General features: G+C 39.0%; 61 protein-coding genes (1 of these 61 only partly in view). 38 read left to right on the top strand and 23 right to left on the bottom strand.

Translation table 11 applies throughout. The features are described 5' to 3' along the window. A protein-coding gene (locus CQA58_RS05310; protein ID WP_115569685.1) for a hypothetical protein crosses the window boundary here: on the bottom strand, positions 1-181 show its start. The gene continues 236 nt to the left of window position 1, outside the view; 181 of the gene's 417 nt are visible here — the first part of the coding sequence; its start codon is at positions 179-181; its stop codon lies beyond the left edge, outside the window. Between the two features lie 277 nt (positions 182-458). Between CQA58_RS05310 and CQA58_RS08455 the strand changes: the two genes are divergently transcribed. From CQA58_RS08455 to CQA58_RS05295, 3 genes are all read left to right on the top strand, one after another. Beyond that, positions 459-593 carry a type II toxin-antitoxin system RelE/ParE family toxin gene (locus CQA58_RS08455; protein WP_115569684.1) on the top strand — a complete coding sequence of 45 codons (135 nt, stop codon included), beginning with the start codon at positions 459-461 and terminating at the stop codon, positions 591-593. Continuing rightward, entirely contained in the window at positions 590-880 is a 291-nt protein-coding gene (locus CQA58_RS05300; RefSeq protein ID WP_115569683.1) for a helix-turn-helix domain-containing protein, read from the top strand. The genes CQA58_RS08455 and CQA58_RS05300 overlap by 4 nt, the downstream gene beginning before the upstream one ends. A gap of 139 nt (positions 881-1,019) precedes the next feature. After that, a complete protein-coding gene (locus tag CQA58_RS05295) occupies positions 1,020-1,727 on the top strand; it encodes a hypothetical protein (RefSeq protein ID WP_115569682.1) in 708 nt (235 codons plus the stop codon). 24 nt (positions 1,728-1,751) lie between these two features. Here CQA58_RS05295 and mnmA read toward each other — a convergent pair whose 3' ends face one another. Continuing rightward, entirely contained in the window at positions 1,752-2,780 is a 1,029-nt protein-coding gene (gene mnmA / locus CQA58_RS05290) for a tRNA 2-thiouridine(34) synthase MnmA (protein ID WP_115569681.1), read from the bottom strand. Between the two features lie 112 nt (positions 2,781-2,892). Between mnmA and CQA58_RS05285 the strand changes: the two genes are divergently transcribed. Genes CQA58_RS05285 through glyQ form a run of 12 tightly spaced genes read left to right on the top strand, consistent with a single transcriptional unit; the run spans position 2,893 to position 12,217 of the window. After that, a complete protein-coding gene (locus tag CQA58_RS05285; RefSeq protein WP_115569680.1) occupies positions 2,893-4,143 on the top strand; it encodes an adenylosuccinate synthase in 1,251 nt (416 codons plus the stop codon). Then, positions 4,140-4,562, top strand: coding sequence for a flagellar export protein FliJ (locus tag CQA58_RS05280; protein WP_115569679.1), 423 nt, complete (start codon positions 4,140-4,142; stop codon positions 4,560-4,562). The genes CQA58_RS05285 and CQA58_RS05280 overlap by 4 nt, the downstream gene beginning before the upstream one ends. 4 nt (positions 4,563-4,566) lie before the next feature. Continuing rightward, on the top strand, positions 4,567-5,157 hold the full coding sequence (locus CQA58_RS05275; protein ID WP_115569678.1) for a MotE family protein: 591 nt from the start codon (positions 4,567-4,569) through the stop codon (positions 5,155-5,157). A 51-nt stretch (positions 5,158-5,208) separates the two neighbouring features. Continuing rightward, a complete protein-coding gene (gene aroQ / locus CQA58_RS05270; RefSeq protein ID WP_115569677.1) occupies positions 5,209-5,685 on the top strand; it encodes a type II 3-dehydroquinate dehydratase in 477 nt (158 codons plus the stop codon). A 22-nt stretch (positions 5,686-5,707) separates the two neighbouring features. Beyond that, a complete protein-coding gene (gene folK, locus CQA58_RS05265) occupies positions 5,708-6,178 on the top strand; it encodes a 2-amino-4-hydroxy-6-hydroxymethyldihydropteridine diphosphokinase (protein ID WP_245942777.1) in 471 nt (156 codons plus the stop codon). A 9-nt stretch (positions 6,179-6,187) separates the two neighbouring features. Beyond that, positions 6,188-7,498 (top strand): flagellar biosynthesis GTPase FlhF, encoded by a 1,311-nt coding sequence (gene flhF, locus CQA58_RS05260; RefSeq protein WP_115569676.1) that lies wholly within the window; start codon positions 6,188-6,190, stop codon positions 7,496-7,498. Then, positions 7,498-8,361: a MinD/ParA family protein gene (locus CQA58_RS05255; protein ID WP_115569675.1), complete on the top strand. Its 864-nt coding sequence runs from the start codon at positions 7,498-7,500 to the stop codon at positions 8,359-8,361. The genes flhF and CQA58_RS05255 overlap by 1 nt, the downstream gene beginning before the upstream one ends. Before the next feature lie 8 nt (positions 8,362-8,369). Continuing rightward, positions 8,370-8,693, top strand: coding sequence for a hypothetical protein (locus CQA58_RS05250; protein ID WP_115569674.1), 324 nt, complete (start codon positions 8,370-8,372; stop codon positions 8,691-8,693). 6 nt (positions 8,694-8,699) lie between these two features. Beyond that, positions 8,700-9,401, top strand: a complete 702-nt coding sequence (locus tag CQA58_RS05245; protein ID WP_115569673.1) for an RNA polymerase sigma factor FliA — start codon at positions 8,700-8,702, stop codon at positions 9,399-9,401. Continuing rightward, complete coding sequence (gene fliM, locus CQA58_RS05240; protein WP_115569672.1) at positions 9,394-10,455, top strand: flagellar motor switch protein FliM; 1,062 nt, start codon at positions 9,394-9,396, stop codon at positions 10,453-10,455. The genes CQA58_RS05245 and fliM overlap by 8 nt, the downstream gene beginning before the upstream one ends. 12 nt (positions 10,456-10,467) lie before the next feature. Continuing rightward, entirely contained in the window at positions 10,468-11,319 is an 852-nt protein-coding gene (gene fliY / locus CQA58_RS05235) for a flagellar motor switch protein FliY (protein ID WP_115569671.1), read from the top strand. A 10-nt stretch (positions 11,320-11,329) separates the two neighbouring features. Next, positions 11,330-12,217, top strand: a complete 888-nt coding sequence (glyQ, locus tag CQA58_RS05230) for a glycine--tRNA ligase subunit alpha (RefSeq protein WP_115569670.1) — start codon at positions 11,330-11,332, stop codon at positions 12,215-12,217. On the opposite strand, the gene trmA is transcribed toward glyQ, so the two are convergent. The 3 genes from trmA to fliP all read right to left on the bottom strand — a co-directional run bounded on the left by trmA (position 12,214) and on the right by fliP (position 15,642). Beyond that, positions 12,214-13,266 (bottom strand): tRNA (uridine(54)-C5)-methyltransferase TrmA, encoded by a 1,053-nt coding sequence (gene trmA, locus CQA58_RS05225; protein WP_170126751.1) that lies wholly within the window; start codon positions 13,264-13,266, stop codon positions 12,214-12,216. The two genes, glyQ and trmA, sit on opposite strands and share 4 nt — an antisense overlap. A gap of 41 nt (positions 13,267-13,307) precedes the next feature. Next, positions 13,308-14,834, bottom strand: coding sequence for an AbgT family transporter (locus CQA58_RS05220; RefSeq protein WP_115569668.1), 1,527 nt, complete (start codon positions 14,832-14,834; stop codon positions 13,308-13,310). Between the two features lie 73 nt (positions 14,835-14,907). After that, a complete protein-coding gene (gene fliP / locus CQA58_RS05215) occupies positions 14,908-15,642 on the bottom strand; it encodes a flagellar type III secretion system pore protein FliP (RefSeq protein ID WP_115569667.1) in 735 nt (244 codons plus the stop codon). A 146-nt stretch (positions 15,643-15,788) separates the two neighbouring features. Between fliP and glmU the strand changes: the two genes are divergently transcribed. The 7 genes from glmU (at position 15,789) to CQA58_RS05180 (ending at position 22,418) form a co-directional block, all read left to right on the top strand. After that, entirely contained in the window at positions 15,789-17,099 is a 1,311-nt protein-coding gene (glmU, locus tag CQA58_RS05210; protein ID WP_115569666.1) for a bifunctional UDP-N-acetylglucosamine diphosphorylase/glucosamine-1-phosphate N-acetyltransferase GlmU, read from the top strand. After that, entirely contained in the window at positions 17,096-18,103 is a 1,008-nt protein-coding gene (argC, locus tag CQA58_RS05205; RefSeq protein WP_115569665.1) for an N-acetyl-gamma-glutamyl-phosphate reductase, read from the top strand. Before glmU ends, argC begins: the two co-directional genes overlap by 4 nt. Continuing rightward, the gene (locus CQA58_RS05200) at positions 18,093-18,806 is read left to right on the top strand and encodes a metallophosphoesterase (protein WP_115569664.1); all 714 of its coding nucleotides are present in this window, start codon (positions 18,093-18,095) and stop codon (positions 18,804-18,806) included. The genes argC and CQA58_RS05200 overlap by 11 nt, the downstream gene beginning before the upstream one ends. Before the next feature lie 37 nt (positions 18,807-18,843). After that, complete coding sequence (locus tag CQA58_RS05195) at positions 18,844-21,177, top strand: hybrid sensor histidine kinase/response regulator (protein WP_115569663.1); 2,334 nt, start codon at positions 18,844-18,846, stop codon at positions 21,175-21,177. Next, on the top strand, positions 21,170-21,664 hold the full coding sequence (locus CQA58_RS05190; protein ID WP_115569662.1) for a chemotaxis protein CheW: 495 nt from the start codon (positions 21,170-21,172) through the stop codon (positions 21,662-21,664). The genes CQA58_RS05195 and CQA58_RS05190 overlap by 8 nt, the downstream gene beginning before the upstream one ends. Positions 21,665-21,794: 130 nt before the next feature. Then, the gene (locus CQA58_RS05185; RefSeq protein ID WP_115569661.1) at positions 21,795-22,196 is read left to right on the top strand and encodes a type II toxin-antitoxin system PemK/MazF family toxin; all 402 of its coding nucleotides are present in this window, start codon (positions 21,795-21,797) and stop codon (positions 22,194-22,196) included. Between the two features lie 30 nt (positions 22,197-22,226). After that, positions 22,227-22,418, top strand: coding sequence for a hypothetical protein (locus CQA58_RS05180; protein WP_115569660.1), 192 nt, complete (start codon positions 22,227-22,229; stop codon positions 22,416-22,418). Here CQA58_RS05180 and CQA58_RS05175 read toward each other — a convergent pair. The 8 genes from CQA58_RS05175 to CQA58_RS05140 form a co-directional block, all read right to left on the bottom strand. Next, entirely contained in the window at positions 22,415-22,921 is a 507-nt protein-coding gene (locus CQA58_RS05175; protein WP_147288609.1) for a hypothetical protein, read from the bottom strand. The genes CQA58_RS05180 and CQA58_RS05175 overlap by 4 nt on opposite strands. Positions 22,922-23,142: 221 nt before the next feature. After that, the gene (locus CQA58_RS05170) at positions 23,143-24,249 is read right to left on the bottom strand and encodes a cytochrome b/b6 domain-containing protein (RefSeq protein ID WP_170126750.1); all 1,107 of its coding nucleotides are present in this window, start codon (positions 24,247-24,249) and stop codon (positions 23,143-23,145) included. Continuing rightward, positions 24,242-24,751 carry a diheme cytochrome c gene (locus tag CQA58_RS05165; RefSeq protein ID WP_115569657.1) on the bottom strand — a complete coding sequence of 170 codons (510 nt, stop codon included), beginning with the start codon at positions 24,749-24,751 and terminating at the stop codon, positions 24,242-24,244. Before CQA58_RS05165 ends, CQA58_RS05170 begins: the two co-directional genes overlap by 8 nt. 9 nt (positions 24,752-24,760) lie before the next feature. After that, positions 24,761-25,177, bottom strand: coding sequence for a DUF1924 domain-containing protein (locus CQA58_RS05160; protein ID WP_245942776.1), 417 nt, complete (start codon positions 25,175-25,177; stop codon positions 24,761-24,763). Positions 25,178-25,310: 133 nt separating this feature from the next. Then, complete coding sequence (locus CQA58_RS05155; RefSeq protein WP_115569656.1) at positions 25,311-25,631, bottom strand: thioredoxin family protein; 321 nt, start codon at positions 25,629-25,631, stop codon at positions 25,311-25,313. Continuing rightward, positions 25,625-26,779: a YeiH family protein gene (locus CQA58_RS05150; RefSeq protein WP_115569655.1), complete on the bottom strand. Its 1,155-nt coding sequence runs from the start codon at positions 26,777-26,779 to the stop codon at positions 25,625-25,627. The genes CQA58_RS05155 and CQA58_RS05150 overlap by 7 nt, the downstream gene beginning before the upstream one ends. Before the next feature lie 93 nt (positions 26,780-26,872). Beyond that, the gene (locus CQA58_RS05145; RefSeq protein ID WP_115569654.1) at positions 26,873-29,221 is read right to left on the bottom strand and encodes a tetratricopeptide repeat protein; all 2,349 of its coding nucleotides are present in this window, start codon (positions 29,219-29,221) and stop codon (positions 26,873-26,875) included. Positions 29,222-29,272: 51 nt separating this feature from the next. Then, positions 29,273-29,962, bottom strand: coding sequence for a hypothetical protein (locus CQA58_RS05140; protein WP_115569653.1), 690 nt, complete (start codon positions 29,960-29,962; stop codon positions 29,273-29,275). A gap of 100 nt (positions 29,963-30,062) precedes the next feature. Here CQA58_RS05140 and CQA58_RS05135 point away from each other — a divergent pair, with 100 nt between their 5' ends. From CQA58_RS05135 to ciaB, 9 genes are all read left to right on the top strand, one after another. Further along, positions 30,063-30,584, top strand: coding sequence for an META domain-containing protein (locus CQA58_RS05135; RefSeq protein ID WP_170126749.1), 522 nt, complete (start codon positions 30,063-30,065; stop codon positions 30,582-30,584). Then, positions 30,562-31,146, top strand: a complete 585-nt coding sequence (locus tag CQA58_RS05130) for an IMPACT family protein (RefSeq protein WP_115569651.1) — start codon at positions 30,562-30,564, stop codon at positions 31,144-31,146. The genes CQA58_RS05135 and CQA58_RS05130 overlap by 23 nt, the downstream gene beginning before the upstream one ends. Before the next feature lie 24 nt (positions 31,147-31,170). Next, the gene (gene hemJ, locus CQA58_RS05125) at positions 31,171-31,623 is read left to right on the top strand and encodes a protoporphyrinogen oxidase HemJ (RefSeq protein WP_115569650.1); all 453 of its coding nucleotides are present in this window, start codon (positions 31,171-31,173) and stop codon (positions 31,621-31,623) included. Continuing rightward, positions 31,624-33,015, top strand: coding sequence for an argininosuccinate lyase (gene argH, locus CQA58_RS05120; RefSeq protein ID WP_115569649.1), 1,392 nt, complete (start codon positions 31,624-31,626; stop codon positions 33,013-33,015). Next, the gene (gene ubiE / locus CQA58_RS05115) at positions 33,008-33,706 is read left to right on the top strand and encodes a bifunctional demethylmenaquinone methyltransferase/2-methoxy-6-polyprenyl-1,4-benzoquinol methylase UbiE (protein ID WP_115569648.1); all 699 of its coding nucleotides are present in this window, start codon (positions 33,008-33,010) and stop codon (positions 33,704-33,706) included. Before argH ends, ubiE begins: the two co-directional genes overlap by 8 nt. Positions 33,707-33,708: 2 nt before the next feature. Beyond that, positions 33,709-34,326 (top strand): hypothetical protein, encoded by a 618-nt coding sequence (locus CQA58_RS05110; RefSeq protein ID WP_115569647.1) that lies wholly within the window; start codon positions 33,709-33,711, stop codon positions 34,324-34,326. Further along, entirely contained in the window at positions 34,320-35,933 is a 1,614-nt protein-coding gene (locus CQA58_RS05105) for an AAA domain-containing protein (RefSeq protein WP_245942775.1), read from the top strand. Before CQA58_RS05110 ends, CQA58_RS05105 begins: the two co-directional genes overlap by 7 nt. 128 nt (positions 35,934-36,061) lie before the next feature. Further along, positions 36,062-36,352, top strand: a complete 291-nt coding sequence (locus CQA58_RS05100; protein WP_245942774.1) for a type II toxin-antitoxin system PemK/MazF family toxin — start codon at positions 36,062-36,064, stop codon at positions 36,350-36,352. 124 nt (positions 36,353-36,476) lie between these two features. Next, positions 36,477-38,207, top strand: coding sequence for an invasion protein CiaB (gene ciaB / locus CQA58_RS05095; protein ID WP_115569645.1), 1,731 nt, complete (start codon positions 36,477-36,479; stop codon positions 38,205-38,207). Here ciaB and CQA58_RS05090 read toward each other — a convergent pair. From CQA58_RS05090 to CQA58_RS05065, 6 genes are all read right to left on the bottom strand, one after another. Continuing rightward, positions 38,182-39,978, bottom strand: a complete 1,797-nt coding sequence (locus CQA58_RS05090; RefSeq protein ID WP_115569644.1) for a mechanosensitive ion channel family protein — start codon at positions 39,976-39,978, stop codon at positions 38,182-38,184. The two genes, ciaB and CQA58_RS05090, sit on opposite strands and share 26 nt — an antisense overlap. A gap of 76 nt (positions 39,979-40,054) precedes the next feature. Beyond that, a complete protein-coding gene (locus CQA58_RS05085; RefSeq protein WP_115569643.1) occupies positions 40,055-44,932 on the bottom strand; it encodes an autotransporter outer membrane beta-barrel domain-containing protein in 4,878 nt (1,625 codons plus the stop codon). A 187-nt stretch (positions 44,933-45,119) separates the two neighbouring features. Then, positions 45,120-46,499, bottom strand: a complete 1,380-nt coding sequence (locus CQA58_RS05080) for an FAD-binding oxidoreductase (protein WP_115569642.1) — start codon at positions 46,497-46,499, stop codon at positions 45,120-45,122. Further along, a complete protein-coding gene (locus CQA58_RS05075) occupies positions 46,496-47,209 on the bottom strand; it encodes a plasminogen-binding N-terminal domain-containing protein (RefSeq protein ID WP_115569641.1) in 714 nt (237 codons plus the stop codon). The genes CQA58_RS05080 and CQA58_RS05075 overlap by 4 nt, the downstream gene beginning before the upstream one ends. After that, complete coding sequence (locus CQA58_RS05070) at positions 47,193-47,771, bottom strand: NUDIX domain-containing protein (RefSeq protein WP_115569640.1); 579 nt, start codon at positions 47,769-47,771, stop codon at positions 47,193-47,195. Before CQA58_RS05070 ends, CQA58_RS05075 begins: the two co-directional genes overlap by 17 nt. Further along, positions 47,768-48,955, bottom strand: coding sequence for a peptidoglycan DD-metalloendopeptidase family protein (locus CQA58_RS05065; protein ID WP_245942773.1), 1,188 nt, complete (start codon positions 48,953-48,955; stop codon positions 47,768-47,770). The genes CQA58_RS05070 and CQA58_RS05065 overlap by 4 nt, the downstream gene beginning before the upstream one ends. Before the next feature lie 129 nt (positions 48,956-49,084). On the opposite strand from CQA58_RS05065, the gene CQA58_RS05060 reads away from it, so the two are divergent. The 4 genes from CQA58_RS05060 to flgK all read left to right on the top strand — a co-directional run bounded on the left by CQA58_RS05060 (position 49,085) and on the right by flgK (position 51,846). Next, on the top strand, positions 49,085-49,267 hold the full coding sequence (locus CQA58_RS05060; RefSeq protein WP_115569638.1) for a hypothetical protein: 183 nt from the start codon (positions 49,085-49,087) through the stop codon (positions 49,265-49,267). A 64-nt stretch (positions 49,268-49,331) separates the two neighbouring features. After that, a complete protein-coding gene (locus CQA58_RS05055; protein WP_115569637.1) occupies positions 49,332-49,550 on the top strand; it encodes a flagellar biosynthesis anti-sigma factor FlgM in 219 nt (72 codons plus the stop codon). A gap of 46 nt (positions 49,551-49,596) precedes the next feature. Continuing rightward, positions 49,597-50,025, top strand: a complete 429-nt coding sequence (locus tag CQA58_RS05050; RefSeq protein ID WP_115569636.1) for a hypothetical protein — start codon at positions 49,597-49,599, stop codon at positions 50,023-50,025. 3 nt (positions 50,026-50,028) lie between these two features. Further along, positions 50,029-51,846, top strand: a complete 1,818-nt coding sequence (flgK, locus tag CQA58_RS05045; protein ID WP_115569635.1) for a flagellar hook-associated protein FlgK — start codon at positions 50,029-50,031, stop codon at positions 51,844-51,846. Here the strand turns inward: flgK and CQA58_RS05040 are convergent. The 3 genes from CQA58_RS05040 to CQA58_RS05030 are packed head-to-tail and all read right to left on the bottom strand — an operon-like array spanning position 51,829 to position 53,418. Continuing rightward, positions 51,829-52,383: an SEL1-like repeat protein gene (locus CQA58_RS05040; RefSeq protein ID WP_115569634.1), complete on the bottom strand. Its 555-nt coding sequence runs from the start codon at positions 52,381-52,383 to the stop codon at positions 51,829-51,831. The two genes, flgK and CQA58_RS05040, sit on opposite strands and share 18 nt — an antisense overlap. Next, the gene (locus tag CQA58_RS05035; protein WP_115569633.1) at positions 52,380-52,571 is read right to left on the bottom strand and encodes a hypothetical protein; all 192 of its coding nucleotides are present in this window, start codon (positions 52,569-52,571) and stop codon (positions 52,380-52,382) included. Before CQA58_RS05035 ends, CQA58_RS05040 begins: the two co-directional genes overlap by 4 nt. Continuing rightward, a complete protein-coding gene (locus CQA58_RS05030; protein ID WP_115569632.1) occupies positions 52,558-53,418 on the bottom strand; it encodes a class 1 fructose-bisphosphatase in 861 nt (286 codons plus the stop codon). The genes CQA58_RS05035 and CQA58_RS05030 overlap by 14 nt, the downstream gene beginning before the upstream one ends. A gap of 99 nt (positions 53,419-53,517) precedes the next feature. On the opposite strand from CQA58_RS05030, the gene rpe reads away from it, so the two are divergent. Together rpe and CQA58_RS05020 are read left to right on the top strand one after the other, a co-directional pair. After that, positions 53,518-54,159: a ribulose-phosphate 3-epimerase gene (rpe, locus tag CQA58_RS05025; RefSeq protein ID WP_115569631.1), complete on the top strand. Its 642-nt coding sequence runs from the start codon at positions 53,518-53,520 to the stop codon at positions 54,157-54,159. Positions 54,160-54,164: 5 nt separating this feature from the next. Next, the gene (locus CQA58_RS05020; protein ID WP_245942771.1) at positions 54,165-55,007 is read left to right on the top strand and encodes a 3'-5' exonuclease; all 843 of its coding nucleotides are present in this window, start codon (positions 54,165-54,167) and stop codon (positions 55,005-55,007) included. On the opposite strand, the gene CQA58_RS05015 is transcribed toward CQA58_RS05020, so the two are convergent. Then, positions 54,986-55,450, bottom strand: coding sequence for a tRNA (cytidine(34)-2'-O)-methyltransferase (locus CQA58_RS05015; RefSeq protein WP_115569630.1), 465 nt, complete (start codon positions 55,448-55,450; stop codon positions 54,986-54,988). The two genes, CQA58_RS05020 and CQA58_RS05015, sit on opposite strands and share 22 nt — an antisense overlap. A gap of 153 nt (positions 55,451-55,603) precedes the next feature. Here CQA58_RS05015 and CQA58_RS08415 point away from each other — a divergent pair, with 153 nt between their 5' ends. Beyond that, on the top strand, positions 55,604-56,908 hold the full coding sequence (locus CQA58_RS08415; RefSeq protein WP_281270010.1) for a methyl-accepting chemotaxis protein: 1,305 nt from the start codon (positions 55,604-55,606) through the stop codon (positions 56,906-56,908). Positions 56,909-57,330 lie beyond the last annotated feature (422 nt).

The following is a 57,330-nucleotide window of genomic DNA, read 5'->3' as shown; positions in this document are numbered from 1 at the left end:
GAATCAGGCTTAAACAATAAGGAGATAGAGGGTAAGCATAAACCCCTAGTATCCCAAGCTTTAGAAAGATTTTCTCTCTCAAGATTTTGAGAGAAAATTTTGGAAAACACACATCATAGAAGACTAAGAGGGCAGGAGTAATCAGTGCGATACAAAATAAGAAAAAATATAAAATCTCCATTTTTCCCTCCTCAATATCTCTACAATTCTAATACAAAAATCTTTTAGCTTTCCAAAAACTTAATGAAATGATAGGTTTTGAAAATATAGAGCTTGGTTTTAGTGATAGGGTGGAAAATATCTTAGAAAAGCGTTGCTTTTATTTGTGATTTATCTCCTATGGAGACATAATTAAGACATTGCATAAAGGCTTAGATTATAACAATTATTTTATAATTTTTATTAGGAGGCAGATTGTGGAATGATATTTTGTCAATGAGAGACTTAGAGAAGATTTTTTGGCTTATTATGATAGAGATATTGTCTTATTGCATATTTTTACTAAAAAAACACACAAGACACCCAAGCAAGAGCTTCAAAAAGCAATCAGACTCTACAAACAGCTTGTATCTAATCAAAAGGAGCAAAGATGAAAGAAGCAATGGTAAAACCGATTAAATTTGATAAAGAAGAGATGCTTAAAAATGCTGAAGTGGAGAGGGCATATAAGGAACAATCTCCGTTTTGGGAGTTGCAGAGAATGTTGATTGAGAAAAGAAGAAGTGCAAAACTAACGCAAGAGGAAATCGCCCAAAAAATGGGAGTTAGGCAAAGTGCTATTGCGAGATTTGAGAGTGTGGGATATGAAAATTGCACTCTCTCCACACTTGTGGCATACGCAAAAGCAATCGGTATGAAAAAGCTTATCATCACTCTTTGAGCCTCTTTGAGAGCAGGGTAGATTCTTGCTCTCTATCCTTTTGCTATGCAAAAAAATTACTTTTTGAGAATCTAAAAAATAGGAGTATAATAAGTAATAAACTTTATAAAAATGCAAGAAAGTATTGATAGGAGAATAAATGAGAAAAATTCTTTTATGTCTATTGCTAATCACGCAGGGCTTTAGCGTAGGATTTATGGATAGGATTTTTATGAGTGATGCAGAGATTGCTGAGGCTGAGAGGATTGAGGCTGAGAAAGCCAAACGCACAAAACATTTCTTTGGAATCGAGGGTGGAGCAGGGTTAATCGACCTTTACGCAAGATATAATTTTTTCACAACCAACCCCTTGTTTGTCGGAGAGAATGCTCCAACTCTAGGTTATAGCGTTGCAATCAATGGTGGTTTTCAACGCTATGATTACGAGAAAGTAGGGATTAGGCACACCTTTGGAGTCAAATTTGATTGGGGCAATAATTTAGGGAAGTTTGGAGGAAAACAAAAAGAGGATTATCAGGGTGGATATGTTTATCATATAGTCCCATTTTATTATGTTGTTGAGGGGTTGTTTGACTTTGTAAAAAATGGAGATAATCGTTTTGGAATGAATCTTGGACTTTCGCTAAAGACAGCCATTAGTATTGCCAAGAATATTCCATATCAGCCAAAAAGATCAAAGGATTTAGGGGGATTTGGAGTTTTTTCAGAATTGAAAGCAGGTTTTTACACTCAATTTAATAATGAGATTATTGACCTTAATGTTTATCTCCCACTTTTAGGAATGAGTTTTGGAACTTCTGCTATCCCCTCAGTAACAGCAACTTTGGGTTACAAGCACCTCTTCTAATCCCAAGAGGGCTAAGCACCCCCTTTAGACAATCACCCCACCACCTAGCACACAATCCCCCTCATATACCACTAGAGCTTGTCCTTTGGCAACCCCATATACAGGCTCTAGCAGTGTGGCAGTGATAAGCCCATTTTCACCTAGCTTGACAAGGGCTTTGCTTTTTTGACTACGATAGCGAATCTTGATTTCATACTCTCCTTCAGTGAAGTTTTGCAAACTTTTATTGATTGCCCTCACTTCTGTGGTGGCTAAATCCTCTTTTTTGCCTACGACAATCTCATTACTTTTTGGATCGATTGAGAGGACATAGTGAGGCTCTAATGCCCCTTTGACACTAAAGCCCTTGCGTTTGCCGATAGTGTATTGCATATATCCTTTATGCTCTCCTACGATTTTGCCCTCTTTGTCTTTGACAACTCCCTTTTGATCGACATTTAGAGTCTTTTTGAGGATATCGATATAATCAGTATCCACAAAGCAAATTTCTTGAGATTCTTTATAAGTTTCAAGACTTCCAAGCCAAGGCATTGCCTCAAAGGCTTCTTTTTTGACATTGACTTTGAGATAATCGCCTAGAGGGAAAATCAAATCATCAATCGCACTTTGAGAGAGTGCATAGAGAAAATAGCTTTGATCTTTGCTAGGGTCTAGGGCTTCTCTAATGCGTTTAACTCCATTGACTTCCCCTATCCTTGCATAATGCCCTGTGGCGATTTTCTCACAGCCCATCTCTCTTGCCCTCTGCAGAGCTAGTCCAAACTTCATCAGAGGATTGCACAATGCACAAGGATTGGGGGTTTCTCCTCTTTGATAAGAGAGGATAAACTCATCATAAACCTTTTGTTTGAACTCTTTTTGAGCCTCAATGATATGAAACTCAATGCCGAGATTTTGTGAAACTTTGTGGCAGTTTTGGATAAAAACTTGGTGTTTTTCTTCTTTGTCGTGGAGTTTGAGGTAGATTCCGACTACTTTATATCCACGAGATTTCAGCAGATATGCACAATAAGAGCTATCAACTCCTCCACTCATCAATAGGGCGATTTTCATTTTTTACCTTACTTTTTGGATTTTTGGGGTGCAATCTTACAATAGGATAGAAGTAAAATTCCTAAACAATGAAGTATAATTTTTTGAATTTTAAGAAATCAAAGGAAAAAAGATGGCAGATTTGGTTGTGGGATTACAATGGGGTGATGAGGGGAAAGGGAAGATTGTGGATATGTTGGCAAAAAACTATGATGTGGTTGTGCGTTATCAAGGGGGGCATAATGCAGGACATACTATTGTAGTAGATGGGGAGAAACTAGCCCTTCATCTTTTGCCCTCAGGTGTGCTATACCCACATTGCCAAAATGTGATAGGCAATGGCGTAGTCATCGAGCTAGGCTCTCTTTATGAAGAGATGAAAAATTTTGGGATAGACAAACTCAAAAATCGCCTTTTTATCAGTGATAGAGCCCATATCATTTTGCCCTATCACTCAGCTCTAGATCAACTCAAAGAAAGAAAGAAAAAACAAGGAGCTATCGGAACGACAGGCAAGGGGATAGGTCCAACTTATGCAGACAAATCCTCAAGAGTGGGGGTAAGGATTGGGGAGCTAAGGGATTTGAGTAAGCTAAGAGATAAGCTAGAGGCTCATTATGGTGAGATTGAAAATGTGATTTCTACTTTGGGAGGGGAGATCCCCTCACTTCAAGAGAGTATGGATAGGCTAAAAGAGATGAGTGAGGTGATTTTGCCTTTTGTGTGTGATAGTGCGAAGTTTTTGTGGGAAGCTCAAAAAGAGGGCAAAAGAATCTTGCTTGAAGGAGCACAAGGGAGTATGCTAGATTTGGATCACGGCACATATCCTTATGTAACAAGCTCAACAACTATCAGTGCAGGGGCGTGTAGTGGGAGTGGAATCAATATTAAAGAAGTGCAAGAAATCATCGGTATTGCCAAAGCTTATTGCACAAGGGTGGGTAATGGTCCTTTCCCAAGTGAGGAGTTTGGCTCTGTTGGGGAAGAGATTCAGAAAAAGGGGGGAGAGTTTGGCACAACCACAGGAAGAGCTAGGAGATGTGGGTGGTTTGATGCAGTGGCGATGAGGTATGCGTGTAAGCTCAATGGTTGCACTCAAGTGGCATTGATGAAGCTTGATGTGCTTGATGGGTTTAGTGAGATTAAGGTGTGTGTGGGGTATGAGTATGAGGGAGAGAGGATTGATTATATCCCTTATGATTATGAGAATGTCAAGCCCATTTATGAGAGCTTTAAGGGGTGGGAGAGAAGTGAAGGGGTAAGAGAGTATGACAAGCTTCCTAAAGAGTGCATTGAGTATATCAAGGCATTGGAGAAAATGATTGAGTGCAAAATCTCTATCATCTCCACAAGTCCTGATAGAGAGGATAGTATCAAAGCTTGAAAACCAAATTTGATGTCTTGCTAGTAGGGATAAAGCAAAAAATGCAAAACGCAGAGCTAGAACTATCTAATATCAATGCTCAAATTCAAAATACTCAAGAGGAGATTGTGAGCTTTACTCAAGCCATTGCAGATATTGAGCTTCCCTCTAGTGGAAGTCCTTTGGCTTTTAGAGAGATTTATGAGAGCAAGAGGGCGTATTTGCAAAAGATTGAGGATTCTAGCTCTTATCTTTCCTCTCTCAAAGCACAAAAAGGGCAAAAACAACAAGAATATCAACTTTATCAATTAGAATTTGAAAAAATAAAATATTTGCAAAAAAGAGAAATTGACGCCCTATTGGCTAAAATCAAACAAAAAGAGCAAAATCAACTTGATGAGATTGCTGTAATGCTGTTTTGTCAAGACAAAAAGGAGTGAGTGAATGAAAAAACTTTTATATCTAGGGGTGTTTGGGTGTTTTTTGTGGGCTGAAGTGGTAGATTGTAATCTTTTGTTTGAATCAAGAAAAGAAGAAATCGCCTCACAACTTCAAAAACTCCAAGAGCAACAACAAACCTTGCAAATCTTACAAAATGCAACTGAAGGCTTACTCAAAGAGCGAGAAGACAAGCTCAAAGCCCAAGAGCAGGAGCTAAAAGCCAAGCAAGATAGTTTTGAAAAAGATCAACAAGACGCCCAAAACAAGCTCAAAGCCCAAGCTGATGAAATCGCTAAGCAACAAGAAGCCAAACAAAAGCAGATAGAAGCACTTATTGCTCAAAATGAGGAAATCCTCAAGCAGATTAAGGGGGCTAAGCAAGATAAAGTGGTGCAAACCTATGCCAAGATGAAAGACTCAAAGGCTGCTTCAATCTTAGAATCCCTCCCCACAAAGGACGCTGTGGAGATTTTAAGCAGTATGGACGCTAAGACTATGGGAAAAATTATGGCAAAAATGAGTCCTCAAAAAGCAGGAGAGATCACGGTTTTGCTTCAAGGAGTAGAGCAAACTCAAAATGACAAAAACCCTTAAAAGAGCTTTTGTGTTATAATTTAGAAAATACTTCAAAAATAAGGAGCATAAATGAAAGTTTTAGTTATCCAAGGACCTAACCTCAATATCTTAGGACACAGAGATCCAAGACTTTATGGAAATGTAACTTTGGAGCAGATTCATCAAAATATGCAAGATATGGCAAAGCAAAACGAAGTGGAGCTTGAATTTTTCCAAAGCAATTTTGAGGGAGAAATCATCGATAAACTCCAAGAGTGTATTGGAGGGGAGTATCAAGGTGTGATTATCAATCCTGCAGCTTATGCTCATACTTCTATTGCGATTGCTGATGCGATTGCTTCTTGTGGTGTGCCTTGTGTGGAGGTGCATTTGAGTAATATCTTTGCACGAGAAGATTATCGAAGCAAAAGTTATAGTGGAGCTGTGAGTGCAGGAGTGATTTCAGGATTTGGTGCATTTGGTTATCATCTAGCTTTGATTTCACTCTTTCAAATCATCAAAGAAATCAAAGCCATTTCTGAAGCACAAAAGCAACAAAAAGCATAAAGAGTAAGTAGAGGTGGGGAGAGTGAGAAAGATTGTCTATCACTCCCTCTATCCTTATAGGGCTTCAAAAGAAGCCAAGATGAAAAATAAAGTTTTATTGGGGATTGGTGGAAATGTGGGGGATTGTATCAAGCGTTTTTCTCATCTCTTTAGAATGATTGAGAGAGATAAGCGATTTTGCATTCTCTCCACTTCTCCTATCTATATCAATCCTCCTTTTGGATATTTGGAGCAAAATGATTTTTATAATGCTACAATCCAAATAGCGACAAATCAATCAATGATTGAGGTTTTTAGAATGATTTTTTATTGGGAGAGGAGATTTAATCGCCCAAGAAAAAGAGCATTTCTCAATGCTCCACGAACGCTAGATATTGATTTTTTGTGGTTTAATCAAGCAAAAATCAAGCGACCTTATCTTACAATTCCACATAAGGAATGGGATAGGAGAGAATCTGTTTTGATTCCATTGAGTTTGCAGACAATTTTATAGAGGAGAGCGATGAAAACTTACACTTATACAGGTGAAACTCTTGAAGAGGCGACAAGGAAAGCAAAGAGTGTGCATGGAGATGAGCCTTTAGTTTTAAAGACACGAGAGTTGAGGAAAAAAACCCTTACAGAAAAAGGACTTTATGAGCTAGTGATTGCTGTGCAAGATGAAGAGAAGCCTTTGCCACAAAATAGCGTCAAAAAACGCCTTGAAGAGATTTCTCAAAAGAATTATGAGCAAAAAAAACAAGAGAGTAAAATCACTTTAGAATCCGATATTGACTTCTCAGAGCGTGCCAAACAAATCACAGAGCTTCTCTCCTCATCTCCCTCTTCTCCCAAAAATCCCTACAATATCCCAACTCCTCCTCAAACACCCAAAAAACCTACACTTCAAGAGAGCGAAGAGCTAAAGGCTATCAAAAAAGAAGTAGAGCAGATGAGTGATAGACTAAAGCTAGTGCAAAATATGCTTTGGGAAGAGAAAAAACCAAGCCCAAACACTAAAATCCCTCAAGAATTTGCAGAGATTTACAATCTTGCAAAAAGCAGTGGGATTGATCACGATAGACTAGAGGCACTAATGGACTTGAGCTTAGAGCTTATGCCACTTTCAATGCGTTCTAACTCTGTTACAATCAAGCGATATTTTCGTGAGGTTTTACGCAAAATGGTGATTTGCAAAGCCGAGCGTTTAGAGGGGGCTAAGAAAAATATTGTGATGCTTGTAGGTCCCACAGGAGTAGGCAAAACCACGACTTTGGCAAAACTTGCAGCCCGATATTCTCTGATGCTTGATATGCGTTATCGTGTAGGGGTGATTACTCTTGATTCTTATAAAATCGCTGCAATGGAGCAGTTGATGACTTATGCAAGAATGATGAAGCTTCCAATTGAAAGGGCTGATGATCCCAAGGATTTAAGCACAGCCATTGATCGCTTAGGGTATTGTGATTTTATTTTGATAGATACAGCAGGGCATTCACAATATGATAGCCAAAAGCTTGAACTCCTCAAAAAGTATGCCAATAGTGATTACTCCATTAGCGTTCATTTGGTGCTTTCAGCAAGTACAAAGTATGAGGATCTCAAAGAAATTTATCGCTCTTTTAGTGCTGTTGAGATTGATAGCATTATTTTTAGCAAACTTGATGAGAGCAGAAGTTTTGGAAATATTTTTTCTCTTGTTTGTGATATTAAAAAACCCATTAGTTATTTTTCAATCGGACAAGTTGTGCCAAGTGATTTGCTTGTGGCAAGTAATGATTACTTTGTGGATTGTTTGCTTGATGGATTTAAAAATCCCAATAAGGAAGAGTAATGGAACACCAAGCCACTGAACTTGCCGAACTTGTAGAACAGCAAAATCGCAATAAAAAACGCACAGAGATTATTGCCATAACAAGTGGAAAGGGAGGAGTGGGGAAATCCAATATCTCTGCCAATCTTGCTTATACACTTTGCAAAATGGGATATAAAGTCGCAGCTTTTGATGCTGATATTGGACTTGCAAACCTAGATTTGATTTTTGGAGTAAAAGCTCACAAAACGATTTTAAGTGTGCTAAAAGGAGAGTGTGAGCTTCAAGATATTGTCATTCCTATTGAGAATGGACTTTATCTTATCCCAGGGGATAGTGGAGATGAGATATTTAGCTACATTACTGAAGATTCGGTTTCAAGATTGATTGGAGATGGGGGGATACTCTCTGATTTGGATTATTTGGTGATTGACACAGGGGCAGGGATTGGGGGACTAACTCAGAAATTTTTAGATGCAAGTGATATGCTTATTGTGGTTACGATGCCTGATCCTAGTGCAATCACTGATGCCTATGCTGCAATCAAAGTCAATGCCAAAAAGAGAAATCATATTTTTATGATTTTAAATATGGTTAAATCTGCCAAAGAAGGGGAAAATGTCTTTTTGAGAATGAAGCAAATTGCCTATCGCAATATGACAAGCCTTTCTTTAGAGTATTTGGGTTATATTCAAAGCTCTCCTAGTGTGTCCTCTGCCACAAGAGGAAGGACTTTGTTTAGTCGTATTGATCCAAGCGATCAATCCTCTTTGCAACTGCGAGATATTGCACGTCAAATCTTGCAGAAAAAGGAACGAAAAGTGCTAGTCGATGAGAAAAGTGGCTTTGGAGGGTTCTTCCAAAGATTGCTCAAATATCTATAAGGTAGAATATGCGTTCAGAAAATTTCATCGGACTTGCTGTGGTTTCAGGATTTTTCCTAGGATTGATTTCTGGTTTTGTTGCATTTGAGAAGGCAGAGTATATTGTCATCTTTGCAATCATTGTAATGGCAATTTTTTATTTGATTGCTGTGGGAAGTGTATCAATGTTTAATTGGTTTATTGATTTTGATTCACAAGAATTCAATAAGAGCAAACTAGAAAACAATCTTGAATACTATGTTGATCAATTTGGTAAAAGAGAAGATGAGCTTCTTAGGGTGTTGGACTATATCAAGAAAATTGAGCTCAACCAAGATGTAAAGGCAAAGTAAGGTTTAATGAAAAAGCAAGTGCAAGGTTATAATCAAAATCTCAAATATTCTCAAGATGAACTCGCTTTGCAATATCTCCCTGCAGTCAAAGCGATGGCTTATCGACTCAAAGAGCGATTGCCTAGTTCTGTGGATTTTGGAGATTTGATTTCTATTGGCACAGAAGAGCTTATCAAAGTGGCTAGACGCTATGATAGCAGTATCAATGATTCATTTTGGGGGTTTGCCAAAATCCGCGTTAATGGAGCAATGCTTGATTATCTTAGAGGACTTGATGTGCTTTCACGCTCTTCAAGAAAACTCATCAAAGCCATTGATGCAGAGGTTACAAAATATCTCAATGAGTATGATTGTGAGCCTGATGATGAGTATTTGGCAAGTGTTTTGGGGGAAGATGTGGAGAAAATCAAAGAAGCCAAAATCGCCTCAGATATTTATGCCCTTGTCCCCATAGATGAGCAATACAATGCCATAGAGGGGGATAATGTTTCCAAACAAGTTGAAAAAGATGAATTGATTGATTTGATTGGAAAGATTTTAGACAAACTCCCTCAAAGAGAGCAGATGGTGGTTCAGCTTTATTATTTTGAAGAATTAAGCCTTTCAGAAATTTCACAAATCCTCAATATTACAGAATCAAGAATCTCTCAAATCAACAAAGAAGTGATAAAAAAGATTAGAAATTCACTAGGAGATCTCAATGGCTGATATATTAAGTCAAGAAGAAATTGATGCTCTCCTAGCTGTGGTAGATGAGGAGGGAGAGGAGAGTAGCGATTCTCCATTTGTCCCACGCAATAAGCACCACGATGTCGCACTCTATGATTTCAAACGCCCCAATCGTGTAAGCAAAGAGCAATTAAGAGCCTTTAGAGGGATTCACGATAAACTTGCAAGAAGTCTATCTTCTCAAATCTCAGCAGCGATGAGATCGATTGTCGAGATTAGTTTGTATAGTGTGGATCAGATGACTTATGGGGAATTTTTGATGAGTTTGCCAAACCCCACAAGCTTCAATGTCTTCTCAATGCGACCCCTAGATGGGACAGGGGTTTTGGAGATTAACCCAAGTATTGCATTTCCAATGATTGATAGGCTTTTGGGAGGGAAAGGAGAGCCTTATAGCAGTGATAGGGAGTTTAGTGGGATTGAGCTTTCTTTGCTTGATTCAATCCTCTATCAGATTATCCAAAATCTCAAAGAAGCATGGGCTCCTGTAACCGAGATTTATCCTGCCATTGATACCAAAGAAACTTCAGCTTCAGTTGTGCAAATCGTTGCACAGAATGAAATTGTCATAATGGTAGTAATGGAGATTGTGATAGGAAATTCAAGAGGAATGATGAATCTTTGCTATCCTGTTATCTCCCTTGAAGCAATTCTCTCAAGACTTGGAAGCCGAGATTTAATGCTCTCAGATACCAATACCAAAAAAAGTAGAAATCGTGAGCTTCAAGCTCTTATTGGTGGATCAGAAGTGATTGTAAGTGTGGGATTAGGGAATACAACTTTAAGTCTAAGAAATATCTTGGATTTAAAAGAGGGGGATATCATTCGCCTTGATTGTCCTGCCAATGATGAGGTAGTTGTCAGTATTGATGGAAGAGAGAAATATATTGCTGAGATTGGATTACAGCGTTATAGAAAAACGGTGAAAATCAAAGAAGCAATCCGAACAGAAAAAGATGAAGTCAAAGATATGCTTGAGCTTTTAGAAGAGCAGAGAAAAATCCGAGCCGTTCAAGACAATGAAGAAGATTAAGGAGGATAGAGAATGGTTGAAATAGTCAAGCTTTTTACAGATATGTTTGTGCGTGAGGGGGTAGCCACTGTTGAGGGGTTGCTTGGAGTCAAACCAGATGTTTCTTATCTTGATTTGGTGGCATTAGAGGGAGAGAATATTGAGCCTCCTTATGCACTAGTGCGTGCGACTTGTAAGGCTGATGGAATGAAAGGGGTGGCTGAGACTGCGACAATCATTCCTGCCAAACTTGCCACGGTTTTGGCTTCTATGATGGTAGGAGATGAGGCTGAACCAAGAGATGAGATTACTGAAGATGAGCTTGATGCAGTCAAAGAGATTGTGAATAATATTTTAGGAGCTGTCAATACTGCCCTTGCAGCAGATAGTGTTTTGCCTGCAATGACTTTTGAAATCAGTGGTGCTGAGATTGTCAAAGAAAAAGTCGATCTCTCTGAATTTGTAAGGGCGTGGTATTATAATTTTTCTATCAATGGAGTAGATTCACATATCATCAACCTTGCCTCTGTGGAATTTGTGCAATTCTTTCACGACAAATTTTCCAAAGAAGAACCTCAAGAAGAAGCAAAAACCTCTCTCCCTCAAATCCCTCAAGAAGAGTTTGCAAATATTGCAATGCTCCTAGATGTCAAACTCAATGTTCATGTGCGAATCGGACAAAAAAAGATGCTTTTAAAAGATGTCATTGCAATGGATATTGGAAGTGTGATTGAGCTTAATCAACTTGCAAATGAGCCATTAGAGGTGCTTGTCGATGACAAAGTGATTGCTCATGGAGAAGTTGTGATTGTCGATGGAAACTTTGGAGTGCAAATCACAGAGATTGGAAGCAAAAAAGAACGACTAGAACAAATCAAAGTATAAGGGAAGAGAAATGAAAAAACTTAGTTTATGCGATATGCTCTTAAGATTGCAAAATTTTTGGAAAGAGCAGGGGTGTTTGGTGCTTCAGCCTTATGATATTCCCGCAGGTGCAGGAACTTTCCACCCCGCAACTTTGCTTAGAAGCCTAGATAGTCGCCCTTGGAGTGTGGCTTATGTCGCTCCAAGTCGTCGCCCCACAGATGGTAGATATGGAGAAAATCCCAATAGATTAGGCACTTATTATCAATTCCAAGTTTTGATCAAACCCTCACCTGAGAGTATCCAAGAAACTTATTTGAAGTCTTTAGAGGTTTTGGGGATAGATAGAAGCAAACACGATATTCGCTTTGTAGAGGATAATTGGGAATCGCCGACTTTGGGAGCGTGGGGGCTAGGCTGGGAAGTGTGGCTTGATGGAATGGAAGTTACACAATTTACTTATTTTCAACAAGTTGGGGGGATTGTGTGTGATCCTGTGGCAGTGGAGATTACCTATGGAGTAGAGCGATTGGCGATGTATATTCAAGGCGTGGATAATGTCTTTGATATAGAATATGCCAATGAAGATAAGGTGGTATATTACTCTGATGTGCATTTGCAAGGAGAATATGAGTTTTCAAAATACAATTTTGAAGTTGCTGATGTGAAGACTTTATTCTCAATGTTTGATCACGCTCAAGATGAGGCTAGAAAATGTCTTGAAGCAGGATTACCACTTCCAGCTTATGACTACACAATGCTCTCTTCACATTTTTTCAATGTCTTAGATGCACGCAAAGCCATTTCAGTAGCCCAACGTCAAAATTATATTCTCAAAATCCGAGAACTTGCTAAGGGCTGTGCAATGCTCTATAAAGAGCAAGAAGAGCAAAGAGGCGAGAGATTAAAGAGGGGTTAAATCTTCTCTAGCCACACACCACTCTCGATATGGTGAGTATAGGGGAATTGATCAAAGAGAGCAAAACGCTTGATTTTGTGAGTTTTAAGCAAAATATTTAAATCCTCTTTGAGTGTGAGGGGATTGCAAGAGATATAGATGATATTCTCAAAACTAGAGATAAACTCTAGCATTTTTTTTTCACCCACTCCATTTCTTGGAGGATCGATAAAGATATGAGAGAAATGATAATCCCCTAAATCCACTTCCCTTAGCCTAAAAAACTCTCTCTCCCCTCTTAAAGCCTCTATGCTCTCCTCTCCACTTAGCCTTGCATAAAAAATATTTGTGATTTTATTGTCTATGATATTTTGATGAAGTGCTTTAATGGAGCTTTTGGCAATCTCTGTGGCAAAGACTTTGCCAAACTCTTTGCTTAGGGGGATAGTGAAGTTTCCTCCTCCACAATAAAGCTCTAGCAAATCTTCTCTTCTCTCACTCTCTCTCACACAAGAGAGGGCAAACTCTAGCATCTTGAGATTAAGGGTAGGGTTGGGTTGAGAGAAGGCATTGTCATAACGCACAAAATGATAGGTTTGATGCTCTAGCGAGAGAGAATCTTTTAAAAATTCAGTGCTAATCACTCTTTTCTCTCCCCTAGAGCGTCCGATGATGTGGATTCCTAGCTTTTCCTCTATCTCTTTGGCTTCTCTCTCCCATTCTTCATCTAAAGCTCTATGATAGAGTAAAACTACTAGAGTTTGGCGAGTGAGTGTGCCTAAAACCTCAATGCTAAAGAGTTTGTTTGAGAGGATTTTGGAGTGATTGAGGATGGGAAGAAGCGAGTTTAAAACCTCTTGGAGATGAGGAAGCAAAATGGGACAAGAAGTGATAGGTAAGGGCTTGTTTTCTCTACTCATTGCATAATGCAATCCTCTCTCATCACGATAGATTCTAAACTCACCTCTTGAGCGGAAGCCACTTGTAGGGCTAGTGTAAATCTCACTAGGCACAAAGCCTAAAGCGTTGATTCTTTCTACTTTTTCTTGGAGTTGGGCTTGATAGCTCAATGGGAGGCTACACCCTCCACATTGATTAAAATAGGGGCAAATCAAGATTTCACCACATACTCAAGTGCAGAACCTGGTCCCACAGGGAGATTAAGCACAAATACCCATACATAAAGCAAGGCACACCAACCGATGAGGAATACCACGGTGTAGGGGAACATCATTGAAATCATTGTCCCCATTTTGGTGTCTTTTTGATAGCGAATCGCCACTGCTAAAATCACAGGGAGATAAGCCATTAGAGGGGTAATGAGATTGGTTGTAGAATCTCCGATACGATAAGCGGCTTGAATGACTTCAGGAGCATATCCCAAAAGCATTAGCATTGGCACAAAGATAGGGGCAATCAAAGCCCATTGGGCTGAAGCTGAAGAAATCATCAAGTTGATTGTGGCACTAATAAGCACAAAACAAATCAAAAGCAAAGCAGGATTAAGATCAGCACTTTTGAGCAGATTTGCTCCTTGAATTGCAAGGTAGGGTCCAAAATTGCTCCACTCAAAAAGTTTGATAAATTGAGCTGCAAAGAAAATGATGACAAGATACATCGCCATTGTTTTCATTCCCCCTGCCATTGCTTCTACCACATTGGTGCTTGTTTTAATACTCTTAATTGATAGTCCATAGATTGTTCCAGGGATTGCAAAGAAAAAGAATACAAAGAAAATAATCCCCTTAAAGAATGGAGAACCAATAAGTGAGCCTGTTTTGGCATTTCTAAAGAGGCTATCTTGAGGCAAGATACACAATGCAACCAAAGCTAGATACACTCCCAAGCCCAAAAAGGCTAGAAGCAAGGATTTTTTCTCTAATGGAGTGAGCTCTTTGATTTTTCCTGCATCATCTGTGGCACCTTGATATTTTCCCAATCTTGGCTCTACGATTTTCTCTGTTACAAAATAACCCAAGAAAGCAATCAAAAAGGTGCTAACAAACATAAAATACCAATTGGCTTCCACTCCCACAACATAGTTAGGGTCAATCAGTCTTGAAGCCTCTTGTGTAATCCCTGACATAATCGGATCAAGTGTCCCAATCAAGAGATTTGCACTAAATCCTCCACTTACTCCTGCAAATGCTGCTGCAATCCCTGCAAGAGGGTGGCGTCCAAGAGAGTGGAAAATCATTGCTGCAAGTGGCACAAGCACGACATATCCCACATCAGAAGCTAGGTTTGACATAATCCCTGCAAACACCACAATGAGAGTGATGAGTTTTTTAGGGGAGTTAAGCACCAAAGCACGAATGGCAGTAGAGAGAAAACCTGTGGCTTCTGCTATTCCTACACCAAGCATTGCAATAAGCACGGTTCCAAGAGGTGGAAAGGTTGTGAAATTACTTACAGTATGTGTGGCAAAACGCACAAATTCTTTCATACTCAATAAGCTTACAATTGCAATTTTTGCCCCTTCTTTTCTAGGATCATCAATGCTTAGTCCATAATGACTTGCAATGGCTGAGGCAATCATTAAGATCGCGATTAAAAGCACGAAAAGTATTGCAGGATGAGGCAAAAGATTCCCCATTTTCTCTAGCGAATCAAGAAAGCTAAAGCGTTTTGTCTTCATATTTTCTCCTTTATGTTTGTATTTTTGAATGTTTTGTTTGGGTTAATATGCCATATCTTGTCCTCCTTTTAAGTTATTTAAAGCCATTGACTATATTGCCTACTAAGAGATTGAATCCATCAACAAGCACAAAAATAAGAAGCTTGAATGGAAGCGAAATCATTACAGGTGGCAACATCATCATACCCATTGCCATTAAGATTGAGCTAACAATCATATCAATCACCAAAAAGGGTAGATAGAGCAAAAAGCCAATCTGAAATGCAGTTTTTAGCTCACTGATGATAAAAGCAGGAATGAGTGTGGTGATTGGCACATCATCGACACTTTCAGGATTGGGGAGATTGCGGATACGATAAAAAAGTGCCAAATCTTTCTCTCTTGTATTATTAAGCATAAATTCTTTAAAAGGCTTAAGTCCTCTCTCAAACGCCACATCATAAGAGATTTGTTTATCTATATAAGGTTTGATTCCCTCATCATATGCTTTTTTTGCTGTGGGCTCCATAATAAAAAAAGTCAAAATCAATGAAAGGCTGACAATCACTTGCGTGGGAGGGCTTTGCTGAGTTCCAAGAGCAGTTCGCAAAAATGCAAACACCACCACAATTCTTGTAAAACTTGTCATCACAAGCACAAGAGATGGTGCAAGGACAAGCAAAGTCATTACAATCACGATATTGAGTGTATTGACTAGCTCTGTGGGCTCATTGGGTGCTCCAAAAGAGAGATTAACCGTAGGAATCTGTGGAGCAGATAAAAGCGTTATGGCACTAAAAAAAAGTAAGAAAAAAAACTTTTTTATCATCTCATTACCCTATTCTTAACAGATTGTTATCTTTGTATTGCTCTACATTATACACATATATCCTTATTTTCCCCTATGTTTTCTATATCAAAAGATACACTTATGATAGAATCTTGCTTTTTTATCTGAAAATTATAAGGATTGAAATGAGTTTATCTATCATCATTCTTGCAGCAGGAAGTGGCACAAGAATGAAATCAAGCACACCTAAAGTTTTGCATAAAATTTGTGGAGAAGAATTGCTTTTTTATAGCATTGAGGTTGCAATGCAGTTAAGTGATGATATCCATATCATTCTCTATCATCAAGCCCAAAGAGTAAGAGAGGCGTGTGAGAGTAGATTTAAAGATAGGGTGCATTTCCATATCCAAGATTTTGAGAATTTTGCAGGGACGGGGGGAGCATTGATGCAAAATGGAGAAATGATAGATACAGCACACAAAAGAGTGCTAATCCTCAATGGCGATATGCCTTTGATTACTTCCCATTCTTTGCAAAAACTCATCTCTCTCTCCTCTCCTGTCGTGCTAGGTGTGATTGAGAGCAAAAAACCTTTTGGGTATGGGCGAGTTGTGATAGAGCAAGGCAGGGTTAAGGCAATCATTGAAGAAAAAGATGCGTGTGAAGAAGTCAAAAAGATTTGCACAATCAATTCAGGAGTTTATGTCTTTGATAAAGAGGTGCTTTGCAAGTTTTTGCCCCTTCTTGACAATCACAACGCCCAAAATGAATATTATCTTACAGATATTATCAAGCTCTCAGCAAGTGATGGGATTGAAGTGGAGAGTGTGCTTGTAGATGAGGAAGAGTTTGGTGGAATCAATGACAAAGCTCAACTTAGCCAAGCAGAGGAGATAATGCTAAATCGCTTGAGAGAGAGAGCGATGAGGGAGGGAGTGATAATGCACTTGCCTCAAAGTATCTATATAGAAAAGGGTGTGAGATTTGAGGGAGAGTGTGAGATAGAGCAAGGAGTGCAACTCTTTGGAAATACACTCATTAAAGACACTCATATCAAAGCCCATAGCGTAGTTAGAGATTCTCAAATCATCTCTAGTGATATTGGTCCTATGGCACACATTCGCCCCAATTCTTTTATAGAAAACTCTCATATAGGAAACTTTGTAGAAGTCAAAAACTCCACCCTTCACTCTATCAAAGCTGGGCATTTAAGCTATCTGGGAGATAGTGAGATTGATGAGGGAAGCAATATTGGAGCAGGGGTGATTACTTGCAATTATGATGGCAAAAGTAAGCATAAGACAAAAATAGGAAAAAATGTCTTTGTAGGCTCTGATACTCAACTCATCGCCCCTATCACAATCGCTGATCATACTCTCATTGGTGCAGGAAGCACGATAAGAAAAGATAGCAAAGAAGGGGATTTGCTCACTTCAAGGGCAGAGCAAAAAAATCTTGCAAATGGATATTTTGCATTTTTTAAGGATAAAAAATGAGAAAAATCCCTGTGGGAATCATCGGAGTAGGGGGCTATACAGCCCTAGAGCTAATCAAGATCTTGCTCTCTCACCCCTACTTTTCCCTCTCTTATCTTGGCAATAGCACTGGAGGAGTGAGAGCAAGTGAGCTATATCCTGCACTTCAAGGGATAGTGGATATGCAAGTGAGGACAAGTGAGATTGAGGAGATTGCTAAAGAGTGCGAGCTAGTATTTTTGGCACTGCCTCACAAAAGTGCAATGGAGTTTGCAAAGCAACTTCTCTCAAAAGGGTTAAAAGTCATCGATCTCTCTGCTGATTATCGCTTGGAGTTAGAAAATTATGAGGCAAATTATTGCCCTCATAGTGATAAAGACAATCTTTTAAATGCAGTGTATGGATTGCCTGAATTTCAAAGTGAGAAAATCGCTCAAACCTCACTCCTAGCAAATCCTGGTTGCTATCCCACAGCTACACTTTTGGCTCTCTTGCCTTTTGTGAGATATATTGAGGGGAGCGTGTTTGTCGATGCAAAAAGTGGTGTAAGTGGAGCAGGGAAAAAACTCACAGACAATACTCACTACTGCAAAATCAATGAAAATATGTTTGCCTATTCTCCCTTAAATCATCGTCATCAAATCGAGATAGAAGAGAAAGTCAAGGCTTTTGGAGGGAGGGAATTGCAAGTGAATTTTATCCCTCATCTCTGCCCTTTTACAAGAGGAATGCTAGTAAGTGTGTATGCAAGAGTAAAAGGAGAGTTTGATGAGAGTGAGGTGCTAAAACAAGCCTACTCTCATAGTCCATTTGTGCGAGTGCTTAGTTCTCCTAGTGAAGTCAAAAATGTCGTGGGGACAAATTTTTGTGATATTTTTGCCAAAAGGAGAGGAGAGGATTTATTTATCAGCAGTGCGATTGACAATCTCCTTAGAGGTGCAAGCTCTCAAGCAGTGTGTAATGCAAATATAATGTATTCACTCCCCCAAGATTGTGGGATACCAAAGGTTGCCTATGTGCCTTAAACTCAATAGTGATGCACTTTTTATCGCTGATTCTCACTACAACCCACACAATGCCACAGCATTGGTAGGATATCTTCAAGCCCTCAAAGATAATCCACCCAGTCAAATTGTGCTTATGGGGGATGTCACTCAAGTGCTAGTAGGCAATCTCAAAAGCTCAATCCAAGCTAATATGCCCTTGCTCCAAGCCCTCAAAGAGCTAAAAGACACTCAGATTTTTTGGCTAGAGGGGAATCACGATTTTGCACTCAAAAATATTGCAAAAATCCTTGATAATGCCACTTTCATTCCTCGCACACTTCAGCCTATAAGAGCTGAATTTGAGGGGAAAATCTATCTTTTGGCTCATGGAGATTTATTCCTCTCTTGGCGATATAGTGCATATATCAATCTAATGAGGCATTCTACCTTTTGGTTTTGGCTTGTTGATTTTTTGAGTAGTGGAGAGATTTATGAAGAAGTAGAAGAAAAGCTTTATCATAAGCCTATCAAAAAAAGAGATTTTCATTTTTTTGAATTTTCTGCCAAAAGAATCGCTTCTTATAAAAAATATGCACTCAAAAAAGGTTATGATTTTGATGGAATTATTGAAGGGCATTTCCATATAGGCAAAAGGATTCAAATCAAGGGGATTGATTATGTGGCACTTCCTGCATTTTATTTCACATTGCAAGGAATTAGCTTAACAAAAATTCTAAAATAACTTATAATTTTGAAAAATTTTCTTTAGGAAGTAATAGATGGATGAAATGCAAGAGATAATAGAAGACTTTTTGGTTGAGTCTTTTGAGATGATTGATCAGCTTGATCAAGATCTTATCGAATTGGAGAATAACCCTAAGGATTTGGAGCTTCTCAATCGTATCTTTAGAGTCGCCCATACAATCAAAGGTTCAAGCTCGTTTTTGGGCTTTGATGTGCTTACACGCCTTACGCACAATATGGAAGATGTGCTAAATAAGGCTAGAAAAGGAGATTTGGAAATCACGCATGAGGTAATGGATGTGATTTTGGAATCTGTGGATTTGATGAAAGCCCTACTAGAGGCAATCAAAGACACAGGAAGTGATGATCAAGGAATTGACATTGATAGAAGTGTCAAAAAACTTGAAGCTGTAAGCAATGGCGAGTCTGTGGCAAACATTTCAGTAGAGCAACCCAAAGAAGAGAGCAAGCAAGAAGAGAGCAATGAAGATTACTCACACCTCTCAGCTGAAGAAGTAGAGGCTGAGATTGAGCGATTGCTTACAGAGCGACAAGAGCAAGATCGCCAAAAGCGACAAGCCAAGAAACAAGCTCAAGCCAATCCTCAAGCTTCACAGGAGGGAGAGAAAAAACCTGAAGCTATCAAAGAAGTGATTAAAAAGCCTGAAGCTCCCAAAAAGCCCGAGGGTGCAAAAGAGGAGCGAGTGCCTACAACCTCTATTGAGCAAACCGTACGTGTAGATGTCAAGCGTTTGGATCACTTGATGAATCTTATCGGAGAGCTAGTGCTTGGAAAGAATCGACTTCTAAGAATCCACGGAGATATTAGTGATAAATACAATAGCAATACTTTGAGTGAAGAGCTAAACCAAATCGTTAGCTCTATCTCCACAGTTACTACTGATTTGCAACTTGCAGTAATGAAAACAAGAATGCTTCCAATCGTGAAAGTTTTCAACAAATTCCCACGAATGGTGCGAGATTTGGCTAGAGAGCTTGGCAAAAATATTGAGCTGATTATGAGTGGAGAGGAAACCGAGCTTGATAAGTCAATCATTGAAGAGATTGGCGATCCTTTGGTGCATATTATCCGAAACTCTTGTGATCACGGGATTGAAAGCCCTGAAGTGCGATTGGAAAAAGGCAAGAGTGAAGTCGGAAAAATCGTGCTTAAAGCCTACAATGAGGGCAATCATATTGTAATTGAAATCCAAGATGATGGTAAGGGACTTGATCCTGAAGCAATCAAAGCAAAAGCATTGGAAAAAGGGCTTATCACAGATAGAGATGCAGCGACAATGAGCGATAAAGAGGCTTTCTCTTTGATTTTTAAAGCAGGATTTTCAACAGCAGCTGCTATTACCAATATCTCAGGGCGTGGCGTGGGAATGGATGTGGTAAAAACAAATATTGAAAAACTCAATGGAATCATTGATATCGAATCCCAGCTTGGACTTGGCACAACGCTTAAGCTCAAAATCCCTCTCACACTTGCAATTATCCAAGCATTGATTGTAGGAGTGCAAGAAGAGTTTTATGCTATTCCACTCTCCTCAGTCCTTGAAACCGTGCGAATCTCTCAAGAAGAGATTTACACCGTTGATGGAAAGAGCGTGTTAAGACTTAGAGATGAAGTGCTTCCTTTGGTGCATATGTCTAGTATTTTTGAAGTCAAAAACGACTTTGGAAGTGCAAAAGAAATCTATGTGGTTATCATCGGACTTGCAGAGCAAAAAATCGGAATGATTGTGGATTGTCTTATCGGACAAGAAGAGGTAGTTATCAAGTCTTTGGGTGAATACCTCAAAAACATTCAAGGAATCGCAGGGGCGACTGTAAGAGGTGATGGAAAGATTACTTTGATTGTCGATGTGGTAGCGATAATGGAAATGGGGAAAAATATCAAAGTCAATCTCAATAAAATCATTGAAGAAAAGCAGATTGAGAAAGCTAATCGAAGCCCCAAAGATTTCACAATCCTCATCACCGATGATAGCTCCACCTATCGAGCTATCGCACAAAACTATCTTCAAGAGTTTGGAGTGCAAACCCTTGAAGCTCAAAATGGTGTAGAGGCACTAGAAATCCTTAAGAAAAATGATTGCAAGGTTGATGCAGTCTTGATTGATATTGAGATGCCAAAAATGGATGGATACACTCTAGCAAGTGAGATTAGAAAGATTAGCAAATTTAGAAATCTTCCTTTGATTGCAATCACAAGTATGAATAGCAAAAACGATCGTATCCGAGGAGTTGAGGCAGGAATGACAGAGTATATCTCTAAACCTTATTCCAAAGAATATCTTATCAAAATCATCAAACGCAGTCTAAAGCTTGAAGATACACAAAAGGATGACGACTATGAATAAAGAAAAATTGCAAGAAATATTTCAACAACAAAGCCTAAGAGTTGATGAGCCAGAGCCATTAGAGAAGACACTCCAAGTCATTGGGTTTATCGTAGGAGATGAGGAATTTGCAGTGCCAATCCTCAATGTGCGAGAGATTGTCAAACCTATGGAATACACAAGGATTCCACGCACTCCCCCTTATGTGCTAGGTGTGTTTAATCTTAGAGGAAATATTTTACCCTTGATTGATTTAAGACAAAAGTTTGGATTGGCTCAACAGCCTTTTGATGATGATACAAGATTTTTGGTGATGAATTATCAAGAGCAAGTGATTGGGTTTGTGATTGACAAACTCACTGAAGCTTTCCACCTCAAAGAAGAGGAGATTGATTATGCAATCGCTCAAGAAAATAGAGATGATTATCTTATCTATGGAGTAGGGAAGCAAAAAGAAAAGCTCATCACAATCCTCAAAACCGAATCTCTAATCAAAAGGGATTTCTAATCCCTTTTTCCCCAAATCCAATCCAAATTCTCATATCATTTAAAAACCTCTTATCTTTTCTGGCAAGAAAGACAAAAATAAACACTCCAAAAAAGAGTTTGAGATAAAATCTAAACCATAGGAGCAAAAAATGCAAGAGCAAAGATTTGATGAGTGGAATGAAGTCAAAAAAGAAGTGGATAAAGAGACAAAAGAAAAACAAGTCAGCATTGGAAAGATTTATTGGTGCAATGTAGGAGTCAATGTGGGAAGAGAGGTTTATGGCAAAGGGAGTAAATTTGTTCGCCCTGTGCTAGTGCTAAATGTCTTGCCTAATGGGACATTTCTAGGTGTGCCTCTTTCTTCTCAAACCAAAAATAAATCAGGATTTATGTTTTTTAAGTTTAAGGATTCTAAGCAAAATACTCAAGTAGCATTGCTAGGGCAAACTCGAGTTTTTGATGTCAAAAGAAAGTCAGATTATTTTTCATCAGTGGATTATCAAACGCTTAAGGTAATTAAGGAAAATTATAAGAAGTATATTGTAAAGTAATACCCCCGCTCATAGGACGGGGCAACCTTTGTGATAAATCACTCCAGCCAGATTCCAATCTCTTGGGAGAGTGGATTAAGTAGGAATTATACATTCTCTTTTGCTAATAAACTCAAAAACCTAAACTCAATGGTGCTAATAGGAAAACAAGAGGCTACCCCTAGAGAAGCTCCCACAAGAAGAGAAGAGAAAAATCTAGGAAGTGAGAGCATAGGGACTTAGAAGAAATATTTATAGCCTAGAGTTACGGTGCTATTGAGTGAAACATCAACCATTGCCCCCATTCCAAGGATTGGAACAGAAGCTATAATATCAACACCGTGTCTTCCAAACAAAGTATAAAAACCAATTCGTGGCGTGAGTTCTAAAAGCCAAGAGACTCCTGTATTTGCACCAAAGTTAGCACTGATTACATCTGTCCCAACTCCTAGAATCATTCCAAAATGATTATCTCCATTTTTTACAAAATCAAACATTCCATCAAGGGCATAATATAGAGAGAATTCAGCTGTTGTTTTTCCTTTGTTTTCATCTTTTGTGAGAGCCTGAGTATTGGGATCAACAAAAATCCTAAAACCAAGAGTATGTCGCATTCCAACCTTATCACTTGTATATTTTTGCCACCCTCCTAAAACACTTCCCCCATACGCCCAATCGAATGTTGAATGGTTAAATCTAATTATAGAACCATTGAACGAAACCAAAAAGGCTGGGCAAAAACTCATAGCACCCACTCCCCCTTCAACCCCAAAATAACTTTTCCATTGAGAATCGCTTGACTCCTCACCCCCAAATGCTTCCAAATACCAAAGCCAAAATCAAAATAATTCTTTTCATTCTCAAATCCTTAGACAAAATCAAATTTTAGATTTTAACACTTGGAGAGAGAAAAATCAAGATTTCTTTGTATTTATAGATTAAGGGCAAAGTGTGAAACTCCTAGCACTCAGGACTTGAGTGCATTGAGTTTGGAGAAATCAATCCTTGATTTTTGAAAATACCCCCTCTCAGCATCTTTGTGGCAGGATTGGCAGTTTGCCCTGCTTTTGATTTCTTTGCTTTTAAACACCTTTTGAGGGATTTTTTTGTGAATCTTAGCAAAGAGTTGAGTTTGAGAGAATGCAAGGTAATCTCCCCTCTCTTTGGAGAGCCTATCAGCGATATAGGTATCTCTTTGAGAATTATCTTCCAAAAATTGAGCAAGCTCTTTTTGAGTGTCAGATTCGACACTTGCATCATCTCCAAAGTGATTTTCCAAATCACTCATCATCTTTCCCCACGCCTCTTTGGGGAGCAAATAGGGAGCATAGGCGATATGACAGCTTCCACACTCTTTTTGATAGAGGGCTTGGCTAGAGGTGTGAGCGATGAGTGGAGAGGGGGTAGTAAAGCCTAGCAAAAGGTTTTTTGGATAGAGAGTGTAGAGAGTGAGAAAGAGAGCAAATACCCCATAGAAAGCACAAAAGAGCTTTTGAGTGGGGGTTAGGGTGATACTCTCTTGTGTGGGTGTGGTTTTATATCCACCGATGATTGCTTGAAGGGAATCGTTTTTGTGAATGATTCTATCAATCAAAGCCCCACAAATATGCACACCAACCACGATAAGCAAAGAGTTAGCAAAAAGCTCGTGGAGTTTGGCAAAAGAGTTGAGGGAATGATAGGAGAAATAAAGTGAAGAGAAAATCCCTCCACCCTCTTTCTCTCCCCAAAGCACCAATCCACTCAGACAAGTAAGCACTCCCAAAACTAGCATTAAAACAATAGCAATACTAGAGGCAGGATTATGAGCAATATAGCTCTTTTTCTCTCCAAAAACACAAAGCAAATACTCCTTTAGCCCCTTGAAGTGAAAATCACTAAATCTTGAGTGTTTGCTTCCAAACATTCCCCATAGGATTCTAAACACCACAGCATAGAAAAATACCATTCCCAAAACGCCGTGATAGTAAAAGAGCTGATTGAAATCCCCAAGGACATAGCACAAAGGCAAAGAGAGTATCATCGCCCCGTGTGTGAGGCGATTGGCAATGGGGTAGATATAGCTTTTAGTCATCCCAGCGTCCATAGTTTGGAATGATTACATTTTTATCATCATAAATCCCTCTATCAGCCTCTTTGTGACAAGAAGCACATCTTGAGAGAGATTTGACTTCTTTTTGATTGATGAGATTTTGAGGGATTTTGCGATGTTTTTTCTCAAAATAGGGGATTTGCTGGATTTGAGTGTAGATGACATTGGGATTAATGGAGCGTTGAGCTTTTTTGGCTCGTCTTGAGTTTGAGGATTCCATAGAATTAGCACTGAGATATTCAGTGATTTTTTGGGAATCTTCCTCATCAATACTTGCATCAACCCCATAATGATTTTCTAGAGTTTTCATCATCTCTTGCCAAGAAGCTTTTGGCAGGAGTGCAGGTTGATAGGCAAAATGACAACTTGCACACTCTTTCTGATAGAGGGGATCATTTGCTGGGGCAAAGTTTTTATCTCCAAACCCCTTAGCACAGAGCAAAGAGGTGGTAAAAATGAGACTGAAAGCAATAAAATTTTTCATATTTTCTCCTTATTGTTTGATGAGATAGTAGAGGACATCACCTTTTTCTTGGGCACTTCCCTCACGCAAAAACACATCTTTGAAGTTTCTCTTCAGCCATTTTTTTACCTCTTTGACTTCAGTTAGTCTAGTGGGGTTGGCACTTGGGGCAAGAGCAGGGATAGCTTTGCCTGTGAAAGCATTAGTATGGCCTTGTTTCAAATCCACTCCATGACAACTCTGACAAGAAATCATCTCGCCATTTTTACCTTGATTTTTGAGTTTGAAGATTTTCTCTCCCTCGCTTGAGCTGAAATCCTTAAAGTTTGGATTTTCTTGTTTTGCTTGAGCTTTGAGTGTGTTGATATACTCTTGCATAGCAGGATTAAATCCTTGAGCTTGAAGCATTGCACCTAGCATACAAGCAAGTAGTGTTGTTTTTTTCATTTTTACTCCTTATGATGATTGGATAGGAGTATTTTTATCAATGAAAATAAAATTTGTATAAAATCAACAAAAGTGTGAGGAAAAAAACAAAAAAATATCAGATAAGGATAGATATAAAGGGGAAAATCCCCTTTTAGAGAGAGAAGTTTGTTTGGATTGCCTCTTCTATAAGCTCTTTGCTTTGAGGCTCTACAAGGCGAGTGCCGACTTCTACTCCATCACGATAGAAGATGAGTGTAGGGATAGCTCGGATATTAAGCTCTGAGCTTAAATCCTCTTCATTTCTTGTATCGATTTTATAAATCTCCACTCTCCCTGCATAGCTCTCTTTGAACTCTTTGATGAAAGGCTCAATCTTGACACAATCTTTGCACCAAGTCGAACCCAAGACTACTAGGACATTGCCATTTTTAATCACTTCTCTGTATTTGGAGGTGTTGATAATCTCTACCATAAAACTCCTTTGAATGCTAAAGTTAGGAAATAACCTCCAAAGATTAGCACAATACAAAGCAAAAATGCTAAACCAAATGCCTTTCCACCTGCTTGAATGAACTTTTTGAGATCGATTTGAAGTCCAAGTGCTGCCATTGCAAAGACAATACTCACGGTGCAGAGATATTTACCAGTATTGATGAGATTTGCAAAAGTGAAATCCCCAATGATACTCACACTAGAGAATTTAGCTATATAAGTATTAAGCACAATCACGCCCAAAAACATAAAAGCAAACCAAGGGATTTGAATCTTTTTGCGACTTTTTCCATCGACTTGACTCTCTGCTTCTTGATTTTTGGCAAACACAAGAGTAACGATTAGAAGAAAAGGCACTAGCATAATCACTCTTAGCATTTTGACAATGATTGCGATATTGGCTGAACTTTGAGAGAATGCTTCTCCTGCCATATCCTTTGCCATTTCTGCTGCACCTGCGACATTTGCCACTTCATGCAATGTTGCTCCCATAAACACTCCCATTCCGTTACCATCAAGATAGGGGATAAGTCCTGAAGCATAGGCGATAGGGTAGGCAAACATACAAAGCAATCCAAAGACAACTACCGTTCCCACAGCGACAATTCCTTTAAAAGAATCAGATTTTAAACTTGATTCCAAAGCCAAAACTGCTGCCGCTCCACAAATCGCACTCCCTGCCCCTACAAGCATTGCTGTTTCTTTGTCAAGTTTGAAAACACTTGTCCCAATGTATCGAGCGATAAGGAAAACTACCACAATCACAATACTTGAGATGACAATCCCCCAAAACCCTACCCCTGCAAGTTCTGTCAAAGTAACATTAAACCCATAGAGGATAATCCCCAATCTTAAGAGTTTTTTTGCACTGAAATGCACCCCTGCTTGAAGTGGGTGCTGATATTTGAAAAACACAGGAGAAAGCACTGCACCAATAAGGATAGCAAATGCAGTAGCTGCAAGATGAGTGCTGTCATGCACTTCTTTATTGTTGGCAAGGAGCATTGAGATTAAAACAATCGCTCCTACAAAAACCAACCCCTTAAAGTTTGAGCGAATGATTGCACTCCAGTGATAAAGCCAAAATGCAAACCCACTTCGCTTGATATGTCCGTGGCGATGTTTCATAAAAACTCCTCAAAGTTGAAAATAAATTGAAATCATACTATTTTAAAATAAAAAAAGTTTTCAAAATTTTCAAACCCCCATAAAAAGTATTCTTTATTTGCTCTTAATTAGTTCTAAAGACTTCTGACAGAGGGTTTTCCAATTTGAATCTATTTGAATCTTTTGGCATTCTTCAAATGATTTACTTGCATCTTCTCCTAGAGCCTTAAGGAGTGAGCCTTGCAGATAGAGAATCTTTTGGCGATCTTCTTGAGTGAGGTTGCCCTCAAGAAGTTTATCTACATACTCTTTTGCCTCTTTGAATCTTCCCATTTTATTGAGTGTTTCAATCAAAATCAAATTGACATAAGGAGAATAATCATAGATGTTGAGTTTTTCTTCCAAAGAAAGAATATCTTTGGCATAGACTTCAATGCTATTGTTGTCATTTTCCTCTTGAGCCCATTTCAAAAGAGTGTTCCATACAGGAAGCATTCTTTTATCTTGTGGGAATTCTTTTTGGAGCAGGGCTGAAGTCTTTTTGGCATTGTCTTTGAGTTTGAGCTCTGCAAAGTCATTGAATAGCACAAAATCCACATCATAATACTCTTTGAGATTGAGGGCGTGTGCGATTTGTGAAGTATCCATTCCTGCAAGGCGAGATTGTGAGAAATCTCCAAGCTCATAGAGGACTTTTGCAATCCTATAAGTCCAAGGAAGCTTCTCTTGAGCATTGAGAGTTTCAAGATTTTGGCTCTCAATGATTTTTTTAGCGTCTTGATAATAAGAGATAGAATACAAGCAATCAAAGAGTTGAAGCTTACTCTCCTTATCAAATGCACCAATATCACTTCCTTGCAAGAGTGAGGGGATTTTTTTGCACTCCAAAGATTTGAGATTTTCCAAAATCAAAGCATTTCTTGCTTTAGCAGGAAGGGGTGAGTCTTGGAGATGAGATTGTATATCCAAAATCTCTTGATATCTCTTTAGCTCAAAGAGTGCTTCGGCTTTGAGTGAGTAGGCAATCTCTGCTTCTTTGGAGTCAGGATAGCGTTGGATAATATCATCAAAGACTTTGATTTTCTCCTCAGGCGTTTTGTTTTCATCAAGCTTGAAGAGAAGGCGATCATTTCTCAAAACTACGCTTTTGTAGTTTTTGGAGTTTGGATAACGCTTGAGGAATTCAAGATTGTATTTCCTTGCATTATCCAAATCTCCTGCTTGTTGATACCATTGAGCAACACTATCTATAAGATTTTCCAATCTATCATCTTGAGGTGGAAGAGATTTGATAAGATAAGAGCCAATCTCCCCTGCAATCTCATAAAGCTCGTGGTTTGCTAGTGCATTGGCAAGAGAAATACTGCTTTGGACATCTTCTAAGAAATAAGAGGGATTATCTTTGAGAACCAAAGAAACTAGCTCTTTTGTTTTCTCTAAATCATCTTGAGAGAGGTTGAACAATGCCCATTCTATGGCAATTTTATCGGCTGTTTTTTTGGTTTTTGCACTTCTGTAAGCCTCTACAAAGAGATTGGGCGTTACTTTGTATAAGCCCTCAGCTGCAAAGTTTCTAGCAAGTTGCATTTTTGCCAATGCCATCCAATCTGTATCGCCATATTCATTGATGACTCGTTTATAGTAGTAATATGCTTCATCATTGAGATAGATTTGAGCATAAGTATTGGCAAGATTATAAAGCACTTCAGGGATTGATTTATCTGAAGGATAGTCTTTGATCCACTCTAAAGAGAGGGTAATGATTGTGTTGAGATTGTCTTTTGTTGGGAAGTAGGTTAGAGCTTTGATTTTATAAAGTAGAAAATCTTTTTTGAAAATACTCTTTGGGAAGACTTTGAGAGCTTTTGTGGTTTCACTCACAACCTCAGCGTATTTTTGTTGATTGAAAAGCATTCTAATTTCTTTAAGCCTATCAAAGTCCAATCCCTCTTCATATCTCAAAGGACGCAGATTGATATCAAGTTGCTTGATATAGAGATTATCCACGCTTGGAATCTTGATAGGAAAATTTAGCCCACTTGTTTGTTTTTGGGAGAGGAAAGGGATTTTGGAGATATAGCCAATGATTTGCCAATATTTTGATTTTTTTGGTCGTTCTTTGGGGATAGGGGTGGAAGTCTTGAGATCAAGAAAGGTGGAGTAGAGTTTGAGCTTGTGTTTGGGGGTGATGATGAGGTGGAGTTTGTTGTCTATAACCTTTGTGGCAAAGTTGAAAAAGATTGTATTTGTGGGGACAAAGTTATTGATAGGGGTTTGATCAATATAGCAATCTACTGAAGTGATTTCATTATAGACATTGATATTTTCTTTACACTCAAAGGGTTTGTCGTGTCGCAGATTGAGGACAGAAAAATCCTCGTTGTTTTGCTTTCCAAAATTGACTTCAACCTCTAGGGCAGAAAGCCCAAGAAAACCGACAAATAACGCGATGATGATTCTCAAATTTTTTCCTTTTTACTCTACATACCTAGTATTTTAAGCAAAATAAATTCCTTATTTGATTTGCACTTTTTGATAAGGATAGGAGAGAGGAGGTGTGGGGAGTTGCAAGATTGCAATCGTTCCTCTTAAGGATTCATCTAGCACAAAAGGAGCTTGGATACAAAACTCTTGATGAGAGATTGTGGGAGTATCGCCATTTTTGAGTTTTGCAAAAAGGGAGAATTGTTGAGAGCCACGAAGCAGGGGTTCTCCTTGTGTGATTCTTACAACAAGTCCGTTGTATTCAGGTAATGAAGTGCAAGTTTGAGGATTGAGAGTATCAAAAAGGCAGAGAATATGGGGTTGCATAGCCATTTCTTCAAAGATAGAGAGGATATTTTGTCCTTTTGGGTGAGTGAGGAAATCTTGAGTGATAATGATTACTATCTTTTCATCTCCAATAAACTCCTCTATCTCTTCTAGCTCCTCTTCTCCTACATTGCTCTCAGCACTCAAATATCCCAAATCAATTTCTTCAAGAATACCTTGAAGGTTTTGTGAGGGTTGGGCACAAAGCTTTTGAGCTAAAAGAAGCATTACCCCCTCTTCAGTGCCGACTTCATAGTTGATTTGTTGGGCGTTTGGGATAGGAATAGGGGAGAAGATAAGGCTTTGAGAGTTAAGCAAATGAGGAGCAAAACCTAAGATGATTTTTTTGTTTTGAGGAATTTGAGTTTTTTTGAGTTCAAATATGCAATCCATAGACTTCCTTTTAAAGTTTTTGTTTTATAATTTTATATCAATATCCCTTTGGGTTTATCATCAAATCATTATTTTGATTATCCATTTTTTAGGTGCTAGTATGTTGAGAAAAATATTGCTTTTTATTTCTAGTTTGGTTTTTCCTTTGGTTTTTAGTGGGTGTTTTGTGCTAAATCTCTTTGATTTTGGGCCAAATATTGATTTGGGAAAAAATCAATGGAAGATTGCTTCTTTTACTCTCACAGGAGAGAGCTATGAGTCTAAAAACTTAGAGCAAACCCCATTTATGAGGTTTGATACAAAAGAATTCAAAGTCTATGGCAATACAGGGTGTAATGCTTTTTTTGCTAACTATTTATGGATAACTGACAAAGTCATTGAGATGAGAAATTCAGGAATGACTCGCAAGATGTGTGCCTCAGAAGATTCTATGAGATTTGAGCAAAAGCTAATGGAAGAGTTTGATGGAGAGTTTGAAGTGATTGAAGATGGAGCAAATCTCACACTCAAAAAAGAAACATTGATTATCAATCTTGTGCCACTCAATCCTAGTGAGGAGGATACAAAACCCCAAGAAGCTCCTAGCACACCCCAAAACAATGCTTCAACTCCAAAAAACTAGTCAAGGATTTTATGAAGTCAAAGGCTCAAAATTTTTGAGCTTTTTAACCCCCATTGAAGAGTTTGAAACCACATTGCAGACTTTGAGGGCAGAGCACCCAAAGGCAGTGCATTTTGTAACAGCTACACGCATAAAAGAGGTGCAAATTTGTGAGAGTTTTAGTGATGATGGAGAACCTAAGGGGAGTTCAGGCGTGCCGACTTTAAATGTGCTAAGAGGAGAGAATCTCATCAATGTAGGGGCAGTGAGTGTGAGGTATTTTGGAGGGACACTTTTGGGTGTAGGGGGATTAGTGAGGGCTTATACTCAAGCCATTCAAGAAGCAGTGAAAAATGCCAAAGATTTGGGGCTTTTGTTTCCTTATGAAGAGCTTATCCAATGGGAGATTTCCCCCTCTTATGCACTTTTAAATCAAGTGCTTTATCTTTGCGAAAAGAGCAAAATTAAGATTTTGCATAGAGATTTTTTATCTAGTAGTGTTAAACTTACTTTATCAGCAAATATTGCAAACAAAGAGAGTTTTGAAGCTCTTTGTGAGAGTGAAGCAATTTTGCTATGTTAGAATATAGTTTTTTGGAGGTAGAAAATGGAAACTTATGAGTGGCTCAAAATCTTGCATATTTTAGCCTTTACTTCGTGGATGGCAATGCTATTTTATATCCCTAGATTGTTTGTCTATCACGCTGAGCATATTGAGAATGAGGGCTTTACAGAGGTTGTGAAGATTCAAGAGAGTAAGCTGTATTATTTCATCGGTTGGCCTGCAATGATTGCAACTTTGGTTAGTGGATTTGCTTTGATTGTCGTGCTTGGTGGAGGGCAATATATGAAAACTTCAGCTTGGCTTCATCTTAAACTCACTTTGATTATCGCACTTGTGGGCTATCATCTATTGTGTGGGCATTATATGAAAAGCTTTGAGAGAGGCACTTGCAAAAGAAGTGGGAAATTCTTTAGGGTTTTTAATGAAGTGCCAACGCTTATCCTTATTGCTATTGTGATTTTGGTGATTTTGCAACCAAGTTTGTGGGTGAAATAAATGGCAAAGCTTTGGGCGGGGCGATTTAGCAAAGATAGCAATGCACTCTTAGATGAGTTTAATGCTTCTATTTCTTTTGACAAGGAGTTATGGAAGCAAGATATTCAAGGCTCAAAAGCCCACGCTCAAATGCTTTGCTCTTGTAAGATTCTCACTCAAAGTGAGTATGAGAGTATCCTTAGAGGGCTAGAAGAGATAGAGGGGGAGATAGAGAGAGGGGAATTTATCTTCAAGCTCAGTGATGAGGATATTCATATGAGTATTGAGGGGGCATTGACTCAAAAAATCGGAGAAGCAGGGAAAAAGCTCCACACTGCAAGAAGCCGAAACGATCAAGTCGCACTTGATTTCAGACTTTATGTCTTGCAAAGCAATCAAGAAATCCGCTCTTTACTCTTAAATGTGATAGACACACTTTTAAATATTGCCTCAAACCACACTCAAACCCTTCTAGCAGGAATGACACATCTTCAACACGCTCAACCTATCAATCTAGGATTTCATCTTGTGGCGTGGTGTATGGGGCTAGTGAGAGATTATGAGAGAATGAGTGAGAGCTATAAGCGAAACAATCTCTGCCCTCTAGGAAGTGGAGCATTAGCAGGTGTGCCTTATGCGACAAGTAGAGAGATGACTTCTAGATCTTTGGGATTTAGCTCCCCCACACTCAATGCGATGGATTCTGTGAGTGATAGGGATTTTGCACTTGATTTGCTCTATGAAATCTCAATGATTATGATGCATATCTCACGCATAGCCGAAGAGCTAGTGCTATGGAGCAGTTATGAGTTTGGATATATTAGCTTTAGTGATGAATACTCCACAGGAAGCTCCATAATGCCTCAGAAAAAAAACCCCGATGTGGCTGAACTTTTGAGAGGAAAGAGTGGGAGGGCTTATGGTAATCTCATCTCTCTTTTGGTGGTGATGAAAGGACTACCTCTAGCTTATAATAAAGATACGCAAGAGGATAAAGAAGGTGTGTTTGATAGTGTCAAAACGGCTCTAATCAGTCTTGAGATACTAGACAAGGCTCTTCAAACCCTTACTTTCCACACTCAAAAAATGGAAAAAATGGCAAAAGTCGGACACCTCACAGCCACAGATTTAGCAGATTTTTTGGTGCAAAAGTGCAATGTGCCTTTCCGTGAAGCTCATCATATCACAGGCAAAGTCGTGGCTTATGCAGAAGGCAGAGGGGTAGATATCAGTGAGTTAGAAGAGGGTGAGATTAGAGGGATTGATGAGAGGATAGGAGAGGGGGTAAAGAGTGTGCTAGATTTGAAGGCTTCAATGAATGCAAGAGATTCTTATGGTGGCACTTCAGAGAATCAAACCAAAGCCCAAATCAGCACGCTCAAAGCGTGGCTAAATGGAGTGAAAAATGGATAAGCAAAAACAAATTGTAGAAATGTTTGATGATATTGCTTCAAGCTATGATCTAGCCAATCGAGTGCTGAGCTTTGGGGTTGATGTGAAATGGAGAAAAGAGGGGTGTGCTAAGAGCCTAGAGCGACTAGGGAGAAGTGAGGGATTGAGGGTGGCAGATATTGCGTGTGGGACAGGGGATATGATCCTTCATTGGCAAAATGCTTTGGGGAGAGGGTGTGAGTTTGTAGGGATTGATCCTTCAGAGCAGATGCTAGAGGTTGCCAAAAAAAAGCTCTCAAACACCACTTTTATCCAAGCCCAAGCCCAAGAGATTCCTCTAAAGAGTGAGAGTGTGGATATTGTTTCCATTGCGTATGGATTAAGAAATGTGTGTGGGTATCAAGACGCACTCAAAGAGTTTTATCGTGTGCTAAAAAAGGGAGGGGTTTTGCTGATTTTGGAATTTACTCATAACCCCTCTCCTAGCCTTTTTGAAAAAGGAGCAAAGTTTTATACTCAAAAGATTTTGCCTCTTATTGGGGGATTGATTTCTAAAAACCTCAAAGCCTATCAATACCTCCCTAACTCCATTGAAGCTTTTGCCTCAACCCAAGAGCTAAGAGAGGAGTTGGAGAAGGTGGGATTTGTGAATGTGTGGAGCAAGAGTTATAGTGCTAAGCTCTCGACTTTGTTTCTTGCAACTAAGGAGTAAAAATGAAAAAACTCGCCCTAGCTTTGGCAGTGCTTTGTTGTAGTGTGTGGGGAGGAGATCCTAAATATTTCATCGGTGCTTCACTTGATTTTGGATTCCCTACTTTTGAGGTCAAAACTATGGAATCAGGCAATACCTCCACCCCTGTATCCCTAGAGGGGAAGAGCTATATGGTGTCTTTCAGTGGGGGAGTAGAGCAGTTTTGGGATGGGGGAGAGTTTGTGGGGGGTAGAGCATTGGGAGAGTTTGGATTGGGGGGAGCTGATATGGGGGGAGAGGCTACGGGAGCTTTCTCACTTTTTGGAGCTTTGGATTTGCTAGTGGATTTTTATAAGGGTGGGGATATGAATCTAGGGATTTTTGGGGGATTTGAGTATGGAATGAGATTTTTGGTTTCAGACAAATACACTCAAGGCTATCAGCTCAAAAGTGAGACTTATGGGGCGTATTGGAGAGTGGGGGGAAGTGTGGTTGTAGGGGATATTCATCGCTTTGAGATTATGTATCGCTCTCCTATCTCACCTCTTGCTATCCCTACCCAAAAAGAGGGCTTTAGCTCAGTTCATCAAGTCTTTGCAGGCCCTCAAATCTCTGTGGGATATAAAGTATATATTTGGTAGAAGAAACACTTATACAATCTGCTCAAACCTATTTTGAGTATTTGGAGCAAAATGGCTTAGGTGTGGAGGAGATAAAAATCCTCTCCTATGCCTTTGAGGATCATCAGCTCACCCTAGCTCTAAACCAAAAGCTTTTTAGCACAGATAATCTTGTATTTTTCTTAGAAGACAAAGAGTATGCCATAGGTGAAGAAGAAGAGATTAGTGTAAGCTCTTATGATGAGAAAAATCTAGTTTTGCAACTCTATTTCAAAAACGCTTCACTCAATCCCAAAAACAAACCCTTTAGACTCGTGAGTGATTTGAAATTTTTGGTCAAAAATGTAGAAGTTTTTTTCAATGAGCAAAAAATCGCCCTACCTTCTGCCTCTCCCCTGCCTTTGAGTGAGGAGGGGATTTTGAGAGATGAGCTAAGTGAGGAGCAATACAGAGCCATTCAAACCATTTTTTCTCATCCTCTTGTGTATATTTGGGGAGCACCAGGGAGTGGGAAAACCCAAAGAGTGCTTTTCCAAGCGATTTTGCACCTCTTAAAACAAGGCAAAAAAATCGCACTCTTAGCCCCTACAAATAATGCATTAGAACAAGCCCTTAAGACTTTGATAGCCAAACTTGATGAATTGCACCTTGATAGAAGTCTTATTTTGCGTTTGGGAGTGCCTACACTAGAGTTTTCTCAAATCTACCCTGAGATTTGTGAGAGTGTGAAAAATAGGGAAAGCAATCTTTTTAATTTCTCAAATCCAAGAGAGAGAATCAAAGAAGCTCAAGTCTTGGCAATGACACTAGATGGGTTTATCAAACGCTACAAAGAGCTAGGGGTGAGCTTTGATCATTGTTTTTTAGATGAATGTGCGTTTGCTCCTTTGGTGAAAGTGTGTGCGTTGTGTGTGATGGATACGCCTCTGACTTTGCTAGGCGATCACAAACAGCTTATGCCTGTGTGTGAGATGAAGCCCAAAGATTTGCAAATCCACCCAGAAGGCAAACTTTGGAATCTCTCAGCGTTGTTTTTAGAGCATTTTTTGCAAGGCAAGGCTTTGGAGGGGAAGCTTGATTTTGAAGTTACAAAACTAGCCACACTTAGACACACTCATCGCTATGGCAATAACCTTGCCTCAATCCTCAATCACTACATTTATCACAATGGACTAAGGGGGAGGGAGGAGAGAAGTGAGATTTATTATCTTGATTGCTCTAGTTTTGATACCTCACACATTAGAGGAGAGCCAAAGAGTAATAACAATCTTGCAGAGATTGTGGGAGTGAAGAAAATCATTGAGGGGTTAAGTGATTGGGGGGTAATTACTCCTTTTGTGCAACAGCGAAAAGATATGATTTATAATGGAATCCCTTATGATAGGGTTTTTACAATTCACGGCTCACAAGGGCAGGAGTTTGAGAATGTGATTTTCTCTCCTGTGCTTTTGCACTATCATCTTACAGATTCTCACAACCCCCAAGCCCTCAAAGCCCTCAATGTCGCTATCTCAAGGGTAAAAAAACGACTTTTTATTGTATGTGATTATGGGTATTGGATGAGAGAGGGCGATCAATTTTTGAGTGCGATTCTAAGAGAAGCAAAAGAGTGGAAGAAACCGCTTTAAGACAAGGAGAGAGAATGCAAGAAGAGAGATTTGATCAATGGAATAAAGTCAAAAAAGAAGTAAGTACAAGAGAAAAGGACAAAAAAATAACAATAGGAAAAAAATATTAGTGCTATGTGGGGTTTAATGTGGGAAGTGAGGTTTATGGCAAGGGAGAGAGATTTGCTCGTCCTGTTTTGGTTCTCAATGTTTTGCCCAATGGAATGTTTATGGGCGTGCCACTCTCAAGCAAGACAAAAAACAAAACAGGCTTTATGTTTTATAAATTCAAAGATAATCAAAAAGAGATTCAAGTTGCACTTTTGGCACAAGTCAAATCTTTTGACAAAAGAAGAGTATATCAATACAAATGCAGTATATCTCAAGAGAATTTAAAAACCATAAAAGAGAGGATTGCCAAGAAAATTATTGAAGTGTAATAACCCCGCACTAAGACGGGGAAACTCACACAAGAGTGTAAGCCAGATTCCAATCTTTTGCAAGAGAGGATTATGAAGGCATTATAACCTAAAAACCTATGATTACAAAACACAAGGAGAGAGAATGCAAGAAGATTTAAAAAAGATTTGGGATTTTGCAAATAAGCAATACTCTGAAGTCAATGAGATTTATAAGGTGCTAGAGGGGGAGGAAGATGTAGAGATTATCAAGACTTTGAGAGAGAAGCTAGGATTAGAGAGAGACAAAAAGGTGGATTATGCACTTTGTGAAAGGGTGATTGCCCTCAAAGAAGAGCCGATTTTGCAAATCCTCAAAAAAAAGGGCAACAATCTCAAGGAGAGCAAAACCTTGATGATAAAAGAGGTGAGCGAGTTTTATTCTAAAGTCTTTGAGAGGATTATAGGCTATATTGAAGATAATGCCTTGCTTACCCCACTTTATCGCACACTTTTATCTCACTCTCACAAAATCGGACTAGGGTTTAATGCGTGGTTTATCAAATGGAATGAGGATCTGATAGAGGGGAGCAATATTGAGATAGCAAAAAGGGGTTGTGAGAGGGAGATGAGGGAGAGCATTGATAAAGCTAGGGGTGAGGCGTGGGGAGAGAGGAGCTATTCGGTGGTGAGGTTTGAGGGGGAGAGGGCAGTGTTTTATCCCTATGCCAAAGCCTTTCCTCAAGAGATTGGGCTAATTCTCTCTAGTATAAAAGAGCTTATAGAGGAGTTGCAAAAGAGTGAGGAGGGGGAGAGTGGGGTGTTTTGCACATATTTTCAAGCCCTCTATAATGCCCTAGCTTATCAAGAGCGTGAGGGATTGATTGAGGCGTGGAGAGAAGTGGATAGAGCGTGGAGTGAGATAAAAACTCCTATTCAAATCGCTCATCCTTTTGAATACTATGAGGATATTTATCGCCATAGTGTCGCCCCTGAGTGGGATATCCGACTAAGCAACCCTTATGCAAGCCATAGAGCAGAGTTGCAAGAGGGAATGATAGAGATGCAAAAGCATTTTACCCATAAGCTTGGCATTACTTTTAGCAATGGGGAGAAAATCAAAGGAACGCTATTTTTTGATTGTATGCCTTTGTGCTTTTATGGCTCACTCAATAATGGGCTTTTTTCAGCCCAAGTGATTCCCAATGATGAGAGCATAGAGAAGAAAAAAATCTTTGCCTACACCCATAGGATTTTGCACTCTCTTCGTGCCAAACCTCAAACCAAGCTTGAGGTTGAGATCTTTCCTAGTGAATTTTTATTCTCTTATCGTGAGATTTTAGAGAGTGAGGAGAGGTGGAGAGAGGTGTATCATCTCAGCACCAATGGACACGAGTATGGGCATATTTTGTGGGTAGATGAGAGAAGTGAGGGGTTGATGAATGAGGGGGGAGAGTATAAAAATCTTGAAGAGTTCAAAGCCACTTGTGGGGGGCTAGTGAGACATTTTTATAAGGGTGGGAGAAGTAGGGATTTGCTCATCGATCACTTGCATCGCTCTATCAAACTCATCTCTTATCAGAGGGTGGAGGAGGTGTTGCCTTATTATTGTGAGGGGTTATTGCATTTGAGTGGGGCATTTGAGAGTGGGATATTGAGCTTTGAGGGTGGGGGCTTGGAGGTGGATTGGAGCAAGAGCGAGGAGTATGTGGAGTGGTATTTGGGGGTATATGAGAGATTGCTTATGCACTATGTGGAGCATAGAGAATCAGGGGAGTTTTTGTCTGAATTTGTAGAGAAAAAAGAGGGGGTTTATCTCCCACTCCAAAGAGGAGCTAGGGAGTTTGTGGAGTATTATTATGAGCGTTATCTTAAGATTGGAGGAGAGATACTTTAGGCATCTCCTCGATATAAACGCTTTGGCTTGGGAATGCAAAGCTTAGGTTATGAGAGGCTACAATATCCATAATCTTTAGCATCACATCTTGACGCACATCAAGCCACTCTCCCCATTTGATTGTAGTTGAGAAACAATACACCAAAATATTGATAGAGCTATCAGCAAACTCATCTAGCACGACAAAAAGATTGCTTTTATATCCTAGCAAGTCATCAAGGGAGACGATATTTTGCTTCAAATCTAGCTCATAGTGGCTAAGTGGGGGTCGCTCATCGTTTTCTTTGGCAATTTGTGGATGATTTAAGAGCATTTGATAAATATCTTTGATACAAGAGCGGATTTGATCAGGGGTAGAGCTATAAGTTACTCCAATTTGCATTTTGATTCTTCTTCCTACTTTTCGGCGATTCCAATTTCTTACAGAGCTATTGGCTAGGAGTGAGTTTGGCACAAAAAGCATCGCATTATCAAATGTCCTAATCGTGGTGCGTCTAAGTCCCATTTCAACCACTGTTCCCTCAATATCCCCACACACAATCCAATCCCCTTGATTAAATGAATTATCAAAGAGCAAAACCACAGAAGCAAAGAAATTGGCCAACATATCCTTGACAGCAAATGCCACAGCCAAACCACCGATTCCAAGGGAGGCAATGAGGGCTGAGATATTGAATCCAAAGTTTTTGAGTAAGATAAGTAGGGCAATGAGAATGATGAGAAAATAGGTGATTTTGAGCAAGAGATTGATGACTTCTCGCCTAAAAGTGTTGTTTTTCTCTGCCAAACTCCCCAAAATCGCAATCCCATAGCCTTTGAAAAGCAAAATTGCAAGCCAAGAGAGAGCGATGATATAAGAAGCATTCACCCACATCAAAAAATCAGGTGAAGCAGGTTTGGGGTAGGCTAGGATTGTCAGAGAGATTGCAAAACTAGAGATGATGATAAGCATTAAGATAGGTTTGGCGATATGGCGTCGGATTTGATCTTGAATCTCTTGAGATTTGAGAAAGCGTGAGAGATAGCCAAGTGATTTGAGCAAAAGATGAGCGATGATTTGACGGAAGAAAAAGAGCGTGATAAAAATACTTAGAGATAAAAGTGTTTTTGCCACTCCCAAAGAAGCGATGCTTTCAGGCAGGGCATTGGTGATGAGATTGAGAAGTGAGGGGAGGTTGAAGTTGCTCCAAATACTGCGAGGGATAAGAAGCTTGGCATTGGCATTGAGATAGCTTAGGATTTCTACATAACTTGCGACAAAGATTTCAAACTGAGCTTGTTTGCTTGAAATCTCCTCTTTTTGCTTGGCTGTGAGGTTTTTTGTAGGGATATGATCATAGTCTTTGAGTTTTTGGAGTGTGGAGGAGATGATACTTTTGATATGGCTTTGAGTGGTGAGGGCATTGTTTCTTTTGTGAATCAAAACGACAAAATCTTCAAAAGCCTTTTGGGTTAGCAAAGTGTTAAGTTCCAAAGTATTTCTAGCTAGAAGAAGTGGGGATTGCACTTGTGAGGCGTTTTGCATCGTGAGTTGCAGTGCTTCAATAGTATGGGCAAGGGTAGGAGAGGGTGAGGGCTGAGTTTGGATAAGAGTTGTGGCAATTTTCCTAAAGATTGCAAGTTTTCTCTCTGAGAGCTTAAGCAAATCTTGAGATGAGGTTTGGTTTTGGCTTTGGGTATTGAGCTCTATCACTTCATCAATCAAATCATCAAGAGGGCTTTGAGCGAAAATCCATAAAGGCAACAAAAGAATAAACAAGATTTTTTTCATATTTCTCTCCTAAAAAGTCAAAAGCAAGATTTTATCACAAAGGAGAGCGTTTTGCTTGATTGTATTGAAGGGAGGATTATTCCTCCCATTCAAAATCTTGATGTTCTATTTTCGTGGGTAGTTTTTCTTTCTTGTTTGCTGTGGGGATATAGCCATCATTTTCTCCAAAGCTATATCTTACCCCTACATTGATTTGATAATCTATGTTGATTTTCCCTGCAAAGCTTTTCTCAAAGTCAAAGTAAAGTCTAGTATTGTCTTTGATGGTTGTATGAACCCCCACATTGAACAATGCTCTGCCATTAGATGCAAGAGTGCTTGGATGGGTGCTAGTTCCTCCAAGATCTGTTGTCAATATCCCATCTCCTCCTACAAGGCAATCATATTCATAAAATACCCCTGCATACGCACTTGCTTGGATTGGTTTGTGTTTTGTAAATCTTTTGAAATCATAACCAAAGCTAGATCCAAATCTTGAACGCACGACAATAAGCCTCTCTCCAAGTGCATTAAGCCAAGAATCCCCCAAAACTTGCCTAAAGCTTGTTTGGTTGAAATATCCCAATGCTACTTCGACTTGAGGATCGATATACCACTCTTTTTCACTTCCAAGCTTAAAGCGATAACCAAACTCATCACTCAAAGTAAAAGCCATATTGCTTGTGCTATAAGTGGAGCTTTGTCCCATCATAGAGAAGTCTGAGAAGATATAGCTAAATTTGGCGATACTATCATTATACCAGCCCTCATCTTGGACATAGGAGTTATAAAGTGCAACCTCTATGGCATTGGACTTGATATAGTCAATTCCTAAGATTTCTTGATTGAGGCTTTGTACTAGAGTATTTTGAATACTTGAATTTGATGTGCCATAAGAGAGGGCTAATCCCAAGTAGTTATTAGCTCCCTCAAACCCAAAGGCATAGTCATATCCCCCTTGTAGTGTTACATAGCTTGTTTTTGTCCCCATTCCAAAATCATTACTTATTCTTCCACAAAAGATTCTAGCCCATACTCCTTGAGAGTGATGATTATCTCTAAGCTCCCCCATACGCTTATTAAGTGAGTTGAAGTTTGCTATATAGAGATCATAATTTCCCCCAAGTGCACTCACACTTACCTCTCTTCTTTCTTCTGTCACTCCACTTGTGGTTAGACTATTGAGAAAGTATGTAGTGTAGTCCCCATCTTGCTTGGACACTCCATTAATGTCTGTGATTGCTGATGTGAGAGTTCCGCTGATTTTATCAAATCCTTGAATACTCTCTTTGAGCTTGAGTGTAATCCCTGCCTGTTTATTACCTGTGTTGATAGTGGTAAGTACGGCAATATTCCCAGAAGTTTTTGTCCCACCTTTTGCACTTTTCTCACCATCTTGCGAAGAATCATATTTAATATTTGAAATATTGTTTTTATCCTCCACAACAACTTGCATAAGAAAGATACCACTCTGTGAAGTAGAGTTGTCCCCAATATTTGCAATAATAATCCTATCTGAATATGTATTGCCATATTTACTCACCTCTTCTCCTCCTAGAGTTGCAGTTTTTTGATCCGCTCCTATTTTCACTCTAGTAACAAATGTGGCATTCCCCTTGCCTTGAAGCCCACTATTGGTTTTTACTATGGACTTTCCACTCTCATCAGAGTTGCCAATTTTTAATAGCCCAAAATGATCCCCATCACTAGAGTGAGTTGCTACACTAATTGTTGCATTGGTTTTGTTTTGATTGGAGGAGTGATTTTGGATAATGAGTGTTGGGATATGAAAATTACTTTGTTGTTTTTGCGATTTCTCTAAATTTCTCAAAAAGACTGATGAATTGTCTTCAAGGGTTACACTAGGGGAAGATTTGCCAGAATCAAGATAAAAATCTCCTAAAAAACTTGAATGCTCTTTGAGAGTGATAGAGTGAGTTTTTGAATTTTGGCTAACCCCTTGCTCTGAATGTTGTTGAGATGAGTTTAGCAAAGAGATGATTCCAGTAGTATTTCCTCCCAAGGCAAGAGAGTATTCATCAGTGGTTTGGGTGGATTTGATTGTAGAGAGGAGTGGGGAAGAGTGAGGGGTTCCTGTAATCTCTACTTTGAATCCATCATGATAAGTAAGACTTGATGATTTGATTTTGACTACATCGGTTTCTTGATTTTCTCCATTGCTTGATTGAGCAAAGATGAGAGTAGTACGACTTTCTTTGGAGTATCGAGTTTTAATCTCTGCATTGATTTTGCCCCCAAAAGTGATATGTGTTTGCCCTCCTGTGGTTGTGAGATTATAGACAAAGATATCATTTTGGCTCGTTGGATAATGTGTGAGGTGCATTGCAATATGGGTGATTCCACCTGTGGTTGTGATATTGCCTGAAAATCCTGCTCCGATATCTAAAACCTTGTCTTCCGAAGTGATGAGCGAGGAGGGGATAATCACCGAATCTTTAAGAAATAAATTATTATTTCCTCCACTTGTGTTGATATTTCCAAAGAGTGCAGAATGCGTTTTGTCTTTCTCTCCCCCTCCTTTGATGAATATATTATTGTCTCCACTCCTGCTTGTGATATCTCCTGCAATACCAGAAGAGAGGGCCAGATTTTCCCTATCTGTCGGGGAGTGTGGAGTTTTTGAGAATGTTTCAATCGCATCTTTTGTGTGTGTCAGAGAAGACGAGGAGAGATCAAGCCAAAGGGTATTGCTCCCAGTGTCTGAAAAGACTGCATTTTTGAGATCAAAAGTTCCATGTGTTTTGTTGAAGTGAGAGATGATAGAGGAGTTTTGAGAAGAGTTGGGAGCGAATAAAATAATATTTTTTCCCTCTCCTGTTGAGCCAACTCCTTGAGAGATTGTCATTTTCCCACCAAAGGCATTGGGAGATGAGTGACTATGATTATTTAATGGGCGATCAAAAGAATTGGTTTTTACAAGAAGGGCTTTTCCCAAAATATTTGATCCACCATCTGCTGTAATTGAGGTGAGATTTAAGATGTTATTGCTCCCAGGGCCAAAAGAGATGATATTTGCTCCACCTTTTGCACTGATTAAAATTGATGATTGATCCCCAAGAGTTACATTGCCATTGCCTTTGAAATCCAATGTATTGTTTGAGTGGGTTTGTGCTGTGATATTTCCATCAATCTTGGCATTTCTTGTAAGCACAATATTATGTGCAGAATATTGTGGCGATCCTATTGCATGTAGCCCACCAGATTGGATAGTAAGGCTTTGGATATTGAAAAGATTTTTTCCATAGATTGAGGTAACTCCTGATTTTGTCGTAAGCATTCCACTGGGGATTTGAATAGAGTTGGATCCATGGGGATTTTTGGCATAGACTGAATTTCCCATCCCATCTCCAGATGCAATAGTTAGGATTGTCAAATTCCCATTTTCTCCTTTAACCCTATTGAAGGCATGAGATTGCCCACCAACCTCAACTCCTCCAATTTCAACTTTATGAGAAGAAACCAAAATTATACTTTCCCCATAAATATCAGTGTCGGATCCAACATGCACTTTTCCACTGATGCTACCATTTCCTAAGAAGTCTATAGTGGTTTTCCCAGAATTTGTGCTTACATTACCTTGAATTGTGTTTGTTGTTTTTCCTCCAAAAGTGATAGAGGTTTGTGCAGACAATCCTAGAGTATAGACATTTCCTATGATTGTATTGCTTTGTGAATTTGTATTTTCAAAAGAAACGCTATTGCTTCCACTTTTTGTTGTGATATCCCCCTTGATTATGTTTGTCCCCTCTCCTTTAAACAAGACCTCATTATTTCCTTTTTGAGTGTAGAGATTTCCAAGGATACTTCCATTATCGCCATTAAAAACAATGAGGTTTTTTCTTAGATTGCTTATTACTTGTTTGGAGAAGAGACCATCAGAGGTTCTTTGTGAGGGTTGAATGCTTATCTTGGTTGCAAAAGAGCTTACATTTCCCAAAATTTTTGAATTTTTCCCCTCAAAAGTGATTGTATTACCACCACCATAGAAATTAAAACCGGGCTGTTGAGATTTTTCTTTGAGTATTAGTGTTGCATTCTCCCCTCCAAATTTAATTTGGGTTCCCCCACTGCCATCCTGAGTGGATACCCCATTTAGGGTTAGTGTCGAGTCGTTTTGAGTAATGTCAATAAGTATGTGAGATGTGGCTTTATTACCCACAGAGATTTTATTCTCAACTGTAATGTTTTGGTGTTCTGTATTAAAAACAAGTGAGGTATCTCCTCCATTTGCTACAATGGCTCCATCACCACTATTGCTCCCCTCATTATCCAAATTACCTGAAATATGCACTTTTGTATCATAAAAAATTAGTTTCCCATCTCCCAAATCACTAAAAATTCCCCCCATAATAGAAGTGGATTTTTTATCAGATGAAAATGTTGTATCTCCAGCTTGCAGTGTGATTTTTCCAGTAATTTTGGCATGATTTGTGAAGTTAAATGAATTGCTTCCAAATATTCCAAGAAGTACATCTCCACTGATTCCCTCCCCTCCAAAAGTCCCCACAAAAGTGTTTGTCCCAGACTCACCATCAATTATCAAATTTCCCTTGAGGGCAGGAAGACTCGAATCTTTTTTTCCAAGACTAAGAGCAATTGATTTATCTCCATCATCTTGAAGCAAAAAGGCAATTGTCCCATTTCCATCATTCATCTGAAGACTTTTGCCATTTCCGTTGATTTCAAGTGAGGAGCCAATAATTTTGGCAACCAAATCATCATCTTGGGTATTTAAATCAAAAACAAAACTAAGCTTATCAACAGGAGTCCCTCCTTTTTTGAAGGGTTGATAGATTTCTCCCCCTCCATGCAATCCATTCCAAGTAATCCCAAAATCACTTGACTTATCCCCTCCTCCATCTACGCAAATGCCTATCGCCCCTGATTGACTAATGCAACTTCCATAACTAGAGTTTAAGTACAGAAATAAAGCCAATGAGCCACGAAGAAACAAATCTCTCCTTATTCTGCCCCCCCCCCCTGATTATATGTGTTTAATATCTTGTTTTTTTGTTTCATAATCTATCTCCATTTTAGACTTGCAAAACACATTTTTGCAATCAAATAGATATAGAAGTAGGTTGAATATAAGTTAAATAAAACATTACATTTATTGATGGGGAGTTGGGTATAAAGCCAGGCTAGGAGGGATCAAATCCCATTTTGTGGGGGTTGAGGATATTGTGAGGATCAAAGGCTTTTTTGATTTGAGCAAAGAGTTTGAGATGAGTAGAGCTGAAAGCTAGGGGCATATAAGGGGCTTTGCTAAGTCCTATGCCATGCTCCCCACTCAAAGTCCCTCCCATAGATAGAGTGATAGAGAAAAGCTCTTTGATAGCTTCTTTGCCCTCAGAGAGAGAGGAGAGGGAGGGGAGCATTACATTTGTATGAATATTGCCATCGCCAATATGCCCAAAGCAAGGGATAGGAAAGTCATATTTTTGGCTGATTTCTTGCACTCTCTCTAAAAAGTCAGCCACCTTTGAGCGAGGGAGAGTGATATCTTCATTGAGTTTTTTTACTCCATAGATACTATTGGCTTGGGAGGCGTTTTTGCGTCCAAACCAAATCCTCTCTTCTTCTTGCTTGTCTTTGGCAACCTCAAAGCTTAGGGGGTTGTAGGCTTTGCAAATTTTTTCAATCTCACTTGCCTCAAACTCCAAACTTGGCTCAAAATTCCCATCAAGCTTGATGATAAGGATTGCTTTTGCTTCTGTGGGGTAGAGATTGAAGCGAGAATTGAGGGCTTGAGTGGTAAGAGTATCCAAAAACTCCATAGCACAAGGGGTGATTCCACTAGAGAGGATAGCACACGAGCAATCTGCTAGGCTTTTTAGAGAGGAAAAGCCCACTAGCAAAGATTTTTCAAATCTAGCTTTGGCTTTGAGTTTGAGAGTGAGTTCAGTGATGACTCCCAAACTCCCCTCACTCCCACATACCAATCCCAAAAGATTGTAACCTGCTACATCTTTGTAAGTTTTATGTCCGACTTCTATCAGCTCTCCTGTGCCAATCACTAGTTTTGCACTAAGCAAATAATCTTTGCTAACCCCATATTTTACAGCACACATTCCCCCTGCATTCTCGCTGATATTTCCCCCAATCGTGCTAAAAGAAGCACTTGCAGGATCGGGGGGAAAAAAGAGATTATAAGGAGCTAGAGCATTGTTGAGAGAGGCATTTAGCACAGCAGGTTCTAGGGTAACACAGAGGTTTTGAGTGTCAATGTGGAGGATTTTATTCATATGTTTTTGCAATGCTAAGATAATGCCCTCATTGATACTTCCCCCACTCATTCCACTTCCTGCACCTCTAGGAGTGATGGGGATTTTATGAGTATAAGCATAGGCGATGATTTTTTGTATATCTTGAGTGTGGCGAGGGAAAATCACGCAAGAGGGGAGGATTTCTGTCCTTGTGCTATCATAGCTATAAACGCTCAAAGTGGAGGGGTTTATGCTGATATTTTTCTCTCCTACAATCTCTTCAAAGGCTTTGAAATGCTGAGGAGAGAGTGTCATTGAATGCTTTTTAGAAGTTTGTCGTATTCTTCAAAATAATTTCGCTTTCTCTTAAGCCAATCCCAAAAGCTCTTTGCCTCAACTCTAGCAAAAAAAGGATACATTACCTCTTGAGGAGCAGGGTTTGAGAGAGCTTGTCGCTCTAAGACTTGAAAGCTTTGACAATCTAGCAGATTGACACCATTTGAAGCATAAATTGCCAAGATTCCCACGCTATAAATCTTGCACATCTCCTTAAAAGCTTTTTTGCTAGGATCTAATATCCCCTTTCCTCCCACATCAGCAATCATCAAATCCGAGCTTGCAAAGTAGATTTTTGGAAAAAGAGCTTTGATGCTTTCATAGACTTTTTGATTGGGTGCAGCGATAAATCCACGAGCATAAAAGCTTCTAAGAATCACTTCATCTCCCTCTTTGGGTTTGACAACAGGGGTGGGGAGATATTTTTGCTCTAGCAAAGTGAAAGGCTCATAACTAGCTGTAATCTTGTCATCATCAACTTGAGTGATGACAACAGAGTTTGAGATGATTCCTGCCCCAATTTTGTGGATAATGATTCCACTCTCTCCTACAAGGATTTCATCTTTGCTGGGTTTGAGTGTGAGAGTTTTTTTGTCTGTATCTATGCTAAGAATTGTCAGCTTTATGGGTTTGATCTCAATCCCAAAGGCAAGAGAGAAAAATAAAAAGAGTTTAAATATTTGTTTCATTTTTTGTCCTCAAAAACCACTCTAGCATATAGGCAAGAGAGGAAGTTTTTTCTATGGTTTCATCTTGCAAAAATTGCGTAATCTCTAAGCAAGGAAGCCAAAAAAGCTCAAAGTTCTCATCTCTCTCCCCTCCACCCTCAGAGATTTTTTCTTCTTGAGAAATACTAGCAAAAAATAGCGTTTGCTTAGAGGTGCTTAAGCCAATGTTTGAGTAGAATGTATTGATTTTTTGTAGTTTTTGGATAGGGATTGAGTATCCGCATTCCTCAAGCACCTCTTCTTGTGCGATTTGCTCAATGCTTTTGCCCTCTTTATCCACAAGCCCAGCACATAGCTCATAAATAATCCCTCTTTTATCTCTAAGAAATGCACAAGGGCGTAAATGCCTAAGAAGAAGCAAAGAGTGCTTTTCTTTGGAGTAGAGCAAGATTGCCACACTATCAAAGGAGTGATACATATCCCATAGATATTCTTCTTTATCAAGTAAATAGTGGATTCTTTGGGGTTTTATAAACTTAGATTGAGTGGGGGTGCTTAGAGAGAGGAGGGTGAAATCTTTCATTTGCTCTCCTCTAGGGGTGGGTTTTGGGTAAGAGTGCTTTGGGTTTGCTCTGAAGTATTTTGTGCTGTGAGTTTGTTTAGCTCATCTTCAAGAAGCTGTTTTTGCTCTTTTGCAAATTGAAGGAATTTTTCTTTTTCTTTGCCTTTAAGCTCACTTCTTGTAGTCTTGATACTCCCCAAAGGATTGATGGGGCGATTATTTTTGTAGAGTCCAAAGTGCAAATGAGGTCCAGAGCTTATGCCTGTATTGCCACTTTTGCCGATATTTTGTCCTTGTTTGACATAGCTTCCTACTTTGATTTTCTTATCAATTGAGCTTAGATGTGCATAAAGGGTTTTCAATCCCCCCTCGTGTGCGATTTCAATAGCTTTGCCATATCCCCCTTTGTTTCCTGCACTCACCACTCTTCCACTTCCTGCTGATTTTATAGGTGTGCCAATCTTGGCTCTCAAATCGATTCCAAAGTGAGGGCGAACCACTTGTTTGAGGACAGGGTGTTTGCGTGCTTGAGAGAATTTTGAGGTGATATAGACATTGGAGAGGGGCATTCTAAGTAAAAAACCTGTGATTTCTTTCCCTGCAAGATTGTAGTATCTGCCATCATTGTAGGAGATGAGGAAGTTGGGCTTTTTGCTTGTCTCTATCATACTCGCCCCGATAGTTGGAGTGCCAAAAAACTCTCCAAAGCGATATTTTCTCACATACAGCAAAGCAAGTTTATCCCCCTTCATTACCTCTCTTTTGAAATTGATTGAGTTTTTGTAAGTGTTGAGAAATTCATTGGCTAGGCTTAAATCTTTGGATTGCTTGAAAATGTCTTGATATGGGGAGTTTAGCACTTCAAGGGCTAGGGTTTGGGATTTTTGAAAGTATTTTATGGGCGTGAAAGTGAGTTTATAAGTAGAGTTTTCTTCATAGATTTGGATTTGGATATCTTCTCCCACAGGGATAAGTGCTTGGAGGAGTTTGCCATTTTTATCTTTGAGGGTTTGATACTCCACTCCTGCATAAATCTCTGCTGTAAGCTCTTTGTCTTCTGCAGGGAGATTGTAGTAGAGTTTGAGAGGGATATGATAATCTTCTAAAAATTTCAAGAAAGTATAGCCCTTTTGCCATACTCTATTCTCTCCCACTGCCCCAAAGCAAAAAGACAAAAACAAAGCACAAAGCAAGATTTTTCTCATCATTTATCCCAAAAATTAAACTCTTTAAATAAGAATTAGGTAAAAAAGTTTTTTGTGGTGTTATAATAGTGATAATTCTAACTAAAACTTTAAGAGGTTTAGACTCTATTTTATATAGAGAGGATTAAAATGGATACTTTCAAATTTTGGGTTATACCCTTTATAACTTTTGGAATCTTTATTTGCTTTGCTATTGGGATTTTGATTTATACATATAGTGATTTGCAAGTGTCTTTTTCACAAGAAGAAAGCACTTCATCAGTAACGACAATGCAAAATTTCCAAGAAGCAATGGGTTCGCAACTAAAGTAAATGAAAAAAATGTCGATGTGTGAAAGATACATAAGAGATTTAGGTCAGAAATGGAGGTCTTAAAATGATTAGGAATACTACACAGCGAGGTTTAGTCGGTTCTGTTTATGCTCAAAATATTGAGAAAAACACTACCAATAAGGAAAATCAAGTTAAGAAAAATCAAGAGGTAAAGGCTTTGGATAAAGTTTCACAAATCAAAGAGCAGATTCAAAATGGGACTTATGAACTCAATATGAAAAAGACTTCTGAAAAAATGGCACTCAATTTGCTTAATCTCTAAAAAAATACAAAACTCTCTATGGAGAGAGGGTGTTTAGGGATAAGGAATGCTTCATCAATATTTAAAAGACGCAATTTGTGAATTAAAAAAACTTATAGAACTCACTCAAACAGATATCGCAGATCTTTCAGAGGCGAAAAATGAGGTGATTTTCCAAAGACTTCCATACAAAGAATCCCTCATCAAGTCTTTTGAGCAAAAAAAATCTCTCATTGATTCTGCAATGGTTACCCTAAGAGATAATAATCCTCAAAAATCCCTCTCAGATCTTTTGGATCAAGAAGCACTTGATTTGCTTGATGAGCTTAAAATCGCTCTTAAAGAGCTTAAAGAACTCAACAAAGGGTATGCAAAAAGTGTATATGCTGTCAATGAGTTTTATACTTCACTTCTAAGAAAAATCGTGCCACACGAAAACAATGGTTATGGAGGTTATGCTAAACCTCAACAAAGTTTCCTTACAATACAGGTGTAGGCTATGGGTGGCATTCTAACCTCTCTTAACACTTCTTATACAGGACTTCAAGCTCATCAAGCAATGGTGGATACCACAGGCAATAACATTGCCAATGCAAGTGATGAGTTTTATGCACGCCAAAAAGTCGTCCTCAAACCTCAAGCTCCACTAGAGAAAGGGGGTTATCAGATTGGGACAGGGGTGCAGATTGAGAGTGTGGTTAGAGCTCATGATGATTTTGTGTTTCAACGCTATGGAAGAGCAGCACAAGAAAAAGAGTTTTTCCAAACCCAATACGACAAGCTTAGAGAAACAGCCTCACTTTTCCCTGATCTTGAAGGTGTGGGGATTTATGATGACTTACAACAATACTTTGATGCGTGGAAAGATGTATCCAAAAACCCCAAAGATCCAGCCCAAAAGCAACTCTTGGTGCAAAAAACCCAAACGCTCCTAAAGTCAATCCGAGCCACCTATGACAATGTAGCAAATATGCAAAAAAAGACAAGCGAAGAACTTGCAATGAGGATTGATGAAGTAAATCGCAAGGGCAAACAGATTGCTGAAATCAACAAAAAACTAAGCATTAGAGAATCTCATACAGATTTAAACTATGCCAATGATTTGCGAGATCAAAGAGATAAGCTAGAGTTTGAGCTAAAAGAGCTTATCGGTGGTGTGGTTTTCAAATCCAATCTTAAGACAAATATTGATATCAATTCAAGAGATATAGACTATGGGGAAAATTATGTAATGAATGTGGCAGGGGGATTTAATATCATTGATGGAATCAACTTCCACCCTCTTGTAGTCAAAGAATCTCACAAAGGCAATGGGTTAAACCACGTGTATTTCCAAAACCAAGACTTCCGCCCAGTGGATATCACAAACAGCCTTTTTGATGGCAAGATTGGAGGATTAATCAAGCTTTATGCTGATGGGATTGATGGCACACCTGTGGGGAAAATGCAAGAATATTTAAATATGGTCAATACCTTTGCATTGGGATTTATTGAGGCGACAAATAATATCTATGCCCAAAGTGCTACCACAGCCATAGAGAGCAAAGCCCTTACACTCAAGCCTGATCAATCACTCATTGATAGTTCTTATAATATTCGTGAAGGCTCATTTGATATCGTGATTTATGATAGCAATGGAGATGAGATAGGGGTGAAAAAGATTGATGTCAATCCTCTCACAACCTTGCAAGATATTGTCAATCAAATCAATGCAAATACAGATGATAATGATGATAAAAACTCACTTAATGATATTGATGATTATTTTGTAGCAACTTATGATGTGCAGACAGGGAAATTCCAAATGACACCCAAAAACCAAAGCGAGATTTTTATCGGATTACGAGATAATGGAAGCAATCTACCCGGTGCTTTTGGAGTCAATCGACTTTTTGAAGGCGATAGTGGTAAAAATATTCAACTCAACTCAATTTACTTGCAAGATCCTAGCAAATTGCGTCCTTATGTGTCCCCCTCAAGTGGAAATACAGAAGTGGCAAATATGATGCAACAACTCCAATATGATGATGTAACTTTCCAAAATGGCAAAAACAATATTCAAAATATGCAAATCTCTCAATACTATCGCCTTTTGGGAGGAGCGATTGCCACAGATACCCAATCTGTCAAAACCTCACTTGATACCAAAATGGCACTTTATTCAGCGGCAAAAAAAGAGTATTTGAGTATTTCACAAGTCAGCGTTGATGAAGAGATGGTTAATCTCATTAAATATCAAAGTGGATATGCAGCCAATGCTAAAGTTGTCAGCACGATTGATAAGATGATTGATACTCTTCTAGGATTGAAGCAATAATTCAAGTTGTTTTTGCAATCCATTTAGGCTACTAGATTTTGGCTCAAATCTCTCTAGCAGTGCGATTGCAAGTTTGCACCCTCTCTTCTCTCCCCCATAGCAAGACTTTGTAGCAAGTTCTAGTGAGGGTTTGTAATCTTTGGGATTATAGAGTGTTTGGGCGAGTTGAAGACAAGAGGTTGCATCTCCTCCTTGACAAGAGTAGCCCAAAACTTTTTGAGATAAATCTTTGAGATGAAGAAGGTTGTAGGCTCTAAGAGTGATTTTGCAAGAAGGAAGATCGCCATATTGACAAGCAAACTCTAGGGCTTTTATGGCTTTGGCTTTGCTCATAGGGATAGAGTGTTTGCCCTCTTGGTGGAGAAATGCACTCATTTTACAAGCATAAATCTCTCCCTCCAAACACGCCTTTTCATAGTGAAATAAAGCTTGTGTGAAATCTCTTTTTTGATAAAGCTTATTGGCTTTCTCTAAGTTGTTTTGTTTGCAACCACTAAGAGCCAAAAGCACCAAAACCAAAAGCCCAATTTGCTTCAAAACTCAAACTCTCCCTCTTCTCCTTTGTTGAGATAGGAGTAAGCGTTTTTGACATACTCTTCTCTAATAGGACATTCCAAGACTTGAGGGCATTGAAAACAAGAAGTGAGAGAGTGAGAGGTTTGACACTCTATAAGCTTGGTTTTGCTCTCTTGAAAGATTTGGGTATTGGGATTATTTTCTTGCATAGCTAAAACCTTTTTTTATCAATTCTATTTCATTTTTGCTTCCAAAATAACACGCAGAGGTTTCGTGAGAGTGCGAGATAGGCAAATCAAGCAATCTTCTCTCTCCATCAATTGCCTCTCCCCCTGCACATTCAAACACAAAAGCAAAAGGAAACACTTCAAAGAGTTTGCGTAGCTTTCCATTGGGGTGATCTTGAGTGGAGGGATAGCTAAAGATTCCTCCCTTTTTGATGAGGATTTGGTGCAAATCTGGCACCATTCCACCAGAGTATCGCAATCGATAGCCTAGAGAAAAGAAGTGTTCTACCATTGCCTTATGCTCTTTGCTCCAAAACTTTTGACTCCCCCCTGTGGCATTGATATTGCCTTGATTTTCTAGTGTAAGCTCTCCTTGTATATCCCACTTTTTTGTCTTAGGATTGTAGCGAGAGTGGAGAGGTAAGCTATCTTTATCTTTTGCTACTACCATTTCAAGGCGTGGTCCATAGAGGATATATCCACTTGCTTTGAGGTTTTTTCCCTCAAAACTCTCCTCATAGATTCCAAAAATTGTTCCTACACTTAGATTGCCTCCAATGAGTGAAGAGCCATCGATTGGATCATAAGCGACAAGGTATTTGCCATTTGGATTGGTGGTAAAAATATCTTCTTTTTCTTCAGAAAAAATCGCTTTGATAGAGGGTAGGGCAGAGAGTTGCTCTTGGATAAAAACATCACTTTGGATATCAAGGGCTAGTTGAATATCCCCACTTTGGTTAGTGTGTGAGGTATAAGAAGTCTCTCCAAAGATGATAAGCTCTTGAATCTTTGGAGCAAGTGAGGCAAAACAATCAAGTATAGTTTGCATAAGATTTCCTTATCTTGAACTAATCTAAACTAAAATTATAACGACTTTTGCATTTTTGTTAGAATTTCAAAAAAACTTTGAGAGTAAAAAGGATAAAAAATGAAAATAGCACCTAGCATTTTATCAGCAGATTTTACAAGACTTGGCGAGGAGATAGGGAGAGTGTGTGAGAGTGGGGCAGATTTGTTGCATATTGATATAATGGATGGGCATTTTGTGCCAAACCTCACTTTTGGCTCAATGATAGTAGAGCAAATCTCTAAAATCTCTACAATCCCCCTAGATATTCATCTTATGGTGGAGAATGTGCCATTTTTTATCCAATCCCTTCTCCCTCTCAAACCCAAATATGTAAGCTTTCATATTGAAGAGGAGAAACATATTCATCGCTGTATTGAGTTATTGAGAAAAAATGATATCTCTCCTGCTCTTGCACTCAACCCTCATACCTCTCTTGAGGGGCTAAAATATATCTTGCCCTCTTTGGATATGGTGCTAGTGATGAGTGTCAATCCAGGTTTTGGGGGGCAGAGCTTTATTCCTATGAGTTTGCAAAAGATTAAAGATCTCAAAGCAATGATACAAGAGTATGCCCCTCATTGTCTTATAGAAGTTGATGGTGGAGTGAGTGATAAAAACGCTCAAGCTTTGAGAGAGGCAGGGGTGGATATTTTGGTGGCAGGAAGTTATGTGTTTGGTGGCAAAGACTATGCCAAAGCGATTTCTTCTCTTAGAGGGTAGGGGCATTGAAACATATCATTCGCTTTGATCCAAGTTTGCCCCTCAAACCTAGCAAACCCAAAAAGCTCAAAGCCAAAAGCACCTCTATTCTTAATGCTTTAGAAAACAAAACTTTGGCAATGAGTGATTTTCTCTTGCTTTGTCAAAGTGATGAGGTATTGGGGGATTTGGCAATTTGTGAGAATTCAAGTGAGTTTTTGCAAAGTGTGGGTATGGATATTTGCTTTGAGGGGGGAGAGGTGTATTTGGGGAGTTTGAAGAGAGCTTTGAGGGAGCAGGTGTTTTGCTTTGTGGATATTGAGAGCAGTGGGGCTGATCCAAGAGTTAGTCAGATTCTAGAGATTGGAGCGATAAAGTATCGCAATGGAGAGGTTTTGGGGAGATTTGAGAGCTATGTGAGGGCAAATGAAGTGCCTGAGATTATCGAAGAGATTACAGGCATAGAGCTAGATGATGTGAGAAATGCTCCAAGTGATAGAGAGGTTTTGAGTGAGTTTAGAGAGTTTTTGGGGCAGAGTATTTTTGTCGCTCATAATGTGAATTTTGACTATCTCTATCTTGATTATTATTTTTCACTTCTTTTTGGTGTGGGGCTTTATAATCAAAAGCTTTGCAGTATTGAACTTGCCAAAAGAAGCATACCTGCTCCACGCTATGGACTAGATTTTCTCAATGAATTTTTAGAGATTTTTACCCCCTCTTTGCATAGGGCTTATGCTGATGCTTATACTTGTATGAAAATCTTTGAGAAATGTTTGCAAACTTTAGCAATCAGATTCCCCACCTCTCAAGCTTTGCTAAACTATTCTCAAAAGGGGAAAAATATTCAACCCCCCTCTAAGAGCTGAAGATTTTGTCGTATTGCCTCATATAGCACAGCTCCCACGCAAGTGGCAAGGTTGATACTTCTTCCCTCTCTCATAGGGAGTTTGTAGGTTTGATTGGGGTATTGCTCTAGGATTTTTGTATCTAGCCCTGCATCTTCTCTGCCAAAGTATAGAAAGCACTCATCAGAAAAACTAGCCCCAAAGTAGTTTGATTGGGCTTTGGTGGAGAAAAAGAAGTGATTTTCTCCCACAGGGTGTTTTTGCCAAAAACTTGAGAGATTTTCCCACTCAATCACTTCAAGCTTTTGCCAATAGTCCATTCCTGAGCGTTTGATTTCTTTTTGGGATACACTAAACCCTAAGGGGTGAATGAGGTGCAATCTCCCCCACCCAGCCACACACAATCTTCCGATATTGCCTGTATTTTGAGGGATTCTTGGCTCAACCAAAACGATATTAAACATTATCTATCTCCTTTTTGTTTTGCAAGTATTGTATATTTTATAAACAAACTCTTGACTTTTTGCATTTTTGTTTTCTTTTTGAGTTATCTCACTGCTTCATTTTGTCATAAGATGATTTATAATAGCAAAAATAATTATTTTAAGGAGTCTTCCGTGTTTTTTAATAGTGAATTAAAAGAGCAAATTGCCTTCTATCAGCAAAAGCTTAAAGATCAGTCTGCAATCGTTGAAACTGCAGATTGTGGGTTTTGTATCGTCAAACTTGATGAAGAAAACAATATCATTGATGTTAATCAAAAATATTTAGACACAATGGGATATTCTCTTGCTGAACTCAAAAAGGTAGGATATAGAAATCTTAGAAATCCTAAAGTGAGTGAAGCAGAGTATGGCAAACTTTGGGAAGCTATCAAAGCAAAAAAAGATGCTTCAGGGGTATATAGCCAAGTGAAAAAAGGTGGAAGCCTTGTATGGTTTTATGTCGTGTTTAATCCGATTTTCAACGAATCAGGAGCATTGAGCTATGTCGTAGCAATCGCAGCAGACATTAGCTCTTTTGTCAAAAAAGCCAATGAAGCCCAAGACGCACTCAATGCTGTCAATCGCTCAATGGCGACGATTGAGTTTGATATGAATGGAAATGTAGTAGATGCCAACCAAAACTTCCTCTCAACGATTGGCTACACACTTGAGGAAATCAAAGACAAGCACCATAGAATCTTTTGTGATCCTATTTTTACAAAATCCAAAGAATACGCACAATTTTGGGATAGATTGAGAAATGGCGAATTTGTCGCAGGGAAATTCAAAAGGATTGGAAAAGACAACAAAGAGATTTGGCTAGAGGCAAGTTACAATCCGATTTTGGATGCCAATGGTAGGGTGTATCGTGTGATTAAATTTGCCACAGATATTACACCTCAAATCCTCAATGACAAAGAAAACACCAAAATCGCTTCAGAAATGGCTCAAGAAAACGACAAGCTCACAACTGAAGGAGCTAAAGTGATTGAGGAAACTACAAACAATATGAAAAGAATCGCAGAGATGATGCAAACTAGCTCTTCACTTGTAGCAAGTTTGGGAAGTCAATCTGATGAGATTACTTCAATTATCCAAACCATCAAAGATATTGCTGATCAAACAAACCTCCTAGCTCTCAATGCCGCAATTGAAGCAGCAAGAGCAGGGGAGCATGGAAGAGGGTTTGCAGTTGTAGCAGATGAGGTAAGAAAACTAGCAGAACGCACAAGCCACTCTATCACAGAAATCACTAGCACAATCAACTCAATCCGCGATGTTACAGGGCAAGTAGTCGATAATATCAAAACAAGTATCGGACAAGTTGATGATGGGGTAAAACTTGCAGGAGAGGCAAAAGATTTTATGGATAAGATCCGAGATAGTGCCTCAAAAGTTGCCAAAACTATTCAAGAGAGAAACTCACAAGAGGGGTAATCCCTCTTCCATTCTTCTATTTTTAGCTATCTTAAAACTTCTCACTTATTCCAAACAACACAAACAAAGCAGATTTAGAGAGTATGCTTCTTGCTCAAAGAGGGCTTTTATACCCTCTTGCAATAGGCTAGGGGAAAAACTTTGTGATACTTCCTTGATTAAGCTAAAGAAGTATCAGCAAATCTTTGCTAGAGTGGGGCAAAGCCCACTCTAAATAATGAGAAAAATTGATAAGAAAAACAGAGCCTTTTTAAGATAAAAAATCTCAATAAAGCAGTAGACTCTGTGATACCTCCACTTTGAGAACCCTCTTTAATCTCTCATAGAGGTATCAGCAAGACTACTATCTATCTATGGATAGATTTTTTTGATGAGAGAGCTAGATAAAGAGATTTTCTATCCTCTTAAAAGATTTGTGAGAG

This window comes from Helicobacter brantae, from assembly GCF_003364205.1.
Taxonomy (GTDB): domain Bacteria; phylum Campylobacterota; class Campylobacteria; order Campylobacterales; family Helicobacteraceae; genus Helicobacter_G; species Helicobacter_G brantae.
Note: the sequence above shows the minus strand (reverse complement) of the source record. Positions and strands in the feature narration are given on the sequence as shown.

Coding starts and splice junctions, on each gene's coding strand:
- CQA58_RS05300 (WP_115569683.1), top strand. CDS start 590: ATGAAAGAAGCAATGGTAAAACCGATTAAATTTGATAAAGAAGAGATG.
- CQA58_RS05295 (WP_115569682.1), top strand. CDS start 1,020: ATGAGAAAAATTCTTTTATGTCTATTGCTAATCACGCAGGGCTTTAGC.
- mnmA (WP_115569681.1), bottom strand. CDS start 2,780: ATGAAAATCGCCCTATTGATGAGTGGAGGAGTTGATAGCTCTTATTGT.
- CQA58_RS05285 (WP_115569680.1), top strand. CDS start 2,893: ATGGCAGATTTGGTTGTGGGATTACAATGGGGTGATGAGGGGAAAGGG.
- CQA58_RS05275 (WP_115569678.1), top strand. CDS start 4,567: ATGAAAAAACTTTTATATCTAGGGGTGTTTGGGTGTTTTTTGTGGGCT.
- aroQ (WP_115569677.1), top strand. CDS start 5,209: ATGAAAGTTTTAGTTATCCAAGGACCTAACCTCAATATCTTAGGACAC.
- flhF (WP_115569676.1), top strand. CDS start 6,188: ATGAAAACTTACACTTATACAGGTGAAACTCTTGAAGAGGCGACAAGG.
- CQA58_RS05255 (WP_115569675.1), top strand. CDS start 7,498: ATGGAACACCAAGCCACTGAACTTGCCGAACTTGTAGAACAGCAAAAT.
- CQA58_RS05250 (WP_115569674.1), top strand. CDS start 8,370: ATGCGTTCAGAAAATTTCATCGGACTTGCTGTGGTTTCAGGATTTTTC.
- CQA58_RS05245 (WP_115569673.1), top strand. CDS start 8,700: ATGAAAAAGCAAGTGCAAGGTTATAATCAAAATCTCAAATATTCTCAA.
- fliM (WP_115569672.1), top strand. CDS start 9,394: ATGGCTGATATATTAAGTCAAGAAGAAATTGATGCTCTCCTAGCTGTG.
- fliY (WP_115569671.1), top strand. CDS start 10,468: ATGGTTGAAATAGTCAAGCTTTTTACAGATATGTTTGTGCGTGAGGGG.
- glyQ (WP_115569670.1), top strand. CDS start 11,330: ATGAAAAAACTTAGTTTATGCGATATGCTCTTAAGATTGCAAAATTTT.
- CQA58_RS05220 (WP_115569668.1), bottom strand. CDS start 14,834: ATGAAGACAAAACGCTTTAGCTTTCTTGATTCGCTAGAGAAAATGGGG.
- fliP (WP_115569667.1), bottom strand. CDS start 15,642: ATGATAAAAAAGTTTTTTTTCTTACTTTTTTTTAGTGCCATAACGCTT.
- glmU (WP_115569666.1), top strand. CDS start 15,789: ATGAGTTTATCTATCATCATTCTTGCAGCAGGAAGTGGCACAAGAATG.
- argC (WP_115569665.1), top strand. CDS start 17,096: ATGAGAAAAATCCCTGTGGGAATCATCGGAGTAGGGGGCTATACAGCC.
- CQA58_RS05200 (WP_115569664.1), top strand. CDS start 18,093: ATGTGCCTTAAACTCAATAGTGATGCACTTTTTATCGCTGATTCTCAC.
- CQA58_RS05195 (WP_115569663.1), top strand. CDS start 18,844: ATGGATGAAATGCAAGAGATAATAGAAGACTTTTTGGTTGAGTCTTTT.
- CQA58_RS05190 (WP_115569662.1), top strand. CDS start 21,170: ATGAATAAAGAAAAATTGCAAGAAATATTTCAACAACAAAGCCTAAGA.
- CQA58_RS05185 (WP_115569661.1), top strand. CDS start 21,795: ATGCAAGAGCAAAGATTTGATGAGTGGAATGAAGTCAAAAAAGAAGTG.
- CQA58_RS05175 (WP_147288609.1), bottom strand. CDS start 22,921: ATGAGTTTTTGCCCAGCCTTTTTGGTTTCGTTCAATGGTTCTATAATT.
- CQA58_RS05170 (WP_170126750.1), bottom strand. CDS start 24,249: ATGACTAAAAGCTATATCTACCCCATTGCCAATCGCCTCACACACGGG.
- CQA58_RS05165 (WP_115569657.1), bottom strand. CDS start 24,751: ATGAAAAATTTTATTGCTTTCAGTCTCATTTTTACCACCTCTTTGCTC.
- CQA58_RS05160 (WP_245942776.1), bottom strand. CDS start 25,177: ATGAAAAAAACAACACTACTTGCTTGTATGCTAGGTGCAATGCTTCAA.
- CQA58_RS05155 (WP_115569656.1), bottom strand. CDS start 25,631: ATGGTAGAGATTATCAACACCTCCAAATACAGAGAAGTGATTAAAAAT.
- CQA58_RS05150 (WP_115569655.1), bottom strand. CDS start 26,779: ATGAAACATCGCCACGGACATATCAAGCGAAGTGGGTTTGCATTTTGG.
- CQA58_RS05140 (WP_115569653.1), bottom strand. CDS start 29,962: ATGGATTGCATATTTGAACTCAAAAAAACTCAAATTCCTCAAAACAAA.
- CQA58_RS05135 (WP_170126749.1), top strand. CDS start 30,063: ATGTTGAGAAAAATATTGCTTTTTATTTCTAGTTTGGTTTTTCCTTTG.
- CQA58_RS05130 (WP_115569651.1), top strand. CDS start 30,562: ATGCTTCAACTCCAAAAAACTAGTCAAGGATTTTATGAAGTCAAAGGC.
- hemJ (WP_115569650.1), top strand. CDS start 31,171: ATGGAAACTTATGAGTGGCTCAAAATCTTGCATATTTTAGCCTTTACT.
- argH (WP_115569649.1), top strand. CDS start 31,624: ATGGCAAAGCTTTGGGCGGGGCGATTTAGCAAAGATAGCAATGCACTC.
- ubiE (WP_115569648.1), top strand. CDS start 33,008: ATGGATAAGCAAAAACAAATTGTAGAAATGTTTGATGATATTGCTTCA.
- CQA58_RS05110 (WP_115569647.1), top strand. CDS start 33,709: ATGAAAAAACTCGCCCTAGCTTTGGCAGTGCTTTGTTGTAGTGTGTGG.
- ciaB (WP_115569645.1), top strand. CDS start 36,477: ATGCAAGAAGATTTAAAAAAGATTTGGGATTTTGCAAATAAGCAATAC.
- CQA58_RS05090 (WP_115569644.1), bottom strand. CDS start 39,978: ATGAAAAAAATCTTGTTTATTCTTTTGTTGCCTTTATGGATTTTCGCT.
- CQA58_RS05080 (WP_115569642.1), bottom strand. CDS start 46,499: ATGACACTCTCTCCTCAGCATTTCAAAGCCTTTGAAGAGATTGTAGGA.
- CQA58_RS05075 (WP_115569641.1), bottom strand. CDS start 47,209: ATGAAACAAATATTTAAACTCTTTTTATTTTTCTCTCTTGCCTTTGGG.
- CQA58_RS05070 (WP_115569640.1), bottom strand. CDS start 47,771: ATGAAAGATTTCACCCTCCTCTCTCTAAGCACCCCCACTCAATCTAAG.
- CQA58_RS05065 (WP_245942773.1), bottom strand. CDS start 48,955: ATGAGAAAAATCTTGCTTTGTGCTTTGTTTTTGTCTTTTTGCTTTGGG.
- CQA58_RS05060 (WP_115569638.1), top strand. CDS start 49,085: ATGGATACTTTCAAATTTTGGGTTATACCCTTTATAACTTTTGGAATC.
- CQA58_RS05055 (WP_115569637.1), top strand. CDS start 49,332: ATGATTAGGAATACTACACAGCGAGGTTTAGTCGGTTCTGTTTATGCT.
- CQA58_RS05050 (WP_115569636.1), top strand. CDS start 49,597: ATGCTTCATCAATATTTAAAAGACGCAATTTGTGAATTAAAAAAACTT.
- flgK (WP_115569635.1), top strand. CDS start 50,029: ATGGGTGGCATTCTAACCTCTCTTAACACTTCTTATACAGGACTTCAA.
- CQA58_RS05035 (WP_115569633.1), bottom strand. CDS start 52,571: ATGCAAGAAAATAATCCCAATACCCAAATCTTTCAAGAGAGCAAAACC.
- CQA58_RS05030 (WP_115569632.1), bottom strand. CDS start 53,418: ATGCAAACTATACTTGATTGTTTTGCCTCACTTGCTCCAAAGATTCAA.
- rpe (WP_115569631.1), top strand. CDS start 53,518: ATGAAAATAGCACCTAGCATTTTATCAGCAGATTTTACAAGACTTGGC.
- CQA58_RS05015 (WP_115569630.1), bottom strand. CDS start 55,450: ATGTTTAATATCGTTTTGGTTGAGCCAAGAATCCCTCAAAATACAGGC.